This window comes from Halobacterium wangiae, from assembly GCF_021249345.1.
Classification (GTDB): domain Archaea; phylum Halobacteriota; class Halobacteria; order Halobacteriales; family Halobacteriaceae; genus Halobacterium; species Halobacterium wangiae.
On sequence record NZ_CP089588.1, the window covers coordinates 3,019,450 to 3,073,372 of the forward strand.

Annotated in this window: 61 protein-coding genes, 1 tRNA gene and 1 pseudogene (2 of these 63 running past the window's edge); 29 read left to right on the plus strand and 34 right to left on the minus strand. The window is 68.4% G+C overall.

Annotated elements, in window-relative coordinates; genetic code table 11:
* On the minus strand, window positions 1-156 hold the start of the coding sequence (locus LT965_RS16015; protein ID WP_232701861.1) for an RNase P subunit p30 family protein. Its footprint begins 549 nt before the window's first position; 156 of the gene's 705 nt are visible here — the first part of the coding sequence; its start codon is at window positions 154-156; its stop codon lies beyond the left edge, outside the window.
* 114 nt (window positions 157-270) lie between these two features.
* Between LT965_RS16015 and LT965_RS16020 the strand changes: the two genes are divergently transcribed.
* Window positions 271-456, plus strand: coding sequence for a DUF7501 family protein (locus LT965_RS16020; protein ID WP_232701862.1), 186 nt, complete (start codon window positions 271-273; stop codon window positions 454-456).
* A gap of 16 nt (window positions 457-472) precedes the next feature.
* Here LT965_RS16020 and LT965_RS16025 read toward each other — a convergent pair whose 3' ends face one another.
* From LT965_RS16025 to LT965_RS16045, 5 genes are read right to left on the minus strand one after another with little or no spacing between them, the layout of a single operon-like run.
* The gene (locus LT965_RS16025) at window positions 473-892 is read right to left on the minus strand and encodes an RNA-binding protein (RefSeq protein WP_232701863.1); all 420 of its coding nucleotides are present in this window, start codon (window positions 890-892) and stop codon (window positions 473-475) included.
* A gap of 59 nt (window positions 893-951) precedes the next feature.
* Window positions 952-1,170, minus strand: coding sequence for a DUF1918 domain-containing protein (locus tag LT965_RS16030; protein WP_232701864.1), 219 nt, complete (start codon window positions 1,168-1,170; stop codon window positions 952-954).
* A 48-nt stretch (window positions 1,171-1,218) separates the two neighbouring features.
* Entirely contained in the window at window positions 1,219-3,321 is a 2,103-nt protein-coding gene (locus LT965_RS16035; RefSeq protein ID WP_232701865.1) for a type B DNA-directed DNA polymerase, read from the minus strand.
* Window positions 3,321-3,563, minus strand: coding sequence for a DUF8156 family protein (locus LT965_RS16040; RefSeq protein WP_232701866.1), 243 nt, complete (start codon window positions 3,561-3,563; stop codon window positions 3,321-3,323). The genes LT965_RS16035 and LT965_RS16040 overlap by 1 nt, the downstream gene beginning before the upstream one ends.
* A complete protein-coding gene (locus LT965_RS16045) occupies window positions 3,563-4,192 on the minus strand; it encodes a hypothetical protein (RefSeq protein WP_232701867.1) in 630 nt (209 codons plus the stop codon). The genes LT965_RS16040 and LT965_RS16045 overlap by 1 nt, the downstream gene beginning before the upstream one ends.
* A 116-nt stretch (window positions 4,193-4,308) precedes the next feature.
* On the opposite strand from LT965_RS16045, the gene LT965_RS16050 reads away from it, so the two are divergent.
* A complete protein-coding gene (locus LT965_RS16050; RefSeq protein WP_232701868.1) occupies window positions 4,309-4,767 on the plus strand; it encodes an RDD family protein in 459 nt (152 codons plus the stop codon).
* 3 nt (window positions 4,768-4,770) lie between these two features.
* Here the strand turns inward: LT965_RS16050 and LT965_RS16055 are convergent, their stop codons facing one another.
* The 3 genes from LT965_RS16055 to pyrB form a co-directional block, all read right to left on the minus strand.
* Window positions 4,771-5,598, minus strand: coding sequence for a hypothetical protein (locus LT965_RS16055; protein ID WP_232701869.1), 828 nt, complete (start codon window positions 5,596-5,598; stop codon window positions 4,771-4,773).
* 221 nt (window positions 5,599-5,819) lie between these two features.
* Window positions 5,820-6,278 carry an aspartate carbamoyltransferase regulatory subunit gene (gene pyrI, locus LT965_RS16060; protein WP_232701870.1) on the minus strand — a complete coding sequence of 153 codons (459 nt, stop codon included), beginning with the start codon at window positions 6,276-6,278 and terminating at the stop codon, window positions 5,820-5,822.
* Window positions 6,275-7,177: an aspartate carbamoyltransferase gene (gene pyrB, locus LT965_RS16065; RefSeq protein WP_232701871.1), complete on the minus strand. Its 903-nt coding sequence runs from the start codon at window positions 7,175-7,177 to the stop codon at window positions 6,275-6,277. The genes pyrI and pyrB overlap by 4 nt, the downstream gene beginning before the upstream one ends.
* Window positions 7,178-7,250: 73 nt before the next feature.
* Here pyrB and LT965_RS16740 point away from each other — a divergent pair.
* Both LT965_RS16740 and LT965_RS16075 read left to right on the plus strand, forming a co-directional pair.
* Window positions 7,251-7,355 (plus strand): annotated as a pseudogene (locus LT965_RS16740) (nucleotide-binding protein); the annotation flags it as partial.
* 557 nt (window positions 7,356-7,912) lie between these two features.
* Window positions 7,913-8,539 carry an RAD55 family ATPase gene (locus tag LT965_RS16075; protein ID WP_232701872.1) on the plus strand — a complete coding sequence of 209 codons (627 nt, stop codon included), beginning with the start codon at window positions 7,913-7,915 and terminating at the stop codon, window positions 8,537-8,539.
* 106 nt (window positions 8,540-8,645) lie between these two features.
* On the opposite strand, the gene LT965_RS16080 is transcribed toward LT965_RS16075, so the two are convergent.
* On the minus strand, window positions 8,646-9,569 hold the full coding sequence (locus LT965_RS16080) for an FKBP-type peptidyl-prolyl cis-trans isomerase (RefSeq protein WP_232701873.1): 924 nt from the start codon (window positions 9,567-9,569) through the stop codon (window positions 8,646-8,648).
* A gap of 212 nt (window positions 9,570-9,781) precedes the next feature.
* On the opposite strand from LT965_RS16080, the gene cyaB reads away from it, so the two are divergent.
* The 4 genes from cyaB (at window position 9,782) to LT965_RS16100 (ending at window position 13,711) form a co-directional block, all read left to right on the plus strand.
* Window positions 9,782-10,393: a class IV adenylate cyclase gene (gene cyaB, locus LT965_RS16085; protein WP_232701874.1), complete on the plus strand. Its 612-nt coding sequence runs from the start codon at window positions 9,782-9,784 to the stop codon at window positions 10,391-10,393.
* A 66-nt stretch (window positions 10,394-10,459) separates the two neighbouring features.
* Window positions 10,460-11,680 carry a methionine adenosyltransferase gene (locus LT965_RS16090; RefSeq protein ID WP_232701875.1) on the plus strand — a complete coding sequence of 407 codons (1,221 nt, stop codon included), beginning with the start codon at window positions 10,460-10,462 and terminating at the stop codon, window positions 11,678-11,680.
* Window positions 11,681-12,083: 403 nt separating this feature from the next.
* Window positions 12,084-13,262: a tRNA sulfurtransferase gene (locus LT965_RS16095; protein ID WP_232701876.1), complete on the plus strand. Its 1,179-nt coding sequence runs from the start codon at window positions 12,084-12,086 to the stop codon at window positions 13,260-13,262.
* A complete protein-coding gene (locus LT965_RS16100; protein WP_232701877.1) occupies window positions 13,259-13,711 on the plus strand; it encodes a DUF5804 family protein in 453 nt (150 codons plus the stop codon). Before LT965_RS16095 ends, LT965_RS16100 begins: the two co-directional genes overlap by 4 nt.
* Here the strand turns inward: LT965_RS16100 and LT965_RS16105 are convergent.
* Both LT965_RS16105 and LT965_RS16110 read right to left on the minus strand, forming a co-directional pair.
* Window positions 13,708-14,703 carry a PLP-dependent cysteine synthase family protein gene (locus LT965_RS16105; protein WP_232701878.1) on the minus strand — a complete coding sequence of 332 codons (996 nt, stop codon included), beginning with the start codon at window positions 14,701-14,703 and terminating at the stop codon, window positions 13,708-13,710. The genes LT965_RS16100 and LT965_RS16105 overlap by 4 nt on opposite strands.
* A gap of 61 nt (window positions 14,704-14,764) precedes the next feature.
* The gene (locus tag LT965_RS16110) at window positions 14,765-15,115 is read right to left on the minus strand and encodes a DUF4260 domain-containing protein (RefSeq protein WP_232701879.1); all 351 of its coding nucleotides are present in this window, start codon (window positions 15,113-15,115) and stop codon (window positions 14,765-14,767) included.
* Between the two features lie 94 nt (window positions 15,116-15,209).
* Between LT965_RS16110 and LT965_RS16115 the strand changes: the two genes are divergently transcribed.
* A complete protein-coding gene (locus LT965_RS16115) occupies window positions 15,210-15,575 on the plus strand; it encodes a thioredoxin family protein (RefSeq protein ID WP_232701880.1) in 366 nt (121 codons plus the stop codon).
* On the opposite strand, the gene LT965_RS16120 is transcribed toward LT965_RS16115, so the two are convergent.
* Window positions 15,565-17,739 (minus strand): thioredoxin domain-containing protein, encoded by a 2,175-nt coding sequence (locus LT965_RS16120; protein WP_232701881.1) that lies wholly within the window; start codon window positions 17,737-17,739, stop codon window positions 15,565-15,567. The two genes, LT965_RS16115 and LT965_RS16120, sit on opposite strands and share 11 nt — an antisense overlap.
* A 148-nt stretch (window positions 17,740-17,887) precedes the next feature.
* Between LT965_RS16120 and purD the strand changes: the two genes are divergently transcribed.
* Window positions 17,888-19,174 (plus strand): phosphoribosylamine--glycine ligase, encoded by a 1,287-nt coding sequence (purD, locus tag LT965_RS16125; RefSeq protein ID WP_232701882.1) that lies wholly within the window; start codon window positions 17,888-17,890, stop codon window positions 19,172-19,174.
* Window positions 19,175-19,180: 6 nt separating this feature from the next.
* On the opposite strand, the gene LT965_RS16130 is transcribed toward purD, so the two are convergent.
* From LT965_RS16130 to LT965_RS16140, 3 genes are all read right to left on the minus strand, one after another.
* On the minus strand, window positions 19,181-19,810 hold the full coding sequence (locus tag LT965_RS16130) for a DUF2238 domain-containing protein (RefSeq protein ID WP_232701883.1): 630 nt from the start codon (window positions 19,808-19,810) through the stop codon (window positions 19,181-19,183).
* 5 nt (window positions 19,811-19,815) lie between these two features.
* Complete coding sequence (locus LT965_RS16135) at window positions 19,816-20,394, minus strand: hypothetical protein (protein WP_232701884.1); 579 nt, start codon at window positions 20,392-20,394, stop codon at window positions 19,816-19,818.
* A 117-nt stretch (window positions 20,395-20,511) separates the two neighbouring features.
* Window positions 20,512-21,069, minus strand: a complete 558-nt coding sequence (locus LT965_RS16140) for an Ntn hydrolase family protein (RefSeq protein WP_232701885.1) — start codon at window positions 21,067-21,069, stop codon at window positions 20,512-20,514.
* Between the two features lie 569 nt (window positions 21,070-21,638).
* Here LT965_RS16140 and LT965_RS16145 point away from each other — a divergent pair.
* Window positions 21,639-22,154, plus strand: coding sequence for a DUF6789 family protein (locus tag LT965_RS16145; protein WP_232701886.1), 516 nt, complete (start codon window positions 21,639-21,641; stop codon window positions 22,152-22,154).
* Window positions 22,155-22,157: 3 nt separating this feature from the next.
* Here LT965_RS16145 and LT965_RS16150 read toward each other — a convergent pair whose 3' ends face one another.
* Window positions 22,158-22,427, minus strand: a complete 270-nt coding sequence (locus LT965_RS16150; protein ID WP_232701887.1) for a hypothetical protein — start codon at window positions 22,425-22,427, stop codon at window positions 22,158-22,160.
* Between the two features lie 163 nt (window positions 22,428-22,590).
* Here LT965_RS16150 and LT965_RS16155 point away from each other — a divergent pair, with 163 nt between their 5' ends.
* Entirely contained in the window at window positions 22,591-22,947 is a 357-nt protein-coding gene (locus LT965_RS16155) for a four-helix bundle copper-binding protein (RefSeq protein ID WP_232701888.1), read from the plus strand.
* Between the two features lie 84 nt (window positions 22,948-23,031).
* Here LT965_RS16155 and LT965_RS16160 read toward each other — a convergent pair whose 3' ends face one another.
* From LT965_RS16160 to LT965_RS16175, 4 genes are all read right to left on the minus strand, one after another.
* Window positions 23,032-23,568, minus strand: coding sequence for a DUF421 domain-containing protein (locus LT965_RS16160; RefSeq protein WP_232701889.1), 537 nt, complete (start codon window positions 23,566-23,568; stop codon window positions 23,032-23,034).
* Window positions 23,565-24,560, minus strand: coding sequence for an ion channel (locus LT965_RS16165; RefSeq protein ID WP_232701890.1), 996 nt, complete (start codon window positions 24,558-24,560; stop codon window positions 23,565-23,567). Before LT965_RS16165 ends, LT965_RS16160 begins: the two co-directional genes overlap by 4 nt.
* A gap of 265 nt (window positions 24,561-24,825) precedes the next feature.
* Complete coding sequence (locus tag LT965_RS16170) at window positions 24,826-25,929, minus strand: glutamate-cysteine ligase family protein (protein WP_232701891.1); 1,104 nt, start codon at window positions 25,927-25,929, stop codon at window positions 24,826-24,828.
* A gap of 436 nt (window positions 25,930-26,365) precedes the next feature.
* Complete coding sequence (locus tag LT965_RS16175; protein WP_232701892.1) at window positions 26,366-27,106, minus strand: helix-turn-helix domain-containing protein; 741 nt, start codon at window positions 27,104-27,106, stop codon at window positions 26,366-26,368.
* A gap of 306 nt (window positions 27,107-27,412) precedes the next feature.
* On the opposite strand from LT965_RS16175, the gene LT965_RS16180 reads away from it, so the two are divergent.
* From LT965_RS16180 to LT965_RS16190, 3 genes are all read left to right on the plus strand, one after another.
* A complete protein-coding gene (locus tag LT965_RS16180) occupies window positions 27,413-27,772 on the plus strand; it encodes a DUF5789 family protein (protein ID WP_232701893.1) in 360 nt (119 codons plus the stop codon).
* A gap of 115 nt (window positions 27,773-27,887) precedes the next feature.
* Complete coding sequence (locus LT965_RS16185; RefSeq protein WP_232701894.1) at window positions 27,888-28,133, plus strand: DUF8593 domain-containing protein; 246 nt, start codon at window positions 27,888-27,890, stop codon at window positions 28,131-28,133.
* Between the two features lie 162 nt (window positions 28,134-28,295).
* Window positions 28,296-28,649 (plus strand): DUF7130 family rubredoxin-like protein, encoded by a 354-nt coding sequence (locus tag LT965_RS16190; RefSeq protein WP_232701895.1) that lies wholly within the window; start codon window positions 28,296-28,298, stop codon window positions 28,647-28,649.
* Between the two features lie 34 nt (window positions 28,650-28,683).
* On the opposite strand, the gene LT965_RS16195 is transcribed toward LT965_RS16190, so the two are convergent.
* The 5 genes from LT965_RS16195 to LT965_RS16215 all read right to left on the minus strand — a co-directional run bounded on the left by LT965_RS16195 (window position 28,684) and on the right by LT965_RS16215 (window position 32,797).
* Window positions 28,684-29,367 carry a PHP-associated domain-containing protein gene (locus tag LT965_RS16195; RefSeq protein WP_232701896.1) on the minus strand — a complete coding sequence of 228 codons (684 nt, stop codon included), beginning with the start codon at window positions 29,365-29,367 and terminating at the stop codon, window positions 28,684-28,686.
* 49 nt (window positions 29,368-29,416) lie between these two features.
* Complete coding sequence (locus LT965_RS16200; RefSeq protein WP_232701897.1) at window positions 29,417-30,343, minus strand: diacylglycerol/lipid kinase family protein; 927 nt, start codon at window positions 30,341-30,343, stop codon at window positions 29,417-29,419.
* 340 nt (window positions 30,344-30,683) lie between these two features.
* Window positions 30,684-31,511, minus strand: coding sequence for a M14 family metallopeptidase (locus LT965_RS16205; protein ID WP_232701898.1), 828 nt, complete (start codon window positions 31,509-31,511; stop codon window positions 30,684-30,686).
* A gap of 103 nt (window positions 31,512-31,614) precedes the next feature.
* Entirely contained in the window at window positions 31,615-31,845 is a 231-nt protein-coding gene (locus tag LT965_RS16210) for a DUF1328 domain-containing protein (RefSeq protein WP_232701899.1), read from the minus strand.
* A gap of 61 nt (window positions 31,846-31,906) precedes the next feature.
* Complete coding sequence (locus tag LT965_RS16215; RefSeq protein WP_232701900.1) at window positions 31,907-32,797, minus strand: mechanosensitive ion channel family protein; 891 nt, start codon at window positions 32,795-32,797, stop codon at window positions 31,907-31,909.
* 169 nt (window positions 32,798-32,966) lie between these two features.
* On the opposite strand from LT965_RS16215, the gene LT965_RS16220 reads away from it, so the two are divergent.
* Complete coding sequence (locus LT965_RS16220; protein WP_232701901.1) at window positions 32,967-33,422, plus strand: ferritin-like domain-containing protein; 456 nt, start codon at window positions 32,967-32,969, stop codon at window positions 33,420-33,422.
* A 43-nt stretch (window positions 33,423-33,465) separates the two neighbouring features.
* Window positions 33,466-33,660, plus strand: coding sequence for a XapX domain-containing protein (locus tag LT965_RS16225; protein WP_232701902.1), 195 nt, complete (start codon window positions 33,466-33,468; stop codon window positions 33,658-33,660).
* A 189-nt stretch (window positions 33,661-33,849) separates the two neighbouring features.
* Here LT965_RS16225 and LT965_RS16230 read toward each other — a convergent pair whose 3' ends face one another.
* The 5 genes from LT965_RS16230 to LT965_RS16250 form a co-directional block, all read right to left on the minus strand.
* Window positions 33,850-35,703, minus strand: coding sequence for an FAD-binding protein (locus LT965_RS16230; RefSeq protein WP_232701903.1), 1,854 nt, complete (start codon window positions 35,701-35,703; stop codon window positions 33,850-33,852).
* Window positions 35,704-35,706: 3 nt separating this feature from the next.
* Entirely contained in the window at window positions 35,707-36,588 is an 882-nt protein-coding gene (locus tag LT965_RS16235; RefSeq protein WP_232701904.1) for a succinate dehydrogenase/fumarate reductase iron-sulfur subunit, read from the minus strand.
* A 1-nt stretch (window position 36,589) separates the two neighbouring features.
* On the minus strand, window positions 36,590-36,952 hold the full coding sequence (locus tag LT965_RS16240) for a succinate dehydrogenase hydrophobic membrane anchor subunit (RefSeq protein WP_232701905.1): 363 nt from the start codon (window positions 36,950-36,952) through the stop codon (window positions 36,590-36,592).
* A gap of 1 nt (window position 36,953) precedes the next feature.
* Window positions 36,954-37,346 (minus strand): succinate dehydrogenase, cytochrome b556 subunit, encoded by a 393-nt coding sequence (gene sdhC / locus LT965_RS16245; protein ID WP_232701906.1) that lies wholly within the window; start codon window positions 37,344-37,346, stop codon window positions 36,954-36,956.
* Window positions 37,347-37,463: 117 nt separating this feature from the next.
* Entirely contained in the window at window positions 37,464-38,486 is a 1,023-nt protein-coding gene (locus LT965_RS16250) for a succinylglutamate desuccinylase/aspartoacylase family protein (protein ID WP_232701907.1), read from the minus strand.
* 81 nt (window positions 38,487-38,567) lie between these two features.
* On the opposite strand from LT965_RS16250, the gene LT965_RS16255 reads away from it, so the two are divergent.
* Together LT965_RS16255 and LT965_RS16260 are read left to right on the plus strand one after the other, a co-directional pair.
* Window positions 38,568-39,893: an ATP-grasp domain-containing protein gene (locus tag LT965_RS16255; protein ID WP_232701908.1), complete on the plus strand. Its 1,326-nt coding sequence runs from the start codon at window positions 38,568-38,570 to the stop codon at window positions 39,891-39,893.
* Between the two features lie 194 nt (window positions 39,894-40,087).
* On the plus strand, window positions 40,088-41,341 hold the full coding sequence (locus tag LT965_RS16260) for a spondin domain-containing protein (RefSeq protein WP_232701909.1): 1,254 nt from the start codon (window positions 40,088-40,090) through the stop codon (window positions 41,339-41,341).
* Window positions 41,342-41,404: 63 nt separating this feature from the next.
* Here the strand turns inward: LT965_RS16260 and LT965_RS16265 are convergent, their stop codons facing one another.
* Together LT965_RS16265 and LT965_RS16270 are read right to left on the minus strand one after the other, a co-directional pair.
* Complete coding sequence (locus tag LT965_RS16265) at window positions 41,405-41,980, minus strand: DNA-3-methyladenine glycosylase family protein (RefSeq protein ID WP_232701910.1); 576 nt, start codon at window positions 41,978-41,980, stop codon at window positions 41,405-41,407.
* Between the two features lie 25 nt (window positions 41,981-42,005).
* Entirely contained in the window at window positions 42,006-42,437 is a 432-nt protein-coding gene (locus tag LT965_RS16270) for a hypothetical protein (protein WP_232701911.1), read from the minus strand.
* A gap of 178 nt (window positions 42,438-42,615) precedes the next feature.
* Here LT965_RS16270 and LT965_RS16275 point away from each other — a divergent pair, with 178 nt between their 5' ends.
* From LT965_RS16275 to LT965_RS16290, 4 genes are all read left to right on the plus strand, one after another.
* Window positions 42,616-44,589: a 3-hydroxyacyl-CoA dehydrogenase/enoyl-CoA hydratase family protein gene (locus LT965_RS16275; protein ID WP_232701912.1), complete on the plus strand. Its 1,974-nt coding sequence runs from the start codon at window positions 42,616-42,618 to the stop codon at window positions 44,587-44,589.
* 56 nt (window positions 44,590-44,645) lie between these two features.
* A tRNA-Glu gene (locus LT965_RS16280) sits at window positions 44,646-44,720 on the plus strand.
* 223 nt (window positions 44,721-44,943) lie between these two features.
* On the plus strand, window positions 44,944-45,768 hold the full coding sequence (locus LT965_RS16285) for a hypothetical protein (RefSeq protein WP_232701913.1): 825 nt from the start codon (window positions 44,944-44,946) through the stop codon (window positions 45,766-45,768).
* Window positions 45,769-45,814: 46 nt separating this feature from the next.
* The gene (locus LT965_RS16290; protein ID WP_232701914.1) at window positions 45,815-47,521 is read left to right on the plus strand and encodes a hypothetical protein; all 1,707 of its coding nucleotides are present in this window, start codon (window positions 45,815-45,817) and stop codon (window positions 47,519-47,521) included.
* 19 nt (window positions 47,522-47,540) lie between these two features.
* On the opposite strand, the gene LT965_RS16295 is transcribed toward LT965_RS16290, so the two are convergent.
* Window positions 47,541-47,936 carry a MaoC family dehydratase gene (locus LT965_RS16295; protein ID WP_232701915.1) on the minus strand — a complete coding sequence of 132 codons (396 nt, stop codon included), beginning with the start codon at window positions 47,934-47,936 and terminating at the stop codon, window positions 47,541-47,543.
* 87 nt (window positions 47,937-48,023) lie between these two features.
* Here LT965_RS16295 and LT965_RS16300 point away from each other — a divergent pair, with 87 nt between their 5' ends.
* The 6 genes from LT965_RS16300 to LT965_RS16325 form a co-directional block, all read left to right on the plus strand.
* Window positions 48,024-48,821 (plus strand): alpha/beta fold hydrolase, encoded by a 798-nt coding sequence (locus tag LT965_RS16300; protein WP_232701916.1) that lies wholly within the window; start codon window positions 48,024-48,026, stop codon window positions 48,819-48,821.
* The gene (locus LT965_RS16305; protein ID WP_232701917.1) at window positions 48,814-50,373 is read left to right on the plus strand and encodes an AMP-binding protein; all 1,560 of its coding nucleotides are present in this window, start codon (window positions 48,814-48,816) and stop codon (window positions 50,371-50,373) included. The genes LT965_RS16300 and LT965_RS16305 overlap by 8 nt, the downstream gene beginning before the upstream one ends.
* 52 nt (window positions 50,374-50,425) lie before the next feature.
* A complete protein-coding gene (locus tag LT965_RS16310; protein ID WP_232701918.1) occupies window positions 50,426-51,121 on the plus strand; it encodes a helix-turn-helix domain-containing protein in 696 nt (231 codons plus the stop codon).
* A 68-nt stretch (window positions 51,122-51,189) separates the two neighbouring features.
* On the plus strand, window positions 51,190-52,548 hold the full coding sequence (locus LT965_RS16315) for an ABC transporter substrate-binding protein (RefSeq protein ID WP_232701919.1): 1,359 nt from the start codon (window positions 51,190-51,192) through the stop codon (window positions 52,546-52,548).
* The gene (locus LT965_RS16320) at window positions 52,549-53,319 is read left to right on the plus strand and encodes an ABC transporter ATP-binding protein (RefSeq protein ID WP_232701920.1); all 771 of its coding nucleotides are present in this window, start codon (window positions 52,549-52,551) and stop codon (window positions 53,317-53,319) included. It begins immediately after the preceding gene.
* Window positions 53,316-53,923, plus strand: partial view of an ABC transporter ATP-binding protein gene (locus LT965_RS16325; RefSeq protein WP_232701921.1) — the 5' portion only. 88 nt of this gene lie beyond the right edge of the window; 608 of the gene's 696 nt are visible here — the first part of the coding sequence; the start codon lies at window positions 53,316-53,318; its stop codon lies off the right edge, out of view. The genes LT965_RS16320 and LT965_RS16325 overlap by 4 nt, the downstream gene beginning before the upstream one ends.

Sequence of the window (53,923 nt, forward strand, 5' to 3'; positions counted from 1 at the left end):
GCCGTACTCCTCGCGGACGGCGTCGAGGTCGGCGTCGGGGCGGGCGTCGCTCCGACTCCGCACCACGACGCCGTCGAAGCCGTCGCTGGCGGCGGTCAGCGCGAACCGCGCGACGGTGCTCTCGCCGTCTGGGTGGGCGTGGACGGCCTCGTACACGCACTCCCGTTGGACGCCCCCTCGTAAAAACGGGTGCGGTCCGGGCGCCGGTTAGGGGCGGCCAAACGTGTTAGGCAGGCACCAACTATCTCGATCGTACCCGTACTCGACAGTATGACAGAGAGTACCGAGAACGCGACCTGGGACGACCCCGAGGCGTGCCCGTTCTGTGGCGAACGGCTCCGGAACGGCGGCGCGGGGTTCGTCGAACACGCGGACGCGAACGCCGACTGCAGGACGCGCTTCGACGAGTGGCGGGCGAACGTCGCGGGCGACGTAAACCCCGAGTGGTCCGGGTAGCAGGACAGTCGCGTCGTCAGGCCAGCGCGTCGCGGGCGTTCTCCACGGCGGCCTCCTTGTTCGCGGGGTAGGCCTCGACTTTCGCGCGCAGGGAGATGCCGTTGCCGAGGCGCGCGTCCCCGAGGAACGCCTCCTGCTTGTCGAGGTGGACGAACAGCGAGCAGTTGTCGTCGACGCGCTGGTCGAGTTCCGCGCGGATGCGGTCGATGTCCGCGCCGTCGCGCAACTGGCCGAGGACGTGGCGCATCTCGTCGGCGCGCTCGACGCGTGCGGAGAGCACCACGATACGGTCGCCGTGGTGGCCCTCGGACTCGGCGCGTTCGAGTTCGACGTCCTCGGGGAGGAAGTGCCGGAGGGCGTCGGCGACGCGGTTCTCGTCCTCCGTGTCGTAGCAGAACGCCCGGAGGTCGACGTAGTGGAACGGAACCTCGCTCATTGGCCCTGGCTACTCACCGGACGCCTAAAAGGGACGCTACTGCGGGTCGCTGTACGGCGCTACTCCTCGCTGTCTTCTTCCGCGTCCTCGACGTCCTCGCCGTCGGCGGCTTCGAGGTTGTCCGAGGGGACGCCGGCCTCCTGGCCGTCCTCGAAGCTGACGGTGTAGTTCGGCTCGCCGAACATCGTGTCGACGACCTGCGTGACCGTGCCGGTCTGGCCGTCGTACTCGCTGTGCTTGTCGTGCAGGACGACTTCGTCGTCTTCCTCGAAGCTCATACCACTGGCTTCCGTCGGCCCGCTCAAAAACACCCCGATTCCGCGCCCTCAGAACGACGACAGCGTGACGTCGCGCGTCCCCCGTAACTCGCGCTCCACACGCGAGCGGTCCCAACCGAACGGCGAGAGTACGGTCGCTGCGGCGCGCACGAGGCGGTCGGCGTAGTGGTCGGCGTCGTAGTCCGCGCAGTCCTCGAACGGGAGACGGACGCGTCGCCGGCCGTCCGCGTCGTCGGCCACGACCACGTACTCGACGCTCTGTCCCGGGTGGCGCTCGATGCCGTGTGCCTCGTACCGGCGGAGCGCCCCGACCGTGCGCGTCTCCCGGTCGTACTCGCCCGCTGGCTTCGACGCGCGCCGCGTCACCACGAGGTCCGCGGGAGCCACGTCGCCCGCGCGGAGCGTCGCGAGGTCCCGGGAGAGCGCGTCCACCACGACGCCCGGGTCGCCGCGGTCGAGGACGCGCAGCCACTCGCGCTGGCAGTCCGCGACGAACGGCGGCGTCGAGCGGCGCCGCGCCTCCACGCCCCGGAGTTTGTAGTCGTCTGCCCCAGCGACCTTCCCGAAGTACGACGTGAGCGCGCCACCGCCGCCGTCGCGTCGCGGTACGAAACAGACCCAGTCGTAGTGGCCGTCGCGTTCGAGGCGGACGCGCAGGTCGTCGGTAACGCGCTCGCAGACGGCGTCCAGTGGCTCCGGGTCGTCGCCTGGCGTCACCCAGACGCTGTCGACGATGGCGTGGACGACGTGCCAGCCGGCGGCCTCCAGGGCCTCCTTCGCCGAGAAGAGGATGTCTCGCGCGTAGGCGTTGATGGCCTCGTGGCACTCGATGCGACCGAACTTGCTGTTCCGGTAGCCCTGGTAGCCGAAACACGACACCAGCACCCACTTGATGGCCGCCGACTCGGCCTCCAGGCGCTCGTCGTCGTCGCCGCCGCCCTCTGCCGCCAGTTCGCGCTTGATCTCGGCGCGGTCGTCGAGCAGCGGGCCGAGCACGTCCGCGAGGAAGCCACGCTCCGGACAGAGGTTGTAGTCGAGTTCCGGCACCACCGTCCGGTCGGGGTGGCACTCACAGAGCACGGTGTCGGGGCTGACGTTGTACTCGCGGATGATGGTCGGGTACAGCGACGCGAAGTCCACCGCGTACACGTCCTCGTGGCGGCCGACCTCCGGCGCGAGCGTCGTGCCGCCGCGGTCCGCCGCGTGGAGCGTGCGCGCGTCGGTGAACTGCTCGGGTTCCCACTTGTTCCACGGCACCAGCACGCCGCGGTCGAGGGCCTCCCGGGTCTGCATCGCGGTGAGGACGTTCCCGATGCTCGCCCACCCGGCCTCCTCGATGGGCTTCCACGAGCGCTCGACGAGGTAGCGCAGGCCAGCGAGGCCGGACTGTCCCCAGAGGAAGCTGTTGGACTCGTCCAGGACGGCCCGCCCCGGCACCGTGTACCGGGCGGGCGAGTGGCCGGTGCGCCCGTAGCTCTCGTACGTGTTCGCGCCCGAGAGCTGGGTGACGCCGCCCGCCTCGCGGCCCCACTGCAGCGACACCCCGACCTTGCTCGCGCGGTCGGCGACGAGGTCGAGGAGACCACCGTGGCTCACCACCAGCACGTCGGGGTTCTCGCGCTCGATGCGGGTCGCCAGCGTGCGCAGGACGGCTGGTTCGTCGCCCGCGACGCGCTCGCCGTCGATCCGGAGTTCGGTGAGGTCGCCGTCGGCGAGCGCGCGGGCTGTCGTCCGCACCGCGAGCGTGCGCAACTCGCGGGCGGGCGTCGGGTCCGTCCCCGTCTCCACGCAGTACCGGAATCCGGGCGAGAGGTCGACGTTGTACAGCCGGAACGTGCCGGGGGCGCGGCCGCGCTCATGGCGCTCGCGCACCTCCCGGGCGAGCGTCCGGACCTCCCGGACGCGGTCGACGTCCACCGCCAGCACCTCCGTCCGGTCGTCGGCGTGCAGGTCGAGGAAACGCTCGACCCAGCGGAGTTCGGCGACCTTCGGGTCGTCTGCGAGCGCGTCCGCGAGCGACCCGAGCACGCCGTCGGTGGCGTGGACGAACACGGTCGGCCGGTAGTCGGTGTCGCGTTCGGCGCGCGCCCCGTCCGCGGTGAGGTGCCACGCCGTCACGCCGTCCTCGTCCACGTCGAAGGCGTACGCCATCAGTCGAGGCGCTCGCGGAGCTCCCGGAGCGCCGCCTCCTGGGCGACCAGCATCGAGAGGATGGCGGCGCGCTCCGGGTCGACGGCGTTCAGGTGGCCGGCGGCGTGGGCGTGGTTCCGGGCGCGCTCGAACACGCGGTCGAAGTCCTGCTTGCGCTCGCGGCGGAGCGCCCGCCGGAACGACTGGCAGCGCTGCTCGTAGGCGTCGAGGTGGTCGCGGTACGTCGCGTTCGTGCGCCCCATCAGGCCACCACCTCCGGTTCCGGGGCCGCGACGCGCTCGGCCACCCGGCCCGCGATGTCGACCCAGTACGGGATGGTGGTCTGCCAGCCTCGTCGCGTCCAGTACGCCGTCGTCTCGACGTCCTCGCCCTCGAAGCGCGGCCCGAACTGCGTCTCCTCCACCGAGAGTTCGGCGTCCGCGTAGTCGGCGACCCGGTCGTCGTCCGTGGCGGTCACGAGCACCGGCACGTCCCGCGCGTCGGCGAGCGCCGAGAGCGTGGACAGCGACGCCGTCCGTAGTCGCTCGGCCTCGCAGGCGAGCAGGTCGTCGTCCCGGTAGCAGTCGTCTACCGCGGGCGCGACGACGAGACTGGTCGGCCGCCGGGCGTCGGCCACCAGCTGGCGGACGAGCGCGTGGTGCTGGTGGGCGGTGAACGCGCGCGCCACCTGCACCTGGTCGAGGACGCGGTGGGAGCGCGCGGCGTCGGCGAGCGCGTACGTCGAGGCGTGGTTCCGGGCGTCCACCCAGCGAGCGGGGCCGTCGCGGCGGTCCAGTGCGGCGACGACGAGCGCCGCGATTCCGCCGCGGTCGCCGCCCCGGAGCAGTGTCACGCCCGAGTCGAGCGTCGGCAGTGGGTCTGCGCGTGGCATACTCGAATCGAGTGTCGACACGGCGGATAACGCACCGCCAGCCCCGTAGTGAAAGTGAAAGTAGACGGCGCTATCCGGATGCAAACGTGTATGTGACGGCGCTCCGTGCGGCGCGTATGACCGGTTCGGGCGACCTCGACCACTGCGGTGTGGGCATCCGCGGCGTGGCGGTGGCCATCGACTCGTTCGTCTGGTTCGTGCTCCTGTTCGTCGCCGTGTTTCCGGTCGCCGCCGTCACCGGCGACGTCTCGACGTCCGGCGGGACGACGAACGCAGACCTGAGCGGGACGCCCGCCGTCGTCGCACTGGCGCTGTGGCTCGCACTCGGCGTCGGTTACCACGCGCTGCTGGAGTGGCGGTACGGCAGGACGGTCGGGAAGTACCTCGTGAAGATCCGTGCGACGAGCGCGGACGGGTCGTCGCTCTCGCTCCGGGAGGCGGTGGTGCGCAACGCACTGCGCCTCGTCGACTGGCTCCCGCTGTGCTACGCTGTCGGCATCGCTGCCGTCCTCACGTCGGGCCGTGCGCAGCGACTCGGCGACCGCGTCGCCGACACTGTCGTCGTCCGAGACTGACCCTCACTCCGATCCGAACGTCTTCCCCTCGCGCTCCTCGGCGCCCATCCGCCGGAGCGCCGCCCGCGAGTTGCTCGCCTCGTAGCCGAAGAACACGTCCTTCGCGTACTCGTCGGCCACCTCCGCGGCGTGGACGAGGTTCTCCACGTCGACGTTGACCGCGTACAGTTCGATGCTGAGCGGCGCGTCGAGGGCGTCCTGGAACCCCGAGGCGATGGTCTCCAGCCAGTACGTCGTCCCGTAGTGGGTGTCGTACAGCGGGACGACGAACTCGTCGACGTACGCCGAGAGCGCGTCCAGGTCGAGGCCCGCGCGCTCGTAGAGGTGACCCGGGTACGGGTCGGGGTAGAGCGTGAGGTACGTCCGGCCGGGAATGCGGTCGGCGGCCTCGGCGACGAACTCCGTGATGACGCTCGCGCGCCAGTCGTACCAGTCGTCGACGTCGCTCTCCGAGAACGCAGTCTCACACCGCTCGCAGTGGCAGTACTCGGCGCGTGGGAAGCCGACGTCGTCGAGGCGCACGTCCTCGTTGAGTTCCGCGCACGTCTCGATCACGGTGAGCACGCCGGTCCGGTAGTCCTCGGCGAGCGGGCAGATGTACGCCCAGTCGAAGTACGGCTGCTCGCGGGTGGCCCGGTTGCCCTCGTCGTCGACGGGGACGAGGTCGGGTTCGGTGCCCGCGGTGGCGTTGTCCCCGAAGCAGGAGACCATGTTGACCGCGTTCTCCACGGGGTCGGTGTGCCGGCCGGTGACGTCCTTGACCTCGTAGAACGCGCGGTCGAACTCCGGCCAGTCGAGTTCCTCGGCGTTTCGGGTGACGACGCCGTACATGAGACAGGGTTGACTGCGCGACCGCGTAAGTCGTTCGGAAAGAGAACCGCGAGAGACGTGTCCGTCAGTCGATGCGGTCGACGCCGTCGTCGACAGGTTCGGCGTCGCCGCCGAGGAAGAGCTTCCAGACCAGCGCGATCACGACGAGGGCGAGCGCGAACTTCAGCAGTTTTCCTGCCATAGCTGCTAGTATCGTGCGAGCAACTAAACGCTTTGTGGGCTCAGTTCTGCAGGTAGTCGGTGACGTCCTCGCGGACGATCTCGCCGCAGTACTCACAGCGGAGCCCGTCGTCGAGCACGGCGAACGCCGCCTGGACGGGTTCGCCGGCGTTCGTGATGCAGTCGCGGTTCGGACAGCGCAGGACGTCGGTGACCCGGTCGGGGCGTTCGACCTGGCGCTTCTCGACCACGTCGTAGTCCCGGATGATGTTGATGGTGGCCTCCGGTGCGATGAGCGACAGCACCTCCAGTTCGGAGTCGCTGAGCTCCCGGCCCTCGACTTTCACCACGTCCTTGCGCCCCATCCGGTCGGAGGGGACGTTCATGCCGAGGCTGACGGTCGCGTCGTCGTGGCCGTCGATGCCCAGCAGTGAGAGCACGTGGAGGGCCGCGCCGGCGGTGACGTGGTCGACGACGGTGCCGCTCTGGATCTTCGAGACGCGGAGTTTTGTGTCTGTCATAGCAGGAGGTCGAGGAGGGCCATTCGGACCGGGACGCCGTTGTGTGCCTGTTCGAAGTACGTCGCGTTCGGGCTGTCGTCGACCTCGGCAGCAATCTCGTCGACGCGCGGGAGGGGGTGCATCACCGCCAGGTCGTCCTTCGCCGCCTCCAGCGTCTCGGCGGTGATGCGGTACTCGCCGGCGACCGCCTCGTACTCGTCCTCGTCCGGGAACCGCTCGCGCTGGATGCGCGTCACGTAGAGCACGTCGAGGTTCGGCAACACGTCCTCGAGTTCCTCGTGTTCGCGGACCTGCGCGCCGGCCTCGTGGAGGTCGTAGCGGACACTCCGCGGGAGGCGGAGGCTCTCGGGGCTGACGAAGTGCTGGCGGACGTCGAAGTTCGTGAGCGCGTGCGCCAGCGAGTGGACCGTCCGGCCGTACTTCAGGTCGCCCATGATGCCGATCGAGAGGTCCTCGAGGCCCGCCTGCTCGCGGATGGTGTAGAGGTCCAGCAGCGTCTGGCTCGGGTGGTGACCGGCGCCGTCGCCGGCGTTCACGACCGGCACGTCGACGTAGTCGCTGGCGAGTTTCGCGGCGCCCTGCTTCGGGTGGCGCAGGACGAGGGCGTCGGCGTACCCCTCGACGACCCGGACGGTGTCCGCGAGCGACTCGCCCTTCTTCACCGACGACGACTCGACGGAGCCCATGTCGACGACGTCGCCGCCGAGGCGCTTGGCGGCCGCCTCGAAACTCATCTTCGTGCGCGTGCTCGGTTCGAAGAAGCAGAGCGCGAGCAACTTCCCCGCGTGCAGGTCGCTCGCACCCTCGAGGTCCGCGTCGAACTCCGCAGCCCTGTCGAGCACCGTCTCGACGTCGGCCCGGGAGAGCTGTTTGGCGGTGAGGAGGTGGTCGTGACGCATCGGTGGAGAGCGCGACGCCCAGGAGCGTAAAACTCTCGGAGTGGTCTCGGAGTGGCCCGGAGGTTCAAGTGCGATGACGGGACCACTGCGCGTCGTGTTGGCAGTCGCTGGCGGTAAAGGTGGCAGCGGCAAGACGACCACCGCACTCGGTGTGGCGTCCGCGCTCGCCCAGCGGCGGCGCCGGCCGCTGGTCGTGGACTGCGACCTCGACGCGACGAACCTCCACCTCCGCGCGGGCGTCCCGCGGGACCCGGGAATCGACGCCGGAACCGACCCCGCCGCGGTCGCCCACGAGTCCGCGGTCGTCCCGGGAGTGGACGTCCTCCCCGCAGGGAGCGCCGACGGCGACGTGCTCGACGAGGTGCTCCCGCGACTCCCCGACGACCGACCTGTCGTTCTCGACTGTCCGGCGGGCGCGAGCGAGGCCGCGGCGCGACCGCTCCGCGCTGCGAGCGGCTGTCTGGTCGTCGCCACTCGCGGCCGCGAGAGCGTCGAGGACGCGGTCAAGACGCGGCGATGGCACGGGCAGTCGGCACGCCGGTTCGCGGTGTCGCGGTTTCTCGCGAACGGTCGGTCCCCAGGGGGCTCGCTCGCGCCCTCGACGCACAGCGGGTCGTCCCCGTCCCGACTGCAGGAGAGCCTCTCGGGAGCCCGGAGACGGACGCAGCGCACGCGAAACTGGCGGTCTGCGCGGAGCCAAATAGTTAACTTGCAGCGGTTCGTTGCGGACAACGAATGGCCAGGCGGCTCTCGACGGGCATCGACGTGCTCGACCGAGAACTGGGTGGCGGGGTGCCGGCAGGGACGGTGGTCGCGTACGAGGCGCCTCCCGCGAGCCAGGGGGAGCTACTGCTGTACGAGCTCACCCGGCCGCGACCGACGCTGTACCTCACCACCGACCGCACCGAGCAGGCCGTCCGCGACGCCTTCGAGGCGACGAACGCGCCGACGGGCGACCCCCAGTTCGGCTACATCCCGGGCGCGGACTCCCTAGAGAACGCTCGCCGCGCGTTCCGCAGCGTCCCCGAGGAGTCCACCGTCGTCATCGACCCTGCGGACGCGCTGGAACGCGCCGACCGGGGCCGCTACGAGAACTTCCTCAACGAACTCGGCAACCACATGCGGAACGTCGGCGGCGTCGCCGTCCTCCACTGCCTCGACACCGACCACGAGGGGCCGCTGCGCGGCACCACCGAGCACATGGTGGACGTGGTGTTCCAGTTGCAGGTCGAGGAGAACAGCGGCGAGGTCGAGACGACGCTCACCGTGCCGAAGTTCCGCGGCGGGAGCGCGCTCGACGCACCGATAAAGCTGAACCTCCGCGAGCGCGTGCAGGTCGACACGAGTCGCGACATCGCGTAGCGAGCCGTCCTCCGCGTCGTCGGTCGCAACGTGGCGTCGCCACTCCCAGGTCGAACGGAGAAACCGCGTCCCAGACGGCGGTCCGTCCGGCGCGGGAGAAGGGAGTTTACTCCTCGTCGTCTTCGGCTTCGAGTTCTTCGACGATCTCGTCGGCGTCGACGTCGGCGTCCTCGAGGGCGTCCTCGATCTCACCGAGGTCCTCGCCGCCGCCCATACCGCCCATGCCACCCATCATGCCGGGCATGCCCGCGGGCTGGCCGTCGATGATCTCCTGGACGATGACTCGGTCGAGGTCGAGCATCTCGATGAACTCGTTGAGGATCTGCTGCTTGCCCATCATCCACTGCTGGTTGAACTGGAGCTGCGGGGACTGCTCGATGTACAGCGTCTCCTTCTCGACGGTCTCCGTCTCCGACTCCTCGTCCTCGTCGTCGCCTTCGACTTCCTCCTCAACCTCGTCGGTCTCGATGTGCATGTCGAGGTCGACGTCGAAGTACATCTGCATCAGGCCCTTCGCCTTCTCGACGCGGTCCTCGGTCTCGCCGACGATCTCGTAGTCGTACTCGACGTCCTCACCGGCGAGCGGGTGATTGAAGTCGACGCGGGCGCGGCCGCCGATGACGGCCTCGACGTGGCCCTGCTGGCCGTCGATGTCGACGTGTGCACCGGGGTAGCGCTCGTCCTCGGGGATCTTCTGGGCGCTGACGGTGCGGACCTGGTCGTCGTCGTACTCGCCGAATGCCTGCTCGACGACGACGGTGCCCGAGTCACCGACCTCCTTGCCGACGATGTCGTCCTCGACGGCGTCGAAGATGTGACCCTCGCCGATCACAATGGTGCGCGGGGAGAAGTCGCGCTCCTCGGTGTCGACGCCCTCCTCCTCGGCGGTCTCCTCGTCGGTCGTGTCCACGAGATCCTCGCTGTCGACCGTGAAGGCGGTGTAGGAGAGTTCGACGAAGTCGCCCTCCTGGAAGCCGCCCTGTTCAGCGTCGGATTCATCGGCCATGTCGGCCTCGGATTCGTCGCTCATACCCGTACGGACTCCCGTTCCACCCTTAAGAATCACGTTTCGTGCCTGTCAGCGTCGGTCGGTACGAAACGTCGGCGGCGGCGTCGCGTTACCGACCACGGAGAGACGTCGAACGGGCCGATACGTGTCTCTAACGCCGCCGGACGTCGACTGGAGCCTGTCGAGCACTCGCAAGCGCCGGCCTTTTCTCGGGCGGCCGCGTGCGGTCGGCCATGTACGAAGTGGAGGTGAAGGTGCCCGCCGACCTCGCTGGGGTGCGCGAGCGACTCGCGGACGCCGGGGCGGAGCGCGTCGCGACCGTCGCCCAGGCGGACACGTACTTCGACGCACCGCACCGGTCGTTCGCGGAGACGGACGAAGCGCTCCGCGTACGGCGAGTGGCGACGGCGGTGCCGGGGTTCGAGCGCGACCGGCCGCTGCCGGCGCTCGTCGACGACGTCCTCGACGGCGAGTACGGCGAGCGTGGGGAGTCCCGCGTGACCTACAAGGGGCCGCTCGTCGAGACCGAGTCGAAGACCCGCGAGGAGTTCGAGACGGTCGTCGACGACGGCGACACGATGCGCGAACTGCTCGGGCGACTCGGCTTCGAACCGGCAGCGACCGTCCGGAAACTCCGCGAGAAGCACATTCTGGGCGAGTTCGCCGTCCTCCTGGACGCGGTCGAGAACGTCGGCGAGTACGTCGAGGTGGAGACCGAAGTCCCCGACGAGGACGCCGTCGAAGCGGCCCGGGAGGCCGCCTACGAACTCCTCGAGTCGCTCGGCCTCGACCCCGACGAGCAGGTCCGCACGTCGTACCTCGGCCTGCAGCTCGAAGATGCGTAGCGCGCATATTGTCGACGCTCTCTCTTTTCGCAAGTTATAGAAGCCGAGCCCGGGTAGAGTGGCGCAATGACCGAGCGGAACATCCAGGTGCAGTCGCTCGACCGTGGAGCGGTCGAGGACGAAACCGTCGAGATCGTCGAACGAAAGGGGCTCGGCCACCCGGACTCCATCTGTGACGGCATCGCCGAGCACGTCTGCGAGGCCCTGGCTCGCGCCTACCTCGACCGCGTCGGCGAAGTCCTCCACTTCAACACGGACGAGACCCAGCTCGTCGCCGGCCGTGCCGCGCCCGCCTTCGGTGGCGGCGAAGTCATCGAACCCATCTACATCCTCGTCGTCGGCCGCGCCACCAGCCACTACGTGGACGAGGACGGCACCGAGTACCACATCCCCGTCGACAGCATCGCGCTGGAGGCCGCCCGCGACTACCTCGGCGAGCACCTCCCGAACCTCGACCTCGAGACCGACGTCATCGTCGACGTGAAACTCGGCGAGGGCTCCGGGGACCTCCAGGAGGTCTTCGTCGAGGACGGCCCCGACGTCCCGATGGCCAACGACACCTCCTTCGGCGTCGGCCACGCACCCCTGACGGAGACCGAACGCGTCGTCTACGAGACCGAGCGTTCGCTCAACGGCGCCTACGGCGAGGACACCCCCGCGGTCGGCGAGGACGTCAAGGTGATGGGGAAACGCGAGGACGACCACATCGACATCACCGTCGCCGCCGCGCTCGTCGACACCTACGTCCCGAACATGGAGGCCTACGAGGCCGAGATCGAGGCCATTCGCCAGCACGTCGAGGAACTCGCGAGCGAGTACACCGACCGCGACGTCACCGTCCACGTCAACACCGCCGACGACTACGACGCCGGCTCGATCTACCTCACCACCACCGGCACGAGCGCCGAACAGGGCGACGACGGCTCCGTCGGCCGCGGCAACCGTGCGAACGGCCTCATCACGCCCAACCGCTCGATGAGCATGGAAGCGACCTCCGGGAAGAACCCGGTCAACCACATCGGGAAGATCTACAACCTGCTCTCCACCAAGATTGCCGAGAGCGTCGTCGCCGAGGTGGCGGGCATCCGCGACCTCCGGGTCCGGCTGCTCTCCCAGATCGGCCGCCCCATCGACCAGCCACACGTCGCCGACGTCCACGTCGTCACGGAAGACGGCGTCACCATCCCCGACGTCGAACCCGAGGTCGAGGCCATCGTCGACGACGAACTCGCCAGCGTCACCGACATCACACAGCGCGTCATCGACGGCGAATTGGATACCTTCTGAAGCGCACTTTTTGCGCTGCGGGAGGTCGCTACGCGACCCCCGCTCGGCAAAAACTTGCGGAAAAAGCACTCCTCGCTCCAGCGCGCCTTCGGCGCTTAGTCGCTCGTCGGCCTCCGCTCCTTACAGTCGCGGAGAGAACCGCTTCGCTCTCGTGAACGCTCGCTCGCGGATGCTAGCCTCCACCAGTAGCGTACCGCTCTTAACTCGTTGCTCGCGTAGATTCAAGTAGGAAGCCGGGACCAATCCGTCGCGTGACCTGAGTAGGAGTGCGAGTCCGGTCGAAGCGGGAGCGTGGCACGCCGGCTCGCAGCGACGTTTCGCCACCTGTACGCACACAGCCGAGGGGGCAGTCTGCCCACGAGAAGGCGATAGGCGTTTAATGCCGGGACGGCTTGCATCGACCATGCTACCACCCGGTGCGGACTCCGTGGTCGTCCGACACGGCGACGTGGGGGTGAAGTCGAGCCAGGTGCAGGCGAACATGGAGACGACGCTCCGGGAGAACCTCGTGGCGATGCTGGGTGCCCGTGGCGTTCCGGGGACCGTCGAGCGAGAGTGGGGTCGACTGCTCGTTCGTACGTCCGACCCAACTGCAGCAGCGGACGCTGCAGCGGATACGTTCGGTGTCGTGTCCGCCAGTCCCGCGGTCTCCGTAGCGCCGGAGATGGAGGCCATCACGGACGCGCTCGCCGACGCCGCCCGCGAACACTACGACGGCGGCGCGTTCGCGGTGGACGCACGCCGCGCCGGCGAACACGACTTCGACAGCCACGACGTCAACCGCGAGGGTGGGGACGCCGTCTGGCAGGCCGTCGAAGGCGAGTTCGACCCCGAAGTCGACCTCGACGACCCCGACCTGACGTTCTCCGTGGAGGTCCGCCAGGAGGAGGCGTTCGTCTTCCTCGAGACCCGCGACGGCCCGGGTGGGATGCCGCTCGGAACCCAGAAACCGCTGGTCGCGCTTGTCTCTGGCGGCATCGACTCGCCGGTCGCCGCGTGGGAGGCGATGAAACGCGGGTCGCCCGTCGTTCCGCTCTACCTCGACCTGGGACGGTTCGGCGGCCCCGACCACCGCGCTCGCGCCGAGGAGACCGCGCGGCGACTCGCCGAGTTCGCGCCTGGCGAGGACTACCGCCTGCGCGTCGCACCCGCCGGGGACGCCGTGCAGCGACTCACCGAGCGGACCGGCCGCACGCGGATGCTCTCCTACCGCCGATTCATGTACCGCGTCGCCGAGCACGTCGCCGAGGACGTCGGTGCCGTGGGAATCGTCACCGGCGAGGCGATGGGGCAGAAATCGAGTCAGACGGCAGCGAACTTCGCCGTGGTCGACGGGGCGACGGCCCTCCCGATTCACCGCCCACTGTTCTCACTCGACAAGCAGGAGATCATCGCCCGGGCCCGCGAGATCGGCACCTACCGCGACTCGACGCTCGACGTGGGCTGTAATCGGCTCGCACCGAGTCAGCCGCTGACCGCGGCGCCCGCCGAGAGCGTCCGGAAGGACGAACCAGACGACCTGTTCGAGTGGGCGCGTGAGGTCGCCGACGCCGTCGAACGGCCGGCGGAGGTGGAGGCGTGACCCGCGTCTGCATCGTCGGCAAGGACGACGTCGACGTCCGCCTCGACCTCTTCTCCTACGAGACGGCACGGAGGGCGCTGGCCACCTACGACGTGCGCTCGCCGTACGAGAACACGGTCGCCGTCGACACGGTGAGTCTGGGAGCCGCCGTCTCTCTGCTGAACGACCTGAACTGGTATCTCGTCCGCCTCGCCGACGAGGCGTTCGTTCTCGAACCGTCTATCTCGGAGACCGAGTGGCTCTCCCGGGACCTCGCGGCCGCAGTCAGAGACAGCGAGGTACGGGCGTCCGAGACGGACGCGCGCCTGAAGGTGTACGGCGTCGCGGACGGCGGACTCGTCGAACCGATGTACGTCACGCGGGTCCAAGGAGAGCGTCCCGACTACGACCTCCGGGACGTCGAGGAGACGGTCGTCGTTCGGGTCGCCGAGTCGGAGTTCCAGACCTAGTCGAAGACGCCCGCCGAGAGGTAGCGCTCCCCGGAGTCGGGGAAGACGGTGACGACGAGCGGGCAGTCGTCGTAGGGGTCGCCGCCGTCCGCGAGCGCGTCCTCGTCGACGTCGGCGTCCGCGAGGTCCTCGGCGTCGAAGCTGACCTCCGGGCAGTTGAGTTCCGGTTCGGCGATACGCTCGGCGACTCGCCACGCGGTGACGTAGGCGGCGCCGCTGGACTGCCCGACGAGGATCCCCTGTTCGCGCGCCAGTTCGCGGACCGCGGCCTCCGCGTCGGCGAGCGCGACGGTCTCCACGCGGTCGATGACGTCGCGGTCGACGAGGTCGCTGACGAACCCGGGCCCCATCCCCTGGTAGTCGTCGCTCCCCGACTCGCCGGTGGAGAGCACGGCGTTCGCCGCTGGCTCGACGGCGACGACCTCCATGTCGGGGAACTCCTCGAGGAGTCGCGTCGCCGTGCCGGTTATCGTCCCGCCCGTGCCGACGCCCGCGACGAACGCGTCGATCTCGCGGCCCTCGACCTGTTCGATGATCTCTTCGGCGGTCGTCCGGTAGTGCGCTCGCGGGTTCGCCGGGTTCTCGAACTGGGAGACGCGGAAGCCACCGACCGCCTCGGCGAGTTCGTCCGCGCGCTGGTTGGCGGTCGTCATGTCGCCGTCGACGAGTTCGAGGTCGGCACCGTACGCTCGCAGCAGTTGCTTGCGCTCTTCGGACATCGATTGGGGCATCACGATGGTGAGGTCGTAGCCGCGCGCCGCCGCGACGACGGCGAGCCCGATGCCGGTGTTGCCGCTGGTCGCCTCCACGAGGCGGTCGCCGGGCTGGACGAGGCCCTCGCGTTCCGCGGCCAGCACCATCTCGCGGGCCGGGCGGTCCTTCGCGGAGCCGCCGGGGTTGAACCCCTCCAGTTTGGCCGCGATGGTCGCGCCCTCGGGTGCCGGCACGCGGACGAGTGGCGACCCGATGGCGTCCAGTATGCTGTCCTTCATTGGTGAGAGCTACTCACTGGGAGAGTAAACATGTGGCGGGCAGTGGCAGGCGCTGCCGCCTCTACAGGCTACCGAGGTGGGTGTCTCCGAAGCCGGTCGGTTCCTTGAGCCCGTACCCCAGGGCGCGGTCCGCGCCGATGTGGGCTGCCCAGACGAGTCCGCCGAGGACTGCGAGTTCGACAGCGAACGCCAGTCCGGCACCGGCGAGCGCGAGCGGGCCGGCGTAGAGGTGGACCGCGTTGTACGTCCACGACCCGACGCGCGGCCCGGCGAGGTAGCCGACCATGCCGAGGTCCGGCAGGAGGACGAGCAGGAGGTAGAGCCACCACGCGCCGTCGAGTGCGACGAAACTGCCGGTAGCCGCGAGGAACACCGCTAGCCCTTCCAGGCGGAGGAGTCGAGTCGTCGCCATGGGAACGTGCACGCCGACTGACCGGATAGTCGTGTCGGGCGGCAACCACCGCGACGAGCGCGAGGCTTTTGCCGGGTCCACGCCAATCCGGGGTATGACACTGAACACGATGGAGCCGAACCCGACGTGGGGTGCCGACGCCTACCCGGAGGTCGTCGAAGCGTTCTCGGACCTCGACGACGACGCGGTCGTGCGGGTGTGGGGCGCGGACTGGTGTGGCGACTGCCGCTCGCAGCTCCCGGACTTCGCCGCGGCGCTCGAGGCGGCGGGCGTCGAGAACGTCGAGACGTACCCCGTCGAGCGCGAGGACGGGGAGAAAGTCGGTCCGCAGGTCGAAGCGTACGACGTCACGCTCATCCCGACCATCGTCGTCGAGCGCGACGGCGAAGAGGTCGCCCGGTTCGTCGAAGAAGAACCCACGAGCCCCGAGGTGTACCTCGCGGATCGGCTCAGCGACTGAACTCCGCGAGCCACTCCTCGATCTCTTCTGCCGAGGACAGCGGTGGCGAGCACGCGCGCCGACAGACGTAGGCGGTCGGGCCTTCGACGCTCTCCCGGTCGGCCCAGACGGGGGGTGCACCGTCGATTTCGAGGGAGTCGAGCCACTCGTCCAGTTCGCCGTCGGTCCGCGGTCGGCGACTCAACAGCCGGTCCGGCAGGTACGCGGTGCCGACCGTTCGCCGCCAGTCCTCGGGCAGCGAGTCCGCGGCGACCGTGACCTCGCGGTGGCCGACGGCGTGCGTGTCGGCGGCGAGGACGAGTGTCGGGTGGGCAGCGGGACTGCGCTGGACGCGCTCGCCGTACCGTTCGAGCATCGCCTCGGCTGCGTCCGCGTAGCCGGCGTCGGGGTCGATCGCGTCGAGTGCGAGTAGCGTCTCGGCGGCGACGCCCACTGGCGAGGGTGTCGGCCCGCCGTCGACCGCCTGCGAGCGCACGTCGACGTCCTGGACGGACGCCGGTGTCTGGTAGAGTGCGCCCGTCTCGTCGTCGTAACAGGCGTCAAGGAGGGCGTCCACCAGGTCGAGTGCGAACCCGAGGTGCGCGTGGTCGCCGGTCGCCTCGTAGGTCGCCAGCGCGCCGGCCGCGAGGTAGGCGTAGTCCTCAGCGTAGCCGACGCCAGCGACGTTCCCCTGGATGACCCGGCGCGCCAGACGCTCGCCGTCCCACAGTTCAGAGCGGACGTAGTCGACGGCGTCGGCCGCGCGCTCGGAGTAGGAGTCGCCTTCGTCGCTCGCACGCTCGTTCGCGTCGTCGAACGCGAGGCCAGCCTCCGCGTAGGCTCGCGCCATCAGTCCGTTCCAGCCGGCGAGCACCTTGTCGTCGCGGGCGGGCCGCGGGCGGTCGGCGCGTGCGGCGCGGAGTCTGGTCTCCGCGGCCGCGAGCAGGTCGGCTACCTCGTCCTCGGTGTAGTCGAACTCCGCAGCGAGTGCTTCGGGAGTGGCGGAGACGGTCAGCACGGTCTGGCCGTGCTCGAAGTTGCCGGCCTCGTCGACACCGTAGCGAGCGCAGAACAGGGCTGCGAGGTCGGCCGGGTCCGCGTCGGCGGGCGCCTCGTCGGCGTAGTCGGCGACCGCCTCGTCGACCTGTGCGGGCGTCCAGACGTAGAACGCGCCCTCCTCGCGCTCTCCCTCGGGGTCGTCCAACGGCGGACTGCGCGCGTCGAGCGTCGCGTAGAAGCCGCCATCCGGGTGGCCGAGTTCGCGGTCGACGAACGCCAGCGTTTCCGCGACGACGTCGGCGTAGCGCTCGTCGCCGAACACCCGGTAGCCGTCCACGTACGTCCGGGCGAGCGTGGCCTGGTCGTACAGCATCTTCTCGAAGTGCGGGACCGTCCAGTCGGCGTCCGTGCAGTAGCGGTGGAAACCCCCGCCGAGGTGGTCGTAGAGGCCGCCGCTTGCCATCGCGTCGAGTGCTTCGCGAGCGACGGTCCCGTACTGGTCGTCGGCGGACTCCTGAGCGCGGAGCATCGCGTCGACGCGACCCGCCTGCGGGAACTTCGGCGCGCGTCCGAAGCCGCCGTTGTCGCGGTCGGCAGTCCTAGCGAGCGCGTCAGCGGCGTCGTCGAGCGGACTGGACTCGCCGAGGTCCGCGGCGTCCGGGAGGTCCTCCAGTTCGCCCTTCGCCGCGCCGAGCCACTGCTCGGCGCGGTCCTCCAGGTCGTCGCGCTCGGTCTGCCAGGAGTCGGCCACGTCGTCGAGCAACTGCGTGAACCCTGGCTGGCCTCGCCTGGCCTCCTTCGGGAAGTACGTCCCCACGAAGAACGGCTTCCGGTCGGGCGTGAGGAACGCCGACAGCGGCCACCCGCCGCCGCCCCGGACGACCTGACAGACCTTCATGTACAGCGAGTCCACGTCCGGACGCTCCTCCCGGTCGACTTTCACCGGAACGAAGTGCTCGTTGAGTGCCTCGGCGACGTCGTCGTCGGAGAACGACTCCTCCTCCATCACGTGACACCAGTGGCACGCGGAGTAGCCGATAGAGAGGAAGATGGGGACGTCGCGCTCCTGTGCTGCCGCGAAGGCCGCCTCGTCCCACGGCTGCCAGTTGACGGGGTTGTCGGCGTGCTGGCGGAGGTAGGGGCTCGCCGCCTCGTCGAGTCGGTTTCGGCGCGTCGGGTCGGTCATGTGTGGTCGTCGGGGCTGCGAGCGGGTAAATCCCCGAGTACCGACACCGCTCTGGGCGGACCGGCCCGCAGCACGGTGTGCACGAACGAGCATACACGCGGCCAGTTGAAGGGCAAGGTTTACACTTGCTTGCTCACTCCGTTCGGGTATGACCGAACGCGTCCTGCTCGTCGGTGGCGGCGGCCGCGAGCACGCCATCGCCGACGCGCTGGCCCCCGACTGCGACCTCTACGCCTGCGCGAGCAACCGTAACCCCGGTATCGACCGCCTCGCTGAGGCGTTCCGGGCGCTCGACCCGAGTGACACCGACGCAGTAGTCGACTACGCCGAGGAAGTCGAGGCGACGCTCGTCGTCGTCGGCCCCGAAGGCCCACTCGCCGCGGGCGTCGTGGACGCGCTCGAAGACGCCGGCATCTACGCCTTCGGCCCGAAGCAGGCCGAGGCCCGCATCGAGACGGACAAGCCGTTCCAGCGGGAGTTCATGGCCGAGGCGGACGTCCCTGGACAGGCAGACTTCGAGACGTTCACCGACGCCGAGGCGGCCGCCGACTACGTCGAGACCGTCGCTGGCCACGTCGCCGTCAAGCCCGCCGGTCTCACCGGCGGCAAGGGTGTCCGCGTCACCGGCGACCAGGTGACGAAGGCGGAGGCCGCGGAGTACGTCCGTAGCGCGGGCCACGACGAGTGGGTCATCGAGGAGCGACTGGTCGGCGAGGAGATCACCGTCCAGGCGTTCGTCGCGAACGGGGAGTTCCGCGCGACTCCCGTAGCCCACGACCACGGCCGCGCCTACGAGGACGACGAGGGTCCGAACACGGGCGGTATGGGCAGCATCGCCGGTCCCGAAAAACTGCTGCCGTTCGTCACCGAGGCGGAGTACGAGGCCGCCCTCGAGACGATAGACGCGGTGGTCGAGGGACTCCCCGACTACCGCGGCATCCTCTACGGCCAGTTTATGCTCACCCCCGAGGGCCCGAAGGTCGTCGAGTTCAACGCGCGCTTCGGCGACCCGGAGGCGATGAACACGCTACCAGCAATGGAGACGCCGCTGCTCGACGTGCTCACCGCGGCGCGGGACGACGACCCGCTCCCCGACCTCGAGTTCGCCGATGTCGCGACCGTCTGCAAGTACGCCGTCCCCGAGGGCTACCCGACGAACCCGGAGGGCGGTGTCCGCCTCACCGTCGACGAGTCGTCGGTCGGTGACGCCCAGCTGTTCTACGCGAGCGTCGACGCGCGCGACGACGGCGTCTACACGACGACCTCGCGGTCGTTCGCCGTCGTCGGCACCGGCGACACGCTCGCGGAAGCGAACGCGGAGGCCGAGGCAGCACTCACCGACCTCCCCGAGGGCCTGCGGGTCCGCCACGACATCGGGAGCGAGGAACTGCTCCAGCGCCGCGTCGACCACCTCGCCGAACTGCGCGGCGAGTAGGGCGGCTCAGTCCTCCAGCAGGCGGCGACGGGCGAACGAGACGAGGCCGCCGAGGTAGCCCGTCCCGAAGGCGGCGACGATGAGCGCGCCGAGTGTGTTGAACACGAGGTCCGTGACGATGTCGTCGACTCCCTTCACGGCCAGTGGCGCTTCTGCGCCGAGCGAGCGTGCGAGCGCTCCCGAGGCGAACTCCAGCAACTCCCAGAAGACCCCCGCCGCCAGCACGAAGACGACGATGAAGACGGCCCGGAACTCGCCGGGGACGTCGATCTCCGGAGAGTGCTCCTCGAACGTCCGGAGTATCACGTAGCCGATGCTAGCGATCACGACCGCCGAGACGGTGTGGGCGACGCTGTCGTACCACGAGAACCAGTCGTAGGGTCCCAGCGAGCCGAACGTGTGGATGGAGATGGACAGCGTGACCCAGAGCGCGAGCAGCGGGTCCATCGAGTAGCCGTACTCGTGGCGGACCAGGGCGGGTAACAGCGTCACGCCGAGACCGAACGCCACGCCGAGTGCCAGCCCCAGCCGAACCGTGACGAGCGTGTAGAGGAGCAACAGGAGCAGTCCGGTCTGCATGATCAGGACCGCGATGCGCTGGGCGCCGTCGGGAAGTGTGAGTGAGCGGTGTCCCATTGGTGTCACTCGACGGTCGGTTCCTCGGCAGTTCCCGCCTCCTCGGCTCGTTTGAAGTACAGTTCGAAGGCGCCGCCGACGACGACCGCGACGACGGTGACGAAGACGAAGTCCCACTGGATGTCCGCCTGGCTCTGGACGTACTGGGTCCCCAGCCACTGGTCCGAGTAGTACTGGACGACGGTCCACAGTCCCTGGACCGCCATCGTCGTCAACGCTGCGAACGCGACCGCGAAGCGCCTGCTCATCTCCACGTCCGTGTACGTGTCCAGTTCGGCGACGCCGACGAGCGCGAGGCTGGCGACGGCGGTGTAGGCGGTGATCTCCTGGTGGATGCCGACCGCTCGCGCGGCCATCGCGGCGGCGCCGACGAACAGCACTGGCCACGGAACCAGCACCGTCCAGTCTCTGGTCGACAGGGTAGGGAGGGCGGCGACGAAGACGAAGACGACCGCGAACCCGCCCCAGAGGAGGGTCCCGAAGACGAAGCTCTCGACGGCCGCCAGCAGGACGACGCCGAGCAATCCCCACCCGAGGAGGGCGTTCGTCCGCGCACTGGGGTCCCGGAGACGACGTACCGACACACCGGACCTACGCGAGATTCGCGTAAAGGTATGGACTCCGTACTCGCCAGACGGGACGGCCGAAGGCGGCAGGAGCAGTCCGAGTCGGGCAACCGACGGACGGGAAGCGGCCGGCCGCTACTGCGTTCCAGTCGACGTGCTCTCACTGCTCGGGAGTTCGACCACGTCGACGTCGCCGCCGGTCTCGGGGTCTCTGTCCTGGGCGGCGCGCACCGTCTCCCGCGCGAGTTCGGCCGCGTCGACCAGTTCGGGTCCGACGTCGGCGTGCTCCAGTCGACCCAGCGCCACGGACGAACCGGTCCCCAGCGCTGCCTTCGCTGCCGAGACCGTGCTGCCGTCCTCACCAATCCGCTGGAACTTCGCCCGCCCCTCGCCGTCGTGAGCGGCGACGACAGCGGCGACGCCGAGACCCTCGGCGACGTCCGCGGCGATCTGTCCGAGGTTCGTGATGCCGACCTCGCGACCCGCCTCGACGTCGAGCTGTCGAAGCTCCGCTTCGATACGACGACCGAACTCGTCGACGTCGCCCTGGTCGCCGACCGCGCCGGCCACTGCCGCGTCGAACTCGAACAGTCGGCGGACGCGTTTGCTCGTCACGTCGCCGTCCTCGACGGCGAGTGTGTCGGCGGCGATCACGACGCCGTCCTCGGTTTCGACGGCGACGACGGTCCCCATCGACTCACCTCGGGGGGCGCCGGCTCATCGACGTCTCCAGCGGCGGAGGAGCCGCCGAACGGCCGTGGCCGCGACGACCCCGGCGACCATCCTGCCCGTGCGTCCGGTCAGACGTTTGCGGAGTCTGCCACCGCCCGATCCGCTGCTCGTCGTCTCGCTGGACGACGGCTCGCTGGACGACGACGCGCGGTCCTCACTGCGTCCCCTGGAACGCATCCGTCGGGAGATGGCGGCAGCGCCCAGGCCCGCGGCTGCGACGCCTAGCCCGAGGCGCCGCCGTCGGGAACCGCCGGACTCCGATTCGGACGACGGTTTCCCTCGTGCTCGTTCGCTCGACGTCGTTTCCTCCTCCGTGCTGCTCCTTGACGGGAGTAGGCTACTCATTGCACCCTCTCAGACGGCGGCGGCGAGTATAGTTATCCAGTGCTGTCCGTGGACAAGGCGTCGATTACGGGCACTGCTTCGGGTCCACCAGCACGCCGAGGTGGGGCACGCGGTCCCGAACGACTCTTAGAGGGCTTTGGTGTGCCGGGTGTGTGCCTATTCCGCTCACCGGAGTAGTACTGTCGATGGCACTGCTGTCACGACCACGGACGGACGAACGGGAGGAATCGTCGGAGGGTGGGTTGCTGCGGTCGGCCGGGAACGGCGCAGTCGGCGGCGCGCTGGCGACAGTCGTGATGACCGCCTACCGCATGCCGGTTGCCTCGTCGCTGCCGCCGACCGCCGAGTTCTGGGCGCAGTACGTCGCGGGCGGCGAGGCCGACGACCACCCGGTCCCCGCGCTCGTGCTACACCTGGGCTACGGTGCCACGGCGGGCGTCGCGTTCGGCGCCCTCTTCGGACCGTTCGAACGGCGCACGGACAGCGACGAGGCTCGCGAGACCGGCGGCGTCGTCCTCGGGACGCTGTACGCGCTGGCGCTCTCTCTATTCGGTGAACGGGTGGTTCTCCGCGGCCTCCTGGACGTCGACCTCGACGCCACGGAGTCGCTCATCTTCCACGTCGGCCACCTCGTCTACGGTCTCTCGCTGGGGTCGTGGGTCGCGTCGGAGTCGACGGTCGAGGACCTGGAGCTGCAGTGAGCGTCAGTTCTCGATCTTCTCGACGATCTCGTTGGCCTGCTCGCGGGCCTTCTCTTCGCCGACGTTCTTGGCGATGAGGACGGACTGGACCTCCCAGTCGTCGCTGCCCTCGCGTTTCCCGGTTCGGACCTCGCTCCCCTCCGAGACCGAGTCCGACGCGTTGTCCGCCCAGTCGGGCGTCCGGATCGTCTCGAAGTCGTCGGGGTCGCGGTACCTGACGTGGATGTACTCGTCCCCAGTCTCGACGGCCTCCGGGTCGGGGTGGTCTGCCATGTGTGAACGTAGGACTCGGAGCTGGAAAAGGCGTGTGGCAGCCCCAGCGAGGAGGTTCTGGCCGTCCGCGGTCCCACGGGCACGCGAACTCCCACAACCGCTTAACACACCCTGTATGGGCAAGCCGAACCGTGAACTTGCCGACCGGCGTACGTTCGTCTGCATGTCTCTCGCAGAAACCGTCGAGAAAATCGATAGACTGAGCGACGAACAGCGCGAGTGCATCGAGAACTGCAACGAGGCGGCAGAAGTCTGTGAGTGGTGCGCAGACGAGTGTCTCGGTGACGCGGATATGGAGGAGTGTGCCCGACTCTGTCGGGACGTCGCCGACCTCACCTCGCTGCACGCCCGGTTCATGGCACGGGGTTCGAACTACAGCAGCGACCTCGCGGGGATCTGCGCAGACTCTTGCGAAGCGTGTGCCGACGAGTGCGAACAGCACGACGCCGACCACTGCCAGCTCTGTGCGGAGGTCCTCCGGGAGTGCGCCGAGACCTGCCGGGAGATGGCGAGCGCGTAGGTCGAGGTCCAACCGTCGGACGGCTACCCGACGACGCCAGCAGTCGACGGACTCGCCGGCGGCGGCCCGTTCGACGGCGTAGAGTCACCGCGAGTCGAACGCCAGGTCCTCGTCGAGTCCCTCGCCGAACGCGGTCTCGTCGTCGACGGACTCGACGACGGAGAACTCTCCGCTCGACTCGAGCACGATCGCCTCGACTTCGGCGAGCGTGCTGTGGTCGTTCTTCCGCGCGGCCGTCACGAGTTCCGTCTCGGGTACGCGTTCGCGACGCATCGCGTCCCGGAGGAACTCCCCCCGGTAGTAGAGCAACACCGGCGGGTTCGTCACGACTCGTCCCACGAACGACCAGCGGACCGTCATCCGGGTGACGACGTACTGTAGCCCGACGAGTAACGCGAACGCCAGGAGTGCCTCGGCCAGCGAGACGCGCGACGCCGTGAGCGCGCGACCGAAGACGGAGCCCAGGGCGACGGTGATGATGAAGTCGAAGGCGTTCATGCTCGACAGCGTCCGACTCCCCGAGATGCGGAGCAGCGTCACGAGTGCGACGTACATCACGACGCCGACGACGACGATCCGGACCAGTGGCTGCCAGCCCCCGAAGAAGAAGTTGCTGCTCATCGTCGACGTGGGGGCCACTGCCAGGCGTCGCTGTGCACGAGGCCGAGCAGGTGGCGGCGTCGTTCGTCGAGGTCGCCGACGGCGGTCGCGAACTCGTCGTCGGAGACTGTCGGTACGTTCGCCTCCCGGACGCGGTCGAGGTCCGGCGGCGTCGGTGCGTCCTCGGAAGGGTCGATGAACGCCTCGTCGAGCGTCTCGAGGTAGTTCTCGGTGGCGCTCCTGGCGTTCTCGACGAGGGCCGTGTTCGGCTGGTCGCGCCCCGGGACACCGAACCGGAGGACGGTCAGCGCCTCGTCGAAGATTGCGACGGCCATCGCGGAGGACTGCGTAGCCTCCTCGCTGTGGTAGTAGTGGAGGATGGGGTAGGCCTTGTGCTGGGTGGCGAGCGTGTCGAGTTCGGACGCGAGGGAGTTCAACGGGAGGTGTAATCCGCGGAAGCCATCGTCCCACCCCGTGCCGACGACCGTCTCGCTGCGCTCGCCGAGTCCGGTCGTGCTGCTCGCGAACGACCGCTTCTCGGAGACGGCGCCGAGGACGGAGAGGACGTAGGAGACGCCCATCGTGACGAACAGCATCCCGCTGGCGGTCGTGAGCGCCGCGGCGATCTGCCAGGCGCCGTAGCCGGGGTAGAAGTCGCCGTTCCCCATCGTGAACATCGCGTACGCGACGAAGTAGATGCGACCGGTCCACGAGACCCCGCTCGCGTCGCGGGCGTTGACGAGCGCGTTCTCGCCGCTGGCGAACACCAGTGTCCAGCCACCCCAGATTCCCGCGACCCAGACGACGAGCGTCAGCGTCAGGATGAGCGGCCCGGCCAGACTCAGCGTCCGGGAGCGGTTGCTCCCCAGGCGCCTGAGTCCGCGCCACAGCCACGAGGTCAACCGGGAGGACAGCGGACCGGACCCGCCGTCGACCCAGAGCGTCGTCCAGAGGATGTCCACGACGGTGAGGACGAGCAACGCGACGCCCACGACGAGGTAGACCACGCTCATGGCTGGTGGCGTCTGCTCGTTCCACTCGTGGAGGCTGTCCAGAACACGCTGCTACCGTCCGTGGTGCCGGGTCGATAGTTCGTTCGACCGCTTCGGGCCGAGCAGTCCCCGTCGAACGCCCGCACCGGGAACCACGCTGCGCCCAGGCCGACCCGTCCGCGGCGTCGGGCTATCGCGTCCGGGCTGCTCGGACGGTAGTCGGTTCACATCACGCCGATACGTGACTGAGCGGGATAAGCGGCGGACTGGCGACTGCAAGCCCGACTCAGGCCTCTTCGACAGGGTTGGCGGTGGGCGGGTGGGGTGCCGTGAGCTTCGCCACGTCGGCCTCGAACCGGTGGGCCTGTTCGAGGCGCAACTGGCAAGCTTCGGTCTCGGTCAACGTCCCGGCGCCGCCCAGACGGAGCGACAGCGGTCGGTACGCCGAGCTGTCGAACCCCATTCGCCGCAGGTAGTTCTGCACCGGCGTCGGTCTGAGCCCGAAGTTGATGGCGACCCGACTCAGGTCGTACAGTTCGTCGAACTCCGGGACGCCGATTCGGTCGTCGAAGACGCCCGGACGACCGACCTCGACGGGTTTGTGCTCGGTCTGCTCGACGAGTTCGGCGACGTCGGTGGCGAGTCGGACGACTTCCGAGGGGAGCGCGGCGTCGGGTGCGCGCCACTCGACCGTCGGCTGGCAGCGCCGGAGTCGCACGGGGTTCAACACGGTGTTCTCCGGCTCGAAGTACTCCTCGACCGTCGCTGCCGAGACGCCACGGTCCTCGGCGATGGACTTGAACGCCTCGTACGCACTGTCCACGCGCTGTTGCCACTCCTCGACGGAGTCGGTGTACTCCCAGAGGTCACAGAACTGCCTGAACTCCGGGCCACACTGCTTCCGGTAGGCGTGAGCGCGCGAGGACGACCGGCCGCGCTGGCCGCAGTAGTACGGCGAGGAACTGGTCAGCGCGAGTGCCGGGTCGAGCGCGGTGAGGAGGTTGAGCTGACGGACGGTCTCGCCACGCTCGAAGTGGACGTGCGTCCCGGCGCAGTTCTTCGCGCTCTTGACGCCCCCGCCGTAGATCTGCTCGAACAGTTTCCCGCGTTCGTCGTGACACGCCACGTCCGCCTCCGTGAGCGGCGTTCCGAGCGGGACGAGCAGATTCCCGCCGGCGTGTGCGGCCCGGATGGCCGTCCGGAGCGTCTCCTGGAGGTCACGTCTGAGCGCTGCCTCGGACCCGCAGGGTTCCGTCTGAACTTCGAGAAGCGGCCCGACGAATTCGGGTTTGATTCGTTCGTGTTCGTCGGCGATCTGCCGACCGTCACATAGACAGCCGTCCTGGTCGACGACCCAGAGTTCAAGCTCGATCCCCGTTGTTACTGTCATTGTTGTAGGTTTCAGCCCCGAACGGCTACCGTTCACTGCTGGAGACGACGAACGTCTCTACAGTACTGAAGAGGAAGCGACCGGTTGTGCGCGTCCCTTTCGTCTGCAAACTCCTTATATCGGGACGCCTCTCCGTCGGGCGATTCGCCTCGGCGTCGCCGCCCGGACGACGGCTGTCCCGACCGGCCACCGCCCCGCGATGTCGTTGGCACAGTGGTGGGGCGACGCGCTCCACAGTGGCAGCGGAATCCCGACGACGACGGTAACTGACGAGTGAGGTTTCGTCGGCTACCAGCCGATACTCACGGAGTGGTAGGCGGGAGAACTCGGGGCTGTTCCTGGGGGAGAGACCGAGAGCCGTGCCTAGGGTCCCGTTACCTCGATACCGACCACCAGCAGGGTAGTGAGGGTTCAGCGGGCGGGCACGGAGGTGTCGTCACTTGACCTGGGCGAGTGGGAAGTCCGCGGAGACGACGTTCGTGATCATCACACGGTGGGCGCGGGAGAGGCGTTCGGAGAGTGCCTGGTGGGTGACGTCGAACTCGTCGGCGAGTTCCTCCAGCGTCACCTTCCGGGGGATGTCGTAGAACCCCTTCTGGAGCGCCGTCTCGAGGGTGACGTACTGCTTCTGGCTGAGTCCGTACTGTCGCGGGCGAACGGCGACGGTCGGGTCGTAGATCGACTCGATGTCGACGCGGAGCCCGCTGTCCCGGCAGTGGTGGTACCAGTCCTCCATCGACTCTCGCTCGGCGAACAGGACGCGGAAACACCACTTCCCGTCGAACGCCTGGGTTCGCAGCACCGTCCCGTGGTCCCAGAACATGTCGCGGAAGCGGTCCTCGGTGGGCTTCGCCCACTCGACCCGGTAGACGGACTCCTTCTCAAGCGTCGCGAGCGGCGAGACTCGTTCGACGGTCGAGTCCTCGCGGAGCGCCGGACCAATGTCCGCGTCTGTCCCCTCGAAGGCCAGCACCGGCATCACGGAGTTCGGCCCCGTAGTGACGGTTCGCATCACGTCGACCCTGGTCTCCGGGACGTCCGACAGGGTGTCCTCGAGTGCGAGCTGTTCGGCTGGAACGGCGATTTCGATGATAGATGTCATGTACGGAGCGATTCGCGTCGTGTCGGCTTCGACTGGACCGGCGACCGGACTGACGGACTCGCGTGCCACGGGCACGCTCCTGGCGGCGCTCGGCGAACGGTACTCCGTCTCGTGCCTCCCTGTGTCTCCATAGTTTCGTGCCCCTCTGCGGGGGGAGTGATAGCCGTGATAGCAACAATGTTATTTGGCCTGTATTGGGCGAAAGGAGCCGCTACGCCCCGGATTCAGCCGGATTTCGAACCGTGCCGAACTGGCCAGACCGACGCCGACGACAGGTAGGGTCCGTCTGCAAAGCGCGTGGCGCTGGCGGGACTGGAACTCTGAGACGCCCACGGGCGAACTGGCACAACACGCTTACCGCGCTTTGCCGTAGTTGGGTGCATGGCATCCGACGACGACGAACGGGAGTCCAGCACCTCCGGGAGCGACGTCAACCGCCAGCAGGGTGTCGAACTCGGCGAACTCGACGACGCCATCGCGGACCACGACTACCCGACCACGTCGACCGAGCTCGTCTCTGAGTACGGCGACTACGAGATCGACCTGCCGGGCGGCTCGCAGACCCTCGAGGAGGTTCTGGGCATCCTCGACCAGAACGACGAGCGCTTCGAGGAGCCCGAGGAGGCACGCCAGGCGATCTACAACCTGGTCGGGGCGGAAGCGGTCGGACGCGACCGGTACAGCGACCGCGGCGGCTCGACGCCGGACGAGGGAACGGACAGCCAGGACGAGTCGTTCTGAAGGATGGACGCCCTCCCGGAGCCGCGACGCGCTGCTGGCTCACCGACCCACCACATAAAGACCACGCAGTTGCAGCCCCCGGGGAAATGGGACGAGCAGCCCTAGGAGGTAGTGCATGGATTCGAACGTGACGATAACGGAAGCGGAGAAGGGCAAGAAAGTTGTCAACCAGCACGGCGACTCCATCGGTCGCGTCGTCGAGGTGGACAACGGGACCGCTCACGTCGATCCGGATCCGGACATCACGGACACGATCATGTCGAAGATCGGCTGGAGCAGCGACGACGAGGGCACCTACGCGCTCGAACCCCACGCCATCGACAGGATCACCGACGACGAGGTCCGCCTCGACCTGCAGTAACGACCGCGACCCCACGACGGTCCTTTTTGTCAGCGCAGCTCGCGTCCCGTCGATGCCACAGGTCCGACGTCACCAGCGCCTGCGCTCGCGAACCCCCGACTGCAACCAACGCGCAGCCAGACCGACAGAGGGTTGATATGTACAGGACTGCTACGTCGTAGCATGGGAGACTCGGGAGACGATCCACCTGAGACCGTCAGTATCGAGTCGGGCGACACGGTGTACGACGACGACGGCCACGTCCTCGGCATCGTCGACGAGTTCACCGACGAGGGGTTCGGCGTCGAAGTCATCGAGGCCGGACCGGACGTGGAGATGGCCGAAGCACACGCCGAGAAGACGGACCACGGCGACGAGGACGAGGAGGACATCCCGGGCAAGGAGTTCGGCGAGGGCTACCTCATGTGGCGCTGCGAGGACTGCGGTGAGATGGGGGACCTCGACGACGGCATCCCCGAAGAGTGTCCGAACTGCGGCGCGCCGAAAGAGCACATCCACATGGCCCAGGAGGACTGACCGCGAGCACCCCCACTCTTCTCCGGGACGGCCGTCATTTACGAATCTCTCGTGACCGCTCCAGCGAGCGCCGCTTGTACCGGTGGATGTGCCGGTAGGCCGTCCGGAGCAGTCGCTGCGTGGGGCCGTTCCGCACTCTCGGCTCGACCCGGCCGTCCCGAATCGCGTCGACCACCGACTCGGGAGTCAACGTGTCCGCGTCGATGCGGGTGTACGCCCGCCCGGCCTCGAACGGGAAGTGGGCGTCGCTGCCCGCGACCACCGGGAGGCCGAGTTCGTCGCCGAGTTCCCGTATCTGTTCGGCGTTCTGCGGGTGTTTCCCACTGATTTCGACGGCGTCGAAGTCGGCCCCGCTCTCGTGGATGCTGCCGTGGCGGTAGGGGTGGGGGATAATGGCGGCGCAGTCCGCCGCGTGCGCGAGTTCGACCACCGCCCGGGGCGTGAGTTCGCCCGGTGGCGTCCGCGACGGCGGGTCGGGACCCACGACGAGCACGTGCCCGTCGGTCGTCGACACCTCGATGCCGGGGATGAACACCGGCGTCGTCGAGATGGCTCCGACGTCGGTGTAGTAGTCGTGGTTCGTCAGGGCGACACCGTCCATCCCCTGCAACCGGCTGGCCAGCGCCAGCAGGTTCGCGCCGAGCGGGTCGTAGCGCGTCGGCTCCCCCGCGGACCAGTGGAAGAAGCGAGTGTGTGCGTGGAGGTCTACGTCGAACATCCGAGCACCTCCGTGTGGGTCGTGGCCGGACCCGGAACTGCGCTCGGAGTCATCGTCGGTCCGGGTCGGGGTCGTACCCCGCTCCCACGGCTACCTCGAGTGTTCCCGGGTCGGTGTACACCGACAGCGAGCGGTCCTGGACGATCTCGCCGTCGAGACTGAACCGCGTGGACTCCGAGTTCTGGAGCGCGATCTCGAGCGCCGGGGCCTGGAATCTGGTGACGTGGGGGGAGTCCCGTCCGAACAGCGTGCCCGCGACGGCCTCGCCCATCAGGTCGAGCGTCGACACGTCCTCGACGACGGTCACGTCGAAGCGACCGTCTTCGACGTTCGCCTGACTGTCCTCGCCCGGAACGAACCGGCGGGCGTTCCCGACCAGCACGATCGCGGCGTCGCCCTCCCAGGCGGTCGTCTCCCGCCCGTTCTCGTAGACGTCCACGGAGAGGGGCAGCGAGTCGAACTGGCGGACCGAGCGCAACGTGGTGAGGACGTACGCGAGGACGCCGAGACGCTCTTTCATCTCGTCGGAGGTCTCGCCGCTCGACTCCGCGGTCAACCCCGCGACACAGGAGTTCACGAACAGGTGGTCGTCCGTCCGTCCGAGGTCGATGCGGCGTCGCTCGCCGTTCTCCAGGACGTCGAAGGCGTCGTCGATGCCGGTGACGTCGACGTTCCCGGCAAAGTTGTTCCCGGTCCCCGCCGGGATCACGCCGAGTGTCACCCTGTCGAGGGCGTCCGCGTCGTCGATGCCGCGCACTACCTCGTTGATGGTCCCGTCGCCGCCGGCCGCGACGACAGTCGACGCGCCGGCCGCCGCTGCCTCCCGTGCGAATTCGACAGCCTGTCCCTCCGCCGACGTCTCCCGTAGCGCGTACCCTCGTAGCTCCGCTCTGCTACGAATCGCGTCCACGTGCTGTCCGTTCCCGCTGTTCGGATTGACGATGACGACCGTCTCCGGTGAGTCGGTAGCTGACATAGTGTGTACACTGCCCCCGTCTCCCAGTGACCGGCCAGCAACGGAACAGACCCACTGCTCGCACGGGACTGGGAGCGTTCCTGCTGTGAGCGCTCCCCCACGGAGTCGCCTCTACCCACCCGTCGACTGCCGCGTGCTTTGTTATAGACGACGTACGAGCCAGGCAGATTCCGGAGCGTCGCGTGCACGAATCGCCGGGTCTATCGGCGTCTTCGGCACGGGTCCACCGTCGTCTTCGGCAGTGCCCGAGCCGCGGGCCCAACTGCAGTCCGGGGACGTTGCGAGAACGCCGAGCGAAACCGGGCACCGACGGCGGCGGTTCGGCCTCGGCGTCCGGCACTCAGGCCTTGAGCCAGGATTGCTTCACTTCTTCGAGCGAGTCGCCGAGCTTCCGGCCCTTGTATCCGAAGATGTCCGGGTAGCCACACTCGGACATCAGGATGGGGTAGAACGGCTCGTCTGCGACCAGGTCCTCCCCGTCGACAGCTGCGAACACCGTCCCCTCGGGGACGTACTCGAAGTTCCTGACGTAGAGGTCGCCGACGGCGCCGGGTGCTTTGGGGACGGCCTCCGTCATGTGGAAGAAGTCCGGGTTGCCGCGAGGCGGGTCGCCCGGCAGCGCGCCGACGCGCTGGAGAAACGCCCTGGCCTGTCGTTCGGCAGCCTCGGCCGCCTCGTCGGTCCCCTGGATGCCGACCTCGATCTCCACGAGACAGCCACACGTCGTGATCGTCCCCTCGTACACGCCCGAGTGGTCGACGACGTGAGGGAGTGGTAGCTCCGCGACGAGGTCGTACTCCGAGGGCTGTGAACGGTGGACGAGTCCGAACGGCTCCGGATGGGAGTGCGTGCCGTGTATCGACATCGTCGTGAGTTCCGCGACCCTGTCGCAGACCTCCGCGGCGATTCGCTGCTCCCGGTCGCCGTCCGGGTCGCCGGGGAACACGCGGTTGAGGTCCGAGTCGAGGAAGCGCTGGCCAGCCTCGACCGCGGCCGGGTTGGCGACGACGAACATGACGCCTCGCTGGAGGTCGAGGTCGGCGTCCCGGAGGCGACGCACCGCGTGAACACCACCCGGTTCGTCGCCGTGAACACCGCCGATCACTGCGACCTCTGGCTCGCCCGGACCCGCTACCGTCACGTCCGGTGGGACGTACTCGTCGCTCATCGTGCGAACTTCGGTACGGAGACGGGTGAACGCTTCGCCGCCGGTGTCCAGTGGCGGAACCGGCGTCGAGAACCAGTCGTCGCTGGAACGCCGGCCAGCCGTGTCAGAGGAAGAACGTGACCACGGCCAGCACCACGAAGATGATGATGAGCCACTTGGCGATGTCCATGCTCAGCCCGGCGATTCCTCGCGAACCGAGGACCGCGGCGACGAGCGCGAGGATGAGGAAGAACACCGCCAGCGAGATGAGGTCTCCCCCGAACTGGAGCGGCGTTAGCTGACCGAACTGCGCGACTGTTCCCGCTTCCACCAGGGCTGCCGGTGTGAACGCCATGCGAAGACGAACGTCGTACGAACACTTAGTTAACTGATGCATAGATTCCCGGGGTAGAGAGTCACTCGGGCCCCTCGACAGTTATCCGGCCACTGAGCAGGTGTTCCGGCGCCGGACTGATCGTGATCTCCTCGTCCTCCAGACGGGCTCTGAGTGCTCGTGCGTACGCCGACCGGATGTCGACGACGTCCCCCGGACGCGGGCGCTCTACCCAGTAGTGGACGCGGACGACGACGACGCCGTCCTCGAACTCGTCGACGTAGGCGCTCGGCGGTGGGTCGTCGAGGACCTCCTCGAGGCCCGCCGCGACCGCGGTGACGTGGCGGATGACGTCGGCCACGTCCTCCTCGTAATCGACGGTGACGCGCTCGACGATCCGGTGTTTGGCCCGACCGTACGGGCGAACGATAGCGTCACTCGTCAGCGCCGTGTTCGGCACCGTGACGAGTTCCCCGTTCAGCGTCTCGATGCGGGTCGCCCGGAGCTGGATCGACTGGACGGTGCCCTGGTAGTCGTTCCACTCGATGTAGTTGCCGACGCTGAACTCGGGGTCGAAGACGAGCACGAGTCCGCTGACGAGCGACCCGATGACCGACTGGGCAGCGACCCCGATGGCGAGCGTCGCCGCGGCGACGACGACCGCCGAGTCGCCGAGGATGTGTCCGTACCCCGCGACCACTGCCCCGACGAGCGAGGCGACGACGAGGACGACGAGACGGACGTACCGGGTAATCGCTTCCTGGATGGTGGGGTCGTTGCGGTTCCGGCGGCGGACAATCCGGGCGAGGAGCGGTTCGACGACGACCCAGCCGACGACGGCGACGACGACGAAACCCAGGAGGAACCACGCGATCTGGACGACGAGCGGCACCAGCTCGACCAGTTCGTCCGGACCGCTGCCTGGGGTGGTCGTCGCGGGCTCTGGGACGAGGCGGTGGCCGAGAACGGACATGTACGGTGCCCTGCTCCGTGGATACCCCCCGTAGTCCAATGTTATGTGGGCCGTACGGCGGCGACGGTCGTCGCGGCGAACCACTCGTCGGTCTCCCGACTGAGGCCGAGAACCCGCAGTAGCTCACACGTCACACACTTCTATACGTCTCGTCTACGTACTGTCCAGTATGACCAACGAAGAGGTCACTCGACTGCTGAAGAAGGCGTACGGCGACGAGATCGAGACCGTGATGAACTACCTCACGAACTCGATCGTCCTCGACGGTGTGCGCGCCGAGGAGATCAAGGAGTCGCTGAAGGTCGACATCCAGGAGGAACTCGGGCACGCCGAACAGCTCGGCGAACGGCTCAAGCAACTCGAGGAAGCGCCGCCCGCCTCCGCCGAGTTCGAGGCCCACCAGCACTCCCTCCAGCCGCCGGAGGACACGACGGACGTACCCTCGGTCATCGAAGGAGTACTCGAGGCCGAGGAGGGCGCCATCGAGACGTACCGGGCGCTCATCAACGCTGCGACGGACGCCGACGACCCGGTGACGGAGGACCTCGCGGTGACCATCCTCGCGGACGAGGAAGCCCACCGCACCGAGTTCCGCGGCTTCCGGAAGGAGTACGTCAAGGACTGACGGCTATCGCGCGCTTTTTGAGCCGCGTTCACCTGCGGTCGGTATGAACGTGGCTTTCGTCGTCGCCGCGACGCTCACCGGCCTGTTCGTCGGTGCCGTGTTCGCATCGCTGCGCATCCCGATTCCCGCGCCACCGAACCTCGCGGGCGTCATGGGCGTCGTCGGCATCTGGCTGGGTTACCGACTCGTCAGACACCTGGGCGTCGGTATCGACGTCGTGGACGTACTCGGCCTGTAAGCGGTGGTCGACGCTCGACGCGTCGGAGTAACGGGGCTGGCAGACGGCGCGCTGGACGTTCGCAGGCCACTGCACCGTCGGTTTCGCGTTCGCGGCCTGCGGTGGACGTCAGGTCACGCGGCGAGTTGGCCGCGCTCTCACTGATAAAGATACGCGACGAGAGAACGGGGGTGAACGGCTACAGCGCGGTCAGTACGAGCGCTCCTTCGGCTCGTACGTGCCCTCGTCACCTTCGAGGAGGACCGGACGGTACCAGAGTTCGGGCTCGCCGTCGTTCCACGAGACGAGCGTGTGCTTGAGGTACTCGTCGTCCTTGCGCTCCTGGTGTTCCGCGCGCCAGTGCGCGCCGCGGAACTCCTCGCGTGCGAGCGCACCCATCGCGATGGCCTCCGCGACGTCGAGGAGGTTCCGCGTCTCGATGGTGTGCTGGAGGTCGGTGTTGAACGTCCGGGACTTGTCCCCGACGTAGACGTCCTGATAGCGCTCGCGGGCCTGCTGGATGTCCCGGAGCGCCTGCTCCAGCCCCTCCTCCTCCCGGAACACGTTGACGTTCTCCGTCATCGTCTCCTGGAGGTTCGCGCGCACGTCGGCGTGGTTGACGCCGTCCTCGCGTTCGAGCAGCGTCTCGATGCGCTCGGCTTCCGCGTCGCGTGTCGCCTGCACGACCGACTCGGGGTCGCTCGATGCGACGCCGCCCTCGACGCTCGGCCCGCCGTCCGCGGCGGGCTCCACTGCCCCTTCACCGCTGTCCGGGGCGCCCACGGGAACGCCGAGTTCCTCGCGTTCGGCGTCGTCGTACGGTCCCGTCTCGATCTTCGGCTCGGGCATGTCGGCGCCCGCGGCGTGTCGCCCCGCACGCGCACCGAACACGATGAGTTCGGGCAGCGCGTTGCCGCCGAGACGGTTCGCACCGTGGAGGCTCACGCAGGCACACTCGCCGACCGCGTAGAGGTCCGAGATACAGGTCTCGCCGTGCTCGTTGACCTCGATGCCGCCCATCGCGTAGTGCTGGCCCGGCTTGACCGGCATCGGTTCGGTGAGCCCGTCGACGCCCTCGAAGTCCCGCGCGAGGTGGAGGATGTTCTCCAGGCGGTCGGTGATACGCTCCTCGCCGAGGTGGCGCATGTCGAGGTAGACGTACTCGTCCTCGACGCCGCGGCCCTCGGCGATCTCGGTGAGTTCGGCGCGAGCGACGACGTCGCGGGAGGCGAGTTCGCCGTCGTTGGTCGCGTAGCCGTACTCGAACATGAACCGCTCGCCCTCGGAGTTGTAGAGGATGCCACCTTCCCCGCGCACGCCCTCGCTGATGAGGACGCCAGTGGAGGGGAGTGTCGTCGGGTGGAACTGCACCATCTCCATGTCCTCCATCGGGACGCCGGCGCGGTAGGCGATGGCGACGCCGTCACCGGTGTTGGCGACGGCGTTCGTCGTGTGGTCGTACGCCTGGCCGGGGCCACCCGTCGCGAGGATGACGCCGTCGCGAGCGCGGAAGCCCGCGATATCGCCGCTCTGGACGTCCCAGGCGACGACGCCGTGGCACTCGCGGTCGTTCGGGTCGTCCTCGCCAGTGACCGCGAGCTGGCTGACGTACCACTCGTCGTACACCTCGATGCCCCGCTTCACGACCTGCTGGTACAGCGTGTGGAGCATGTGGTGGCCGGTCTCGGCACCGGCGTACGTCGTCCGCGGGAAGGATAGTCCGCCGAACGGCCGCTGACTGACCGTCCCGTCCTCCTCGCGGGAGAACGGCATCCCCCAGTGCTCCAGCTGGATGACCTCCTCGGGAGCGTCCTGTGCGAAGGAGTCGACGGCCGGAGCGTCGCCGAGGTAGTCCGACCCCTTCATCGTGTCGTACGCGTGGTCCTGCCACGAGTCCCCCTCGCGGAGCGCGGCGTTGATGCCGCCCTCCGCAGCGCCCGTGTGCGAGCGCACCGGGTGGAGTTTCGTGACGATCGCTACGTCTGCGCCTTCCTCGTCGGCAGCGATGGCTGCGCGGAGCCCCGCACCGCCACCACCGACGACGATTACGTCGTGTTCGTACATGTTCTACCAGAATTTGAGGTTCTGCTTGACGGCCTCTCGCTTCAGTTCCTGGATGTGCTCGGTGAGCGGGATGTCCTTCGGGCAGACCTCCGTGCAGGAGAACTGGGTCTGGCAGCGCCAGACGCCGTGTTCCTGCTCGATGATCTCGAGGCGCTCCTGGCGCTTCTGTTCACCCTCGCGTTCGTCCATGTAGAACTGGTAGGCCTTGTTGATGGCCGCCGGGCCGAGATACTTGTTGTCGCCCGCAGCGATGTTACAGGAGGATTGGCAGGCGCCACACCAGATGCAGCGCGTGGCCATCTTCACTTTCTCGTGGTTCTCCCGGGACTGGCGCTGCTCCTTGAGTTCGCCCTCGGGCAGGGAGTCCGGGTCGAAGAACGGGTCGACGGCCTCCATCTGATCGTAGAAGTGGTCCATCTCCACCACGAGGTCCTTCACGACGTCCTGGTGGGGGAGCGGTTCGACGCGGACCGGTCGTTCGAGGTCCGAGATCTGGGTCTGACAGCCCAGTCGCTGCTGGCCGTTGACGAAGAACGCGTCGGAACCACACACCGCCTGCCGGCAGGAGTGGCGGAACGTCAGACTGGAGTCGTACTCGTCGCGCGCGTAGATGAGCGCGTCGAGCACCGTCATCCCCTGTTCGAACGGAACGACGAAGGAGTCGAATCGCGGCTCCTGTTTGTCCGCGATCTCTGGGTCGAAGCGGAACACCTTCAGCTTCAACGTCTCCCCCTGGATCTCCTGTGCGGCAGCGGAGCGCTCGGCCTCTCCGCGGTCGGCGCGCGCTCGTTTCTCGGCCAGCCGGCGGTCCTGGTGTGGCGTGGTCGAGGCCTGTTCGGTCTCCGTCTCGGTCTCTGTCTCGGTTTCGGGTGTCTGTGTACTCATGTTAGAACCCCGCGAGCGCGTTTGCGACACGGATTCCCTGTGCGATCAACAGCAGGCTGGCGACGCCGAGCACGACCTGGGCGGCGCGCTTGGCCGTCCCCTCGATGCCCTGGTTGACGAGGGCGTTGTAGACGCCGTTGACGCCGTGGAACGTCGCGGTCACGAGGAACAGCACCATCGTGAGGTAGTAGCCGACTTCCTGCATGCGCGCCTGACTGCCCAGGAACTCGATCTCGTAGGCGTGGTGCACGAAGTGCAACAGGAAGAAGTGGAACGCCAGCACGACGACGAGGAACGCCGCCGTGAGTCGCTGGAGCATCCACGTCGCCGAGTTCCGTTCGAACGAAGAGTATCGTTTTGCCATCTTAGAACGCCCCCGAGACGAACGTCGGCACGCTCGCGACGACGATGATTCCGGTCAACACGAGCGACGCGTAGAAGCTCTTGTCCTGTGAATCCAGGCCGATACCGAGGTCGACGAACAGCAGACGGATGCCGTTGAGGATGTGGAAGACGGCGACCGCCAGCAGTCCGACCTCGAGGATGCGGACGAGCGCGAGGCTCTCCAGTCCGCCGAGCGTGCTGTTGTACGCCTCCGCGCCCTGTAGCGACGTGCTCAGGACGGGAATGTGCATGAACAGGTACCCGACGAGCACCCACCCCGTGAACTTGTGAAACACCCAGGCCCACATGCCGGCTTTGAACTCCCGCCACCGGCCGAAATCCTCGACGGGGCCTCGGTCGTACGACTCACTCATACAACGGAAGGTGTGAGCCCTCGGCACATAGAAGTTACTACACGCGCGTCCCCGGCGCGGGGTGAACGACACACCGTCGGCGGTTCGCGCTGGCGACGCAAACACGGCCGCTGGGGGTCACGAGGGGCGCTGGGGCATCGTCCCGCTGCGCTCGCGGAGGTAGGCGCGCCGTGTCCGTTCGTCCAGCTCCACCAGGTGGCAGATGGGGTTCCCGGGGTATACCACCGGGTTCTCGAGGGCCCCCGCGAGCAGCCCCGTGAACGGAGCGACGACCTCGACGACGTCGGTCTTGAACGGGTTCGAGATGGTGCAGATGGTAGCACCCTCCTCGACGAGTTCGCCCGACTCGTAGTGGTGGTCGACGAGGCCGCCGGCGTCCGCCCGGATCCAGGTCTTCTGTTCGGCGGTGACGACCGTCCGCCACCCCGGCCAGTTGACGGGTTCGGTGGGGTGGACGGCGTACTCCGCGAGGACGCTGGCGATGCCGTCCAGCGCCCGGTCGATGAGGCGGCGCTGGAACCGGTGGGCCTCCCCCATCTCGATGGTGATGGTGGAGACGCCTCGTTCGGTCGCCTCGCGGCGGAGCGTCCCCTCGGTACCGTCGCTGTCGATGATGACGTTCGTGCCGAAGGCCCGCGCGAGTCTCGCGACCTCGGTGTCGTCCATGTCCGCCCGGGCGTGGATCATGTTCGTCCGACCGCGGGTGGACGTGTGGAAGTCGATGCCGAAGTCGCAGGGTTCGACGAAGTTCCGGAAGATCTGGTCGGCCATTCGCTTCGAACTGGTCGAGTCCTCGTGGCCGGGGAACGACCGGTTGAGGTCGCGGTCGTACACCGGGAGGTAGCGCTGCTGGGCCAGGAACCCCGGAACGTTGACGACCGGCATGCAGACGAGCGTGCCGTGGAGGTTGCTGTGTGGCCACTCGTGGGCCACCTCGCGGACGACCTCGACGCCGTTGAGTTCGTCCCCGTGGATGGCCGCCGAGAGGAACACCGTCGGCCCCGGTTCTTCGCCGTTGATGATGGAGACCGGGATGCGAACCGGGTCCCCGAGGTAGGTCTCGCTGATGCTGTATCTGATGTCCGCGCGCTCGCCGGGGTACACCCGCCCGCCGTTGTACGTGAACGCCCCCGCTGTCATGCCCCCGGCTTGGGTGCGGACACGTAAAACAGGGCGGAACTATCGCCAGCATTTTGGTCGCGTCAGTGTTCGGTACCATCAATGGACGATTCTGTCTCGGTGGGCGTGCTCAGCCTACACAACAGCAAGGAGACTAAAGCCATCGTGAACGCTGTCGACGCGCTCGGTCACACGGGAGTCTGGCTCCGCGAACACAACCTCTGCGTGGACATCGCCGACAACGTGGCTGCACTGGATCCCGACGTCGACGTGATCGCCAACCGACTGCTGCTGTCGAACACCGAACAGCCCGCGGAACTGCTCGGGCTGGCGCTGTCGCTGAGCCGCCTCCGCCCGACGCTGAACCGACCGGAGAGCGTGCTCACGGCGTTCCACAAGTTCGCCACGGCGACGACGCTCGCGGGGTCCGACGTCAGCGTCCCGGACGCCACGCTCGCACTCGACTCCAACCGGCTGAACGACGAGAAGGCGAAGTACGGCGATGAGGTCGTCTACAAGACCGCCATCGGCACCCACGGCGGCGGGACGTGGAAGATCGGCGCCGACGAGCAGGTGAACCCTCGCGTGGGCGACCGGTACGCCTTCCTCCAGGAACTCGTCGAGCGCGACGAGGACCGGCACCGTGACCTCCGCATCTACGTCGTCGACGACCAGATCGTCGGGACGATGCGTCGGTACGCGCCGGAGAACGACTGGCGGACGAACGTCGCGCTCGGCGGGGACGTCGAGGGCGTCCCGGACCTCCCCGAGGAGGCCGCGGTGATGGCGCTGGAGGCGACGGACACGATCGGCCTCGACTACGCGGGCGTCGACCTCGTGGAGGGTGCCGACGGCTGGCACCTCCTCGAGGTGAACCCGACGGCGGGGTTCAAGGGGCTGTTCAAGGCGACCGGCATCAGTCCGGCGCCGTACATCGCCAAACTCGCCATCGAGACGGCGGGCGGCAGCGTCGACGACGAGGAGGTCGAACGGCTAGCGGGGACGCTGGACGACTCCACGCCGCCGGACGTGGACACCCGTCGTGAGCGGCGCTCCGAGGAGGTCAACGTCATCGGGTACACGGAGGACGTCCTCGTCTCGGGGACGAGCGGCACCGAGCGCGTCATCGCGAAGTCCGACACCGGCGCGTCCCGGACCAGCATCGACACCCGCCTCGCGGCGGAGATCGGTGCCGGCCCGATCAAGTCGATGACGAAGGTGAAGTCCGGGAGCATGAAGTCCGGGAAGGCGCGGCCCGTCGTCGACATCGTCGTCGGCGTCGCGGGCGACCGACACACGGTCGCGGCGTCGCTCGAGGACCGCGGGCACATGGACTACCCGCTGTTACTCGGTCGGGACATCCTCGAACACTACCAGGTCGACGTCCGCCGCCAGAGCGGCGTCGACCGCGAGAGCGACGAGGAGTAAGGGAGCGAAACGCACGACACGGCGGAGGTCGAACGGTCGACTTACCGAGAGTAGGGTCGTCCCGGGTGCGAACGGTGGGTCACGAATCTGATTCATAACAAACTCTTGGCTCTCCGAAAGTCGGACACCGCTTCGAAGCGGCCCGAACAATGACCGACGACTCCTCACGGCCCACGACCGAACGGAATCGACAGATGGCTACAGACGGCGGCTCGCTCCTGACCCGGCGACGGATGCTCGCGCTCGGTGGGACGACCGTCGGCGCACTCGCGTTCGGCGGCGCGTCGTTCGCCGGCGCCCAGGAGAACGACGGAGACGACGACGACGACAACGGCCAGGCCGCTCGGCAGTACCGCGTGACCGTCGCGAACCTCACGCGGGGACAGCCGTTCACGCCGCCGGTCGTCGCACTCCACCGCCCGGACGTCGAACTGTTCTCAGTCGGCGACCCGGCGATCGAGCCGATCCAGGAGGTCGCCGAGAACGGCAACCTCGACCCGCTCGTCGAACTCGCCGGGAGCACGAACAGCGTCAGGGCGGCGGCAGCCGGTGAGGAGCCCCTCGTCCCAGAGGAGGACCCCGGCGACACGGACCTCCCCTACTACACCGAACTGGAGCTGTCGGCGGACGCGAGCGCGACACACCTCTCGTTCGTCAGCATGCTCATCGCGACGAACGACGGCATCGTGGGACTCGACACCGTCGAACTGCCGGACGACCGCAACGAGTCACACACGCACTACGCGAACGGCTACGACGTCGGAACCGAGGAGAACACGGAAGAGTTCGCCGACCTCGTGCCGGAGGCGAGTTCGCTCATCACCGGTGACGACTCCGACGGAACCACCGAGAGCGACTCCGACATCGCCGAAGACGGCGTCATCCGCCCACACCCCGGTATCGAGGGCGACGGCGACCTCGACCCGGACGTGTACGACTGGCGGGAGCCGGCTGCACTCGTCCAGGTCGAACGGATCGATACCGACGGTGAGGATACGGACGACGAGGACACGGACGACGAAGAGACCGACGACGAGGGTACCGACGGTGAGGACACGGACAGCGAGGACCAGCAGCTAGTGTTCGAGGCCGACCTCTCCGGCGACAACGAGGTTCCATCCGTCGACTCCGACGCGTCCGGTACGGCGAGAGTGGAAGTGGCCGAGGACGGCGAGCGGATCTCCTACCGGCTCCAGGTCCAGAACATCGACAACCCGGCCGCCGCCCACATCCACTGCGGCGGCCCGGACGAGAACGGGCCGATCGGTATCACGCTGTACAACAACGGCGTGTTCACGCCCGGAACCGCGGCGCAGCCCGACGAGGACAACGAGTGTGGCTGGGAGACCCTCGACGACGCCGTGGCCGCGATGCGCGACGGCGAGACGTACGTCAACGTCCACACCGAGCAGAACCCGCAGGGTGAGATCCGGGGACAGCTCGAGTGAATCGGTGACGGCTGGCACCACACCCGTTCACATTCTTCGACGCTCGCTGCGTCTCCGCGGGCGCTACCCCTCGTAGGCGCGCCAGAGGTACAGCGAGGCGTAGGAGCGAACGGGCGTCCACCGTTCGGCGATGTCCCGCATCTCGGCTCTCGTCGTCTCCGCGCCGTAGATCGCCTCCATCCCCTTCCTGATGCCCAGGTCGCCGACCGGGAACACGTCCTCGCGGCCCAGCGCGAACATGAGGAACATGTCCGCGGTCCAGGGGCCGATGCCGGCGATGGAGGTCAGTTCGTCGTGGACCGATTCGTCCGAGAGCTCCGCGAAGAACGCCCGGTCGTACCCACGTTCCTTGTACGCCAGAGCGACGTTCTGCACGTAGTCGGCCTTCGCCGCGGAGAGGCCGGCCTCCTGGAGCGCGGCGGGGTCCGCCGCTGCGATGCTCCGGGGCGTCACCTCGAAGCGCTCGAAGAGGCGCGCCTCAATGGCGTCCGCGGACGCGATAGACACCTGCTGGCGGACGATGGAGGTGACGAGGCGCTGGAACGTGTCCTCGGCCGGGTCGAGTTCGAGTTCGCCGTGCTCTGCGACGAGCGACGCCATCTCCGGGTCCGCCCGGAGCACGTCGTACGGGTCGGTCATGTAGTCGGCCAGGGGTTCGGTCGCCCTACGTGTTTTGCTCCACGAGGAGGAACCCGGCGAGTGCACTGACCCCGCTGTAGGCGGCTGGCGAGACGGCGTTCACGAGGTACACGCCCGCGAACTGTGTCTGGAGTACTTCGTCGAGGGGTGCACCCGCCGCCTGGGCGGAGGCGACCGGGTAGGTGACGAAGATGGCGAGGCCCGTCCCGACCGCGACGACTGCCGCGAGCGACGGCCGCGGCGCCGCAGTGGGGACGTCCAGTCTCAGAGCCCCGTACAGCGGCAGGCCGAGGAGCACGGCGAGGGTCACCAGCGTCGTCGCGAGCGTCCCGAAGAGGAGGTCCGTCAGGGACGCTCCGATGGCGGTACTCGCGGACTGGAAGACGAACACCCGGACGACCGTGTGCGCCGACCCGACGAGTAGTCCGAGGAGGAGGACGCGCTGTCTGACGTTCACTGCCCGGAGTTCTCTGGTCACCGACAAGTGCGTTGTGGCTCGGCGTCGTTCGGAGCGGGCGCTACTGTGCCAGGAGGCGGTGCTGACACCGTCTCCATTTCCACGCGTGTAAACGCGTGAAACGTTGTCAGCCGGCGAGAGGGAAACCTTCAACCAGTGTCCGGCAGCATCTACCTGTATGGACGTAGACGACATCGAGACTATCGCCGTGCTCGGCGCAGGAAACATGGGCCACGGCATCGCCGAGGTCGCAGCGCTCGCAGGCTTCGACGTGCACCTCCGGGACATCAACGAGGAGTTCGTCCAGAACGGCTACGACCAGATCGAGTGGTCGCTCGGCAAACTCGCCGAGAAGGAGCAGATCGGCGAGGACGAGGCCGACGCCGCGCTCGACCGCGTCACGCCCTACGTGGACTTCGAGGACGCCGTCGCAGACGTCGAATTCGTCGTCGAGGCCGTCCCCGAGAAGATGGAGATCAAACAGGACGTCTACGAGGACCTCGAGGAATACGCCCCCGAGGACGCCGTCTTTGCGACGAACACGTCCAGTCTCTCCATCACGGACCTCTCGGAGTTCACCGAGCGCCCCGAGCGGTTCTGCGGGATGCACTTCTTCAACCCGCCCGTGCGGATGCAACTCGTCGAGGTCATCTCCGGCGCACACACCGACGGCGACGTCCTCGACGTCACCGAGGACCTCGCGGAGGCGATGGGGAAGACGCCGGTGCGCGTGCGCAAGGACTCCCCCGGGTTCATCGTCAACCGGGTGCTCGTCCCGCTGCTGAACGAGGCCGCGTGGCTCGTCCACGAGGGCGAGGCGACGATCGCGGAGGTCGACTCCACGACGAAGTACGACATCGGCCTCCCGATGGGCGCCTTCGAACTCGCCGACCAGGTCGGCGTCGACGTCGCCTACGACGTGCTCGACTACATGCAGGGCGTGCTGGGCGAGGCCTACGAGCCGTGCCCGGTCCTCGTCGAGAAGGTCGAAGCCGAGGAGCTCGGCAAGAAGACCGGGGCTGGCTTCTACGACTACGAGAACGGCGGCGCGGACGTCCCGACCGACCAGGCCCGGGACGACGTCGCGGACCGCCTCACCGCCGTGATGGCCAACGAGGTGGCCAAACTCGTCGGCAACGACGTCGCCGACCCGGCCGAGATCGACGAGGCCGTGATGCTCGGCGCGGGCTACCCCGAGGGCCCCGCGAAGATGGCCGACTCCGCCGGCATCGAACACCTCTACGAGACGCTCGCCGACGTGTACGAACAGGGCGGCGCCGCGCGCTACGAACCCGCCGCGGAGCTCGAGCGGATGGCCAGCGAGGGCGAGCAGTTCCACGGCGCCGCCGACACCGAGGAGAGCGGGTACGCCGGCTTCGACAACGTCAGCGTCTCCGTCGACGGCAACGTCGGCCACCTCGAGATCGACCGCCCGCACCGGATGAACACCATCAGCGGCGACCTCCTCGACGAACTCGGCGAGGCAATCGACGCACTCGACGCGGACGAAGACGTGCGCACCATCCTCCTCACAGGCGCCGGCGACAAGGCGTTCTCCGCAGGCGCGGACGTGCAGTCGATGGCCGGCAGCGCCGACCCCATCGACGCCGTCGAACTCTCCCGGAAGGGCCAGCAGACGTTCGGCAAACTCGAGGAGTGTGACGTCCCCGTCGTCGCCGGCATCGACGGCTACTGCCTCGGTGGCGGCATGGAACTCGCGACGTGCGCGGACATGCGCGTCGCCTCCAAGCGGAGTGAACTCGGGCAGCCCGAACACAATCTCGGCCTGCTGCCGGGGTGGGGCGGCACCCAGCGCCTCAAGCACATCGTCGGCGAGGGCCGCGCAAAGGAGATCATCTTCACCGCCGAGCGCTACGACCCCGAGACGATGGCCGACTACGGCTTCGTCAACGAGGTCGTCGACAACGACGAACTCGAGGACCGCGCGTGGGAACTCGCCCGCGACCTCGCCGCCGGCCCGCCCATCGCCCAGACGTACACGAAGCGCGCGATGCTCGCGGGCCGCGACTCCACGGACGCCGGCCTCGAGACCGAAGCCCAGGCGTTCGGCCAGCTGATGAACACCCAGGACCTCATGGAGGGCATCAGCGCGTTCTCCGCGGACCGCGACCCCGACTTCGAGGGGCGCTGACACGGCCACGAGAGAACGACACGTTTAAACTATTCTCCCGGGTACCTCGGAGTGTCGCTCGGTTGGTGTAGTCCGGCCAATCATGTTGGCCTTTCGAGCCGACGACCAGGGTTCAAATCCCTGACCGAGCACTACTCTGCTACCGAACCGCGTAGCGACTGCTGTGTCGCTACGCGTTCGTCGCGAGTGTACGTCGAGGGAAGGATTTGAACCCTACCAGTCGCGCACAACGAGCGTGGCGAGCGAGCACATCTGGTTCCGGTTCAGATCCCTGACCGAACACTACGCTATCTCTCAGACCTACCAGCCACGCCGACCGAACGTTTACCCCGGATGGCGCGCAATCCCGGACCCATGCAGGAGTTCCCGCCGACGCCGCCCGTCGAGTCCGCGCCAGCCGCCCTCTTCGACGGCGGCCACCTCTGGCTCCAGGAGTGGGTAGACGGCGCCCCACTCCGGTTCCGACTGCTGGAGTCCGGACTGCTCCAGTTCGGGAGCAACGAGGCCGTGTTCGACTCGGAGGACGTCCCACTCGGCTACCGACACGCGACTCGACACGTCCGCGAACAGTTCGACCGGGACGTGCTCCGGGGTGCCCTCGACGACGTCGAGTCGGCGGTGTTCTTCGGCATCGCGACGCGCCGACAGGCAATCGACTACGACTGGGCGCGCACGCCGGCGTTCCTGGGCCTGGACGTCTGGACGGCCGACGGCGACCGCCTGTTGCCGCCGGACGCGGTCGAAGCGCTCTACGACCGCCTCGGGTTGGCGCCGGTGAACGCGGTCCAGAAGGAGGTGCGGGCGACCGACTTCGACCCGACGGAGTACGCGCTCCCATCGTCGAACTGGTACGACGGACCCGCGGCGGGCGTCCTCGTGCGGAACAAGACCGGGGACCGTGCGAGGATATCCGGGCCGTCGCTCGACGAGTCGCCCGACCCGTTCGACGGGGACGCGGCGGACGCCGCCGTGCAGTTCATCGCGGACGAGCGCATCGAGGCGACCGCCGAGCGGTTGCGACGCGACGGCCGGCGGGCCGACGTCGACGCGGTGGTCGAGCGAGTGGTGGAAGCGGTCGCTCGCGAGGAGTTCGCGCGGCTGTTCGACCCCGACGCGTCAGTCGACCCGGACGCGTTCCGGTCGGCGGTCGCGGAGCGCGCGAGTCGGGTGCTCGGGTGAAGCGTAATCCGAGGGCTGATACCCGCGCCGGGCGTAGGCCGCGGCGATGAGCCGCCGGTTCCGCTGGACGCGACCGCTCCCGGACGGCGACACCGTGACGATCACGCGCGTTGTCGGCGACCACGAGGAAGACGCGGACGGTCGACAGCGACGTTACACGCTGACGTTCCCGGCCGGGAGCGACGCGTCCGTCGAACCCACCGCAGGAGTCCGAACCGCCGTGGAGGACGGGACTCACTGGGTGACCGTCGGCGACGGCGCGGGCCTCCCGCGCGTCAGACTCCGGGTCGGTGCCGCCACGACCGGCGTTCGACTGCCGGGACCCACGTTCGACGAGCGCTGTACGGACGCCGTCGGCGGCGACCGGGCGGCGGCCCGCGACCTGCTCGACGCCGTCGCGGGGCCGGTCGCGCTGGCGTTCGCGTGCGGCGAGTTGCTCGACCCCGGACCGCTCACAGACCTCCTCGACACGGTGACGGCGGCGAATGGGACCGCCTCCGACGACGTCCACGCCGCTCGCTACGACCTCCTCCGGACGGCGGTCACGACGCCCGCGGGACCGACTGTCGACAGTCGCGAGGGCTTCGAGACGCTCGCCGAGGGGCTGGACGCGGCCGAGGCCATCGGGGACGTGGATTCGGTGGACGCACTCGCCGACGCGACGTTCGTCGCCTGCGACTCCCCGGGGGAGGCCCGCACGCTGCTCAACTCGCTCGGCTACGACCTGCGGGACCTGGAGTCGACGGACGACGGCCGGTTCCTCTCGTACTACCTCGCGCACGTCGCGGCGACCGCCGGCGTCAGTGCTGCGAAACACGACGCCGCGAACCGGTCGACCGAACTGTCCAGCGACGAGGCGACGACGCGGGCCGAGAACGCCGACTACTGGGAGCGCGGCGCGGCGTGGCGGGACGCGGTCGTGCCGGCCGCCGACCGCTCGTTCGAGGAGTTCGCGTACGTGCTGGCCAACGCGCTCTACTGGACCGGCGAGACCGGGCGCGGCGACTCCCGGGCCGACGAACTCTGTTTCGCCGGCGCCGCCGCTGCTGCGCGGACCATCGACCTCGAGTGGGTCGTCGGTCACGCGCGCTTCGAGCAGGCGCGGGCGGTCGGCCACCGCCACCGGAGCAAACGGAACCACGCGCTCGCGCTGACCGCGTTCAAGCGTGCCCGGCACGTCGCCGGCGAGTACTCGTTCCTCGACCCCTGGGAGCCGACGTACAGCCACGCCGTCGTCGCGTCGAACCGCCACTCGACGGCGGGCGACCACGGGGCCGCAGTCGAGGCGCTCGAGGACGGGCGTGAGGCTCTCGAAGCCCAGGACATCCCCGCGGGGCGCCGCGAGGAGATGGTCGCCCACCTCGACGCACAGCGCCACGAGCGCAGCGCCATCCTCGCCGACGACCCTGAATCGAAGGTCGCGCACCTCGAATCGGCCGTCGAGCGCTACGAGACGGTGGCGTTCGACCGCTCGCTCGAGCGCGTCCGGCAGAAACTGAACGAGGCGCGCGACGCGGCAGACGAGGCGGTCGAGCAGGACGCCGACTCCGGGCGCGAGTTGCTGGCCGGCGTCCCCCGGCGGACGCTGCGTGCGGACCGGCGGACCGGACCGACGCTCGCGGACATCCCGACGCTCCACGACTTCCTCACGGAACCCGACCCGGACGCCGTTGGGAGCGCGGACCCCGGGGTCCTACCGGACGAGCGCGAAGGCGGAGACGAGTTCGGGAATCCTGGACCGCTGGGCTACTGACCCGGCGGACGGTCGCGAGCTACGATTCGTGCGGGACGGAGAGGACGACTGCCTCCCCGGAGATGACCGGTTCGTCCGTCTCGGCGGTGGTCTCGACGCGCAGTCGGTCGCCGCCGAGTTCCTCGACGACTTCGACGCGCGCCGTGACCGTGTCCCCCGGGTAGACGGGGTTCTCGAAGCGGAGGTCCTGGGAGAGGTAGACGATGTCTCCCGGGAGGTCCGCGAGCGCCGCGCTGACCGGGCCGGCGGAGAGCATCCCGTGGGCGATGCAACCGCCGAACATCGTCTCGCTGGCGTACTCCTCGTCGGCGTGGATGGGGTTGTCGTCGCCGGAGAGGTCGGCGTACGCTTCGATGGTCGCCTCGGTGACGGTGATGGAGGCGTCGGCGGTGTCGCCGACGGACGCGACTGGCATACCGGAGCGTCCCGCGCGTCCGCCCAAAACCCCGTGGTTAACATGTGAAACACGGGGTTGAAGGCGGGGGTCGTGTATCACTCACGTATGGAGACGGTTTCCCGCGACGGCGTCACGCTGGCCTACGAGCGAGCGGGGCCGGCGGACGCGGAGACGGTCGTCCTCGTGGAGGGACTGGGGTACGGCCGCTGGATGTGGCACTGGCAGCGAGACGCTCTCGAAGCCGACTACGACGTCGTCGTCCCGGACAACCGCGGGACGGGGGACTCCGACGCACCGGACGGACCGTACAGCGTCGCCGAGATGGCGGCGGACCTCGACGCGGTGCTCGCGGACGCCGACGTCGACGAGGCCCACGTCGTCGGCGCGAGCATGGGTGGGATGATCGCCCAGCAGTACGCGCTGGACTTCGACCGCGCCGAGTCGCTGACGCTGCTGTGTACGTCACCGGGTGGCGAGATTGCAGCGCCGACGCCGCCGGAGACCCAGCAGCGGATGTTCGAGGTGCCCGAGGGCCTCGACGAACGCGAGGAGATCCGCTACAAGATGGAGCCGGCGGCGACGGACCGGCTCCTCGGCGACGACGACCTGATGGACCAGATCGTCGACTGGCGCCTCGAGTCGGACGCGCCACAGCACGCTCGCGGGGCACAGGGCGCCGCCGTCGCGGCCTTCGACGCGAGCGACCGCCTCGACGAGATTGACGTCCCGACGCTCGTGATGCACGGGACCGCAGACCGCGTGCTGCCCGCCGAGAACTCCCGGGTCCTCGACGAGCACCTCCCGGACAGCGACCTGGAACTCGTCGAGGGCGGCCCGCACCTGTTCTTCGTCGAGGACGCGGCGCGCGTGAACGACTCCCTGCTGTCCTTCCTCGATGGCTGAGACGGGCGACTGGGTGGGCGACTGGAGTGCCCGCCGCGCGACGCTCTCGCCGGACGCCGACGCGCTCACGGACGCGACGACGGGCGAGACCTGGACGTACGCCGACCTCGACGCTCGCGCGAACCGGACGGCACGGCTGCTCGACGAGTTCGACGTCGCGGACGGCGAGCGGGTCGCCGTCGTCTCGCGGAACCGCCCCGAACTCGTCGACCTGCTGTTCGCGTGCGGGAAGACCGGCGGCGTAATCGCACCGCTGTCCCACAGACTCGCACCGCCGGAACTCGCCGAACTCCTCGACTCCGTAGACCCCGAACTCGTCGTCGTCGAGGAGCCGTTCGAGAATGATATGTCTGACGCGCTGCCCGACGAGGTGGACGCACTCTCGCTGCCGACCGGCGGCGAGCACGCGTGGCAGGCGTTCGACGACGCGCTCCCCGCAGACGACTCGCCGGTCGAGACGGCCACGCTCTCGACGGAGGACCCGTTCATGTTCCTCCACACCGGCGGCTCCACGGGGACGCCGAAGGAGACGGTGTTGACCCACGGGTCGGTGACGTGGAACGCGACGAACACGGTGACTGCGTGGGGACTCAGGCCGGGCGACGCGACGCCGATGGTGTTCCCGATGTTCCACACTGGCGGCTGGCACGTGCTCACGCTGCCGCTGTTCCACGTCGGCGGCCACGTCGTCATCGCGCGGGACTTCGACCCGGGCGAAGTGCTCGGGTACGTCGAGTCCTACGACGCCAGCGTGCTGGTGGCCGTCCCCGCCGTCCTGCGGATGATGACCGAGCACGACGACTGGGCGGACACCGACCTCTCGTCGCTGCGGTTCGCGAAGAGTGGCGGCGGACCGTGCCGGCAGTCGGTCATGGAGACGTGGTGGGACCGCGGCGTCGACCTCTCGCAGGGGTACGGCCTCACGGAGTGCGGTCCGAACAACTTCGCGATGCCCGAGAGCTGGCCACGCGAGAAGGCCGACAGCGTCGGCGTCCCGGCGATGCACGTCGACGCACGCGTCGTCGACGACGACCGGGAACCCGTCGAGCGGGGCGAGGTCGGCGAACTCGAACTCCGCGGCCCCCACGCCGCCGCGGGCTACTGGCGCGCGCCCGAGGAGAGCGCGGCCACGTTCGACGTGCCCGCGGTCGAGGACCCGACGAACGTCCCCGAGACCAGCGGCTGGGTGTCGACAGGTGACCTGGCGCGCCAGGACGACGCGGGCTACTACTACGTCGAGGGACGCAAGAAGAACATGTTCGTCAGCGGCGGGGAGAACGTCTACCCGCCGGAGGTCGAGGACGCGCTGGCCGACCACCCGGGAATCGACGAGGTCGTGGTCGTCGGCGTGGCGGACGAGACGTGGGGGACGGTCGGCAAGGCCGTCGTGCAGGGCGATGAGTCCCTGACGCTGGCGGACCTCGACTCGTTCCTCGACGGTCGCCTCGCGCGCTTCAAACACCCACACCACCTGGCGTTCGTCGACGAGATGCCGACGAGCGGTCCGTCGAAGATCGACCGCGACGCCGTCGAAGAACGGTTCGGTGACTGAACAGAGAAAACGTTTTGAACGTGCTTTGCAACTGTCTGGTTAGTAGCGAACAATGATCAACGTTAGCATGGAGATGGAGCAGTACGACTGCCCGTTCGTCCATGCCAGCGACGGCCACGAGGTGGCGTTCTCGTCGGTCCACTGCGACACCGGCCCGGACCGAACGGAGGTCCGGATGGTCGCGGAGGCCACCGACAGGACGACCCTCGAGTCCGGGCTCTCGACGGTCCGGTCCCACGATGCCGTCGCCGAGTACGAGCTGTTCTCGAAGGTGGACAACGTCGCGAAGTTCCGGACCGTCGTCGGCCCGACGGCGGCGATGGGCATCGTCCACGACCACGACGGCTACATCACCGGCCCGTTCTACGCGGAGGCGGGGACCGAGACGTGGCACGTGGGCTTCGACGAGCCGGACCGCGTGGACGGCGCGCTCGCCGCGCTCGAACGCGACCACGAGTTCGACGTGGTGGGCCGCGACGACACGGACGAGGCGGAACTCCACCAGCTCGTTCAGAACGCGGGTGCGGCGATGACGCTCATCGAGGGCTGCCGGGACCTCTCGGACGTCGAGCGCCAGACACTGGAGGCCGCCGTCACCGACGGCTACTACGAGAACCCCCGGGACGCCACGCTGGGGACGCTCGCGGACCGCTTCGACGTCTCGAAGCCCGCCGTCTCGAAGAACTTGCGGCGCGGCGAGCAGAAGATGATCCAGCGCGTCATCGAGGCCATCGAGAACATCGAGTGAACGCCTGGGCAGGTCGTTCACATGTTAACCCGGCCGTATTTGCACGAAGCGTAACAGGGTAGTAGCGTATGACGGGGAATGGCACGTCACGTCGAACCGTACTGAAGACGCTCGGCGCCACGGGCGCCGCAGGAATCGCCGGTCTCGCGGGCTGTGCAGGGCTGGGCGGGTCGGAAAATCCAGACAACATGAAAATAGGTGTGATGCAGCCGCTGTCGGGGGACATCGCGTACTACGGACAACAGTCGCTGTGGGGCTTCCTCTCGGGGCTCGCCTACAAGGGCGACACCGACCCCATCGCCGACCCCGCGACTGGCACCCACGAGATGGAGGTCGACGGGACGACCTACGAACTCGTCGTCCGTGACACGAAGTTCGCAGCCGACGAGGCGCAGTCCATCGCGAACAACCTGGTCAGCGACGAGGAGGTCGACATGCTGTTCGGGTGTGCGTCCTCCGGCGCCGCGCGCCGCGTCGTCAACAACGTGCTGTCCGCCACCGACGTCCCGTACATGGCGGGGCCGGCGGCGGCAGCCGACCTCACGTCGGACTCGGAGACGTGTTCGGACCAGCTGTTCCGCGCGAGCGAGAACACCGCGATGGACGCGCGCAGCGGCGGGAAGTACGTCGCCGAGACGTCCGACGTGAGTAGCGTCTACCTGTTCGGGGCGGACTACTCGTTCGGGCGCGCAGTCGTGAACAACTACAAGCGCGTCCTCCAGGACGCCGGCGTCGAGATCGTCGGCGAGCGCTTCGTCCAGCGCGGCCACTCCGAGTGGGAGGGACTCCTCCAGCAGGCCGAGGAGGCGGGCGCTGAGGGCGTCGTCGGCGGGTTCACCGTCGCGACGCTCCCCGCGATGTTCTCGCAGTTCCTCCAGGGAGAGTACTCCTACCGCCTGTTCGGTGGGTTCGCGACGCAGATCGCGACGAACGTCCTCGGGCAGACCCTGCAGGGCGTCGTCGGCGAACCGCTCACGGCGGAGAAACTCGACGGCGTCAAGGCCGGCCCGTTCACGACGCGCTACCACTGGAACCAGTACGACAACGAGATCAACAGCTCGTTCGTCGACACGTACACGAACGCCTACGGCACGGTCCCCGACCTCTTCAGTTCGGGGACGTTCACGGCGGCCTCGGCCATCGTGCAGGCCGTCAACGACTCCGGTTCGACGGCCGCCGAGGACATCCAGGACAGCCTCACCGGCATGACCGTGACGGACACGCCGAAGGGCGAGGGCGGTTACACGTTCCAGGAGTACAACAACCAGGCTCGCTCCGAGATGACCGTCGCGGACGTCGTCCCCACCAGCGACGAGTGGGCCGACAGCTGGGGTGCACCCATCATGCCGAGCGAGCCGCTCTCCCGGGTCTCCGCAGACGAGACGACGATCCCGGAGGACAGCGACCAGATGAACTGCTCGCTGTAGATGTTGCGCACGCGGGGATTGACCCGTCGGTTCGGCGGCCTGGTCGCTGTCGACCACGTCGACTTCGAACTCGGCGCGGACGAACTGTGCTCGCTCATCGGCCCGAACGGTGCCGGGAAGACGACGTTCTTCAACCTGTTGACGGGCGTGCTCGCGTCCAGCGAGGGCACCGTCGAACTCCGGTCGGGGGACGGCTGGCGGGACGTCACCGCCGCCGCCCCGGCCGAGACGGCCCGCATGGGCGTCCACCGTTCGTACCAGATCACGAATATCTTCCCGACGAACACCGTCCTGGAGAACGTCCGGGTCGCCGCACAGGCCGACGCCGACACGGGCCGGAAGTTCTACCGCAACGTCAACGCCTTCGAGGGCCACTACGAGGAGGCCTACGAGATCCTCGAGCGCGTCGACCTAGCCGACGAGGCCGACACCGTCGCGGAGAACCTCAGCCACGGCGCTGCACGCCAGCTGGAGGTCGGCGTCGCGCTCGCCGGCGACCCGGACGTCCTCCTGCTGGACGAACCGAACGCCGGCGTCTCCAGCGAGAGCGTCGACCGCATCGTCGACCTCATCGAGGACGTCGCCACCGACCACGCCGTGCTGCTCGTCGAACACAACATGGACATCGTGATGAACGTCAGCGACCGCGTCGTCGTCCTCGACCGCGGCTCCGTCATCGCCGACGGGCCGCCCGGGGACGTCCGCAACGACGAGGACGTCCGGCAGGCGTACCTCGGCGGCTACGAACGAGAAGCGGAGGGGACCGTATGACCCTGCTCGAAGTCGAGGATGTCCACACGTACTATGGCGAGAGCCACGTCCTCGAGGGCGTCTCCCTGGAAGTCGAGCGCGGCGAGGTGGTCGCGCTCGTCGGCCGCAACGGCGTCGGGAAGACGACGACGCTCCGGTCGATCCTCCAGTTGACGCCGCCCCGCGAGGGCGAGGTCCGCTACGATGGCGAGAGCCTCGTCGGCCTCGACACCCACGAGGTCGCCGACCGGGGCGTCGGGTGGATCCCCGAGGACCGTCGCGTGTTCGCCCACCTCACGGTCGCCGAGAACGTTCGACTCTCGGTGCCCGAGGACAGCGACGAGGAGGCGGGCCTCGAGACCGCCTTCGAGGCGTTCCCGGACCTCCGCGAACTGCGGACGCGGGACGCCGGCACGCTCTCCGGCGGGCAACAGCAGATGCTCTCTATCGCGCGTGGCCTCGTCGGCGAGAACGACCTGCTACTCGTCGACGAACCGAGCGAGGGGCTGGCGCCGCTCATCGTCCAGAACGTCGCCGACGCGCTGCGCGAGGTGGCCGAGGACACGACACTCCTGCTGGTCGAACAGAACCTCCCGCTCGCCCTCGACCTCGCGGACCGCTTCTA

Coding starts and splice junctions, on each gene's coding strand:
- LT965_RS16020 (WP_232701862.1), top strand. CDS start 271: ATGACAGAGAGTACCGAGAACGCGACCTGGGACGACCCCGAGGCGTGC.
- LT965_RS16025 (WP_232701863.1), bottom strand. CDS start 892: ATGAGCGAGGTTCCGTTCCACTACGTCGACCTCCGGGCGTTCTGCTAC.
- LT965_RS16030 (WP_232701864.1), bottom strand. CDS start 1,170: ATGAGCTTCGAGGAAGACGACGAAGTCGTCCTGCACGACAAGCACAGC.
- LT965_RS16035 (WP_232701865.1), bottom strand. CDS start 3,321: ATGGCGTACGCCTTCGACGTGGACGAGGACGGCGTGACGGCGTGGCAC.
- LT965_RS16040 (WP_232701866.1), bottom strand. CDS start 3,563: ATGGGGCGCACGAACGCGACGTACCGCGACCACCTCGACGCCTACGAG.
- LT965_RS16045 (WP_232701867.1), bottom strand. CDS start 4,192: ATGCCACGCGCAGACCCACTGCCGACGCTCGACTCGGGCGTGACACTG.
- LT965_RS16050 (WP_232701868.1), top strand. CDS start 4,309: ATGACCGGTTCGGGCGACCTCGACCACTGCGGTGTGGGCATCCGCGGC.
- LT965_RS16055 (WP_232701869.1), bottom strand. CDS start 5,598: ATGTACGGCGTCGTCACCCGAAACGCCGAGGAACTCGACTGGCCGGAG.
- pyrI (WP_232701870.1), bottom strand. CDS start 6,278: ATGACAGACACAAAACTCCGCGTCTCGAAGATCCAGAGCGGCACCGTC.
- pyrB (WP_232701871.1), bottom strand. CDS start 7,177: ATGCGTCACGACCACCTCCTCACCGCCAAACAGCTCTCCCGGGCCGAC.
- LT965_RS16075 (WP_232701872.1), top strand. CDS start 7,913: ATGGCCAGGCGGCTCTCGACGGGCATCGACGTGCTCGACCGAGAACTG.
- LT965_RS16080 (WP_232701873.1), bottom strand. CDS start 9,569: ATGAGCGACGAATCCGAGGCCGACATGGCCGATGAATCCGACGCTGAA.
- cyaB (WP_232701874.1), top strand. CDS start 9,782: ATGTACGAAGTGGAGGTGAAGGTGCCCGCCGACCTCGCTGGGGTGCGC.
- LT965_RS16090 (WP_232701875.1), top strand. CDS start 10,460: ATGACCGAGCGGAACATCCAGGTGCAGTCGCTCGACCGTGGAGCGGTC.
- LT965_RS16095 (WP_232701876.1), top strand. CDS start 12,084: ATGCTACCACCCGGTGCGGACTCCGTGGTCGTCCGACACGGCGACGTG.
- LT965_RS16105 (WP_232701878.1), bottom strand. CDS start 14,703: ATGAAGGACAGCATACTGGACGCCATCGGGTCGCCACTCGTCCGCGTG.
- LT965_RS16110 (WP_232701879.1), bottom strand. CDS start 15,115: ATGGCGACGACTCGACTCCTCCGCCTGGAAGGGCTAGCGGTGTTCCTC.
- LT965_RS16115 (WP_232701880.1), top strand. CDS start 15,210: ATGACACTGAACACGATGGAGCCGAACCCGACGTGGGGTGCCGACGCC.
- LT965_RS16120 (WP_232701881.1), bottom strand. CDS start 17,739: ATGACCGACCCGACGCGCCGAAACCGACTCGACGAGGCGGCGAGCCCC.
- purD (WP_232701882.1), top strand. CDS start 17,888: ATGACCGAACGCGTCCTGCTCGTCGGTGGCGGCGGCCGCGAGCACGCC.
- LT965_RS16130 (WP_232701883.1), bottom strand. CDS start 19,810: ATGGGACACCGCTCACTCACACTTCCCGACGGCGCCCAGCGCATCGCG.
- LT965_RS16140 (WP_232701885.1), bottom strand. CDS start 21,069: ATGGGGACCGTCGTCGCCGTCGAAACCGAGGACGGCGTCGTGATCGCC.
- LT965_RS16145 (WP_232701886.1), top strand. CDS start 21,639: ATGGCACTGCTGTCACGACCACGGACGGACGAACGGGAGGAATCGTCG.
- LT965_RS16150 (WP_232701887.1), bottom strand. CDS start 22,427: ATGGCAGACCACCCCGACCCGGAGGCCGTCGAGACTGGGGACGAGTAC.
- LT965_RS16155 (WP_232701888.1), top strand. CDS start 22,591: ATGTCTCTCGCAGAAACCGTCGAGAAAATCGATAGACTGAGCGACGAA.
- LT965_RS16160 (WP_232701889.1), bottom strand. CDS start 23,568: ATGAGCAGCAACTTCTTCTTCGGGGGCTGGCAGCCACTGGTCCGGATC.
- LT965_RS16165 (WP_232701890.1), bottom strand. CDS start 24,560: ATGAGCGTGGTCTACCTCGTCGTGGGCGTCGCGTTGCTCGTCCTCACC.
- LT965_RS16170 (WP_232701891.1), bottom strand. CDS start 25,929: ATGACAGTAACAACGGGGATCGAGCTTGAACTCTGGGTCGTCGACCAG.
- LT965_RS16180 (WP_232701893.1), top strand. CDS start 27,413: ATGGCATCCGACGACGACGAACGGGAGTCCAGCACCTCCGGGAGCGAC.
- LT965_RS16185 (WP_232701894.1), top strand. CDS start 27,888: ATGGATTCGAACGTGACGATAACGGAAGCGGAGAAGGGCAAGAAAGTT.
- LT965_RS16190 (WP_232701895.1), top strand. CDS start 28,296: ATGGGAGACTCGGGAGACGATCCACCTGAGACCGTCAGTATCGAGTCG.
- LT965_RS16195 (WP_232701896.1), bottom strand. CDS start 29,367: ATGTTCGACGTAGACCTCCACGCACACACTCGCTTCTTCCACTGGTCC.
- LT965_RS16200 (WP_232701897.1), bottom strand. CDS start 30,343: ATGTCAGCTACCGACTCACCGGAGACGGTCGTCATCGTCAATCCGAAC.
- LT965_RS16205 (WP_232701898.1), bottom strand. CDS start 31,511: ATGAGCGACGAGTACGTCCCACCGGACGTGACGGTAGCGGGTCCGGGC.
- LT965_RS16210 (WP_232701899.1), bottom strand. CDS start 31,845: ATGGCGTTCACACCGGCAGCCCTGGTGGAAGCGGGAACAGTCGCGCAG.
- LT965_RS16215 (WP_232701900.1), bottom strand. CDS start 32,797: ATGTCCGTTCTCGGCCACCGCCTCGTCCCAGAGCCCGCGACGACCACC.
- LT965_RS16220 (WP_232701901.1), top strand. CDS start 32,967: ATGACCAACGAAGAGGTCACTCGACTGCTGAAGAAGGCGTACGGCGAC.
- LT965_RS16225 (WP_232701902.1), top strand. CDS start 33,466: ATGAACGTGGCTTTCGTCGTCGCCGCGACGCTCACCGGCCTGTTCGTC.
- LT965_RS16230 (WP_232701903.1), bottom strand. CDS start 35,703: ATGTACGAACACGACGTAATCGTCGTCGGTGGTGGCGGTGCGGGGCTC.
- LT965_RS16235 (WP_232701904.1), bottom strand. CDS start 36,588: ATGAGTACACAGACACCCGAAACCGAGACAGAGACCGAGACGGAGACC.
- LT965_RS16240 (WP_232701905.1), bottom strand. CDS start 36,952: ATGGCAAAACGATACTCTTCGTTCGAACGGAACTCGGCGACGTGGATG.
- sdhC (WP_232701906.1), bottom strand. CDS start 37,346: ATGAGTGAGTCGTACGACCGAGGCCCCGTCGAGGATTTCGGCCGGTGG.
- LT965_RS16250 (WP_232701907.1), bottom strand. CDS start 38,486: ATGACAGCGGGGGCGTTCACGTACAACGGCGGGCGGGTGTACCCCGGC.
- LT965_RS16255 (WP_232701908.1), top strand. CDS start 38,568: ATGGACGATTCTGTCTCGGTGGGCGTGCTCAGCCTACACAACAGCAAG.
- LT965_RS16260 (WP_232701909.1), top strand. CDS start 40,088: ATGGCTACAGACGGCGGCTCGCTCCTGACCCGGCGACGGATGCTCGCG.
- LT965_RS16265 (WP_232701910.1), bottom strand. CDS start 41,980: ATGACCGACCCGTACGACGTGCTCCGGGCGGACCCGGAGATGGCGTCG.
- LT965_RS16275 (WP_232701912.1), top strand. CDS start 42,616: ATGGACGTAGACGACATCGAGACTATCGCCGTGCTCGGCGCAGGAAAC.
- LT965_RS16285 (WP_232701913.1), top strand. CDS start 44,944: ATGCAGGAGTTCCCGCCGACGCCGCCCGTCGAGTCCGCGCCAGCCGCC.
- LT965_RS16290 (WP_232701914.1), top strand. CDS start 45,815: ATGAGCCGCCGGTTCCGCTGGACGCGACCGCTCCCGGACGGCGACACC.
- LT965_RS16295 (WP_232701915.1), bottom strand. CDS start 47,936: ATGCCAGTCGCGTCCGTCGGCGACACCGCCGACGCCTCCATCACCGTC.
- LT965_RS16300 (WP_232701916.1), top strand. CDS start 48,024: ATGGAGACGGTTTCCCGCGACGGCGTCACGCTGGCCTACGAGCGAGCG.
- LT965_RS16305 (WP_232701917.1), top strand. CDS start 48,814: ATGGCTGAGACGGGCGACTGGGTGGGCGACTGGAGTGCCCGCCGCGCG.
- LT965_RS16310 (WP_232701918.1), top strand. CDS start 50,426: ATGATCAACGTTAGCATGGAGATGGAGCAGTACGACTGCCCGTTCGTC.
- LT965_RS16315 (WP_232701919.1), top strand. CDS start 51,190: ATGACGGGGAATGGCACGTCACGTCGAACCGTACTGAAGACGCTCGGC.
- LT965_RS16320 (WP_232701920.1), top strand. CDS start 52,549: ATGTTGCGCACGCGGGGATTGACCCGTCGGTTCGGCGGCCTGGTCGCT.